The sequence below is a fragment of the Eubacterium sp. AF22-8LB genome (assembly GCF_003458715.1).
Classification (GTDB): Bacteria; Bacillota_I; Bacilli_A; order Erysipelotrichales; family Erysipelotrichaceae; genus Holdemanella.
In genome coordinates this window covers 1-57671 of sequence record NZ_QRVI01000014.1, presented here as the reverse complement: position 1 = coordinate 57671, position 57671 = coordinate 1, and the positions used below count along the sequence as shown (strand labels likewise).

General features: G+C 35.8%; 46 protein-coding genes and 3 rRNA genes (1 of these 49 running past the window's edge). 31 read left to right on the top strand and 18 right to left on the bottom strand.

Going from position 1 to position 57671, the window contains the following annotated elements; all coding sequences use genetic code 11:
- The 6 genes from DWY01_RS06900 to DWY01_RS06875 form a co-directional block, all read right to left on the bottom strand.
- Positions 1-330, bottom strand: the start of a protein-coding gene (locus DWY01_RS06900) for an N-acetylmuramoyl-L-alanine amidase (RefSeq protein ID WP_117995424.1). 387 nt of this gene lie to the left of the window's left edge; only the first 330 of its 717 coding nucleotides appear in the window; the start codon lies at positions 328-330; its stop codon lies beyond the left edge, outside the window.
- Positions 331-357: 27 nt separating this feature from the next.
- Entirely contained in the window at positions 358-975 is a 618-nt protein-coding gene (locus DWY01_RS06895; RefSeq protein WP_117995423.1) for a YggS family pyridoxal phosphate-dependent enzyme, read from the bottom strand.
- A 67-nt stretch (positions 976-1042) separates the two neighbouring features.
- The gene (locus tag DWY01_RS06890) at positions 1043-1495 is read right to left on the bottom strand and encodes a DUF2798 domain-containing protein (protein ID WP_117995422.1); all 453 of its coding nucleotides are present in this window, start codon (positions 1493-1495) and stop codon (positions 1043-1045) included.
- Positions 1496-1630: 135 nt separating this feature from the next.
- Positions 1631-3460, bottom strand: coding sequence for a histidine kinase dimerization/phospho-acceptor domain-containing protein (locus DWY01_RS06885; protein ID WP_117995421.1), 1830 nt, complete (start codon positions 3458-3460; stop codon positions 1631-1633).
- Positions 3453-4154, bottom strand: coding sequence for a response regulator transcription factor (locus DWY01_RS06880; RefSeq protein ID WP_117995420.1), 702 nt, complete (start codon positions 4152-4154; stop codon positions 3453-3455). Before DWY01_RS06880 ends, DWY01_RS06885 begins: the two co-directional genes overlap by 8 nt.
- An 18-nt stretch (positions 4155-4172) precedes the next feature.
- Positions 4173-4823 (bottom strand): PIG-L family deacetylase, encoded by a 651-nt coding sequence (locus tag DWY01_RS06875; protein ID WP_199519910.1) that lies wholly within the window; start codon positions 4821-4823, stop codon positions 4173-4175.
- A gap of 216 nt (positions 4824-5039) precedes the next feature.
- On the opposite strand from DWY01_RS06875, the gene DWY01_RS06870 reads away from it, so the two are divergent.
- From DWY01_RS06870 to DWY01_RS06860, 3 genes are read left to right on the top strand one after another with little or no spacing between them, the layout of a single operon-like run.
- Positions 5040-7253, top strand: coding sequence for a YfhO family protein (locus DWY01_RS06870; protein ID WP_158553666.1), 2214 nt, complete (start codon positions 5040-5042; stop codon positions 7251-7253).
- A complete protein-coding gene (locus DWY01_RS06865; protein ID WP_117995417.1) occupies positions 7229-7630 on the top strand; it encodes a GtrA family protein in 402 nt (133 codons plus the stop codon). Before DWY01_RS06870 ends, DWY01_RS06865 begins: the two co-directional genes overlap by 25 nt.
- Entirely contained in the window at positions 7617-8537 is a 921-nt protein-coding gene (locus DWY01_RS06860) for a glycosyltransferase family 2 protein (protein ID WP_117995416.1), read from the top strand. The genes DWY01_RS06865 and DWY01_RS06860 overlap by 14 nt, the downstream gene beginning before the upstream one ends.
- Here DWY01_RS06860 and DWY01_RS06855 read toward each other — a convergent pair.
- Together DWY01_RS06855 and DWY01_RS06850 are read right to left on the bottom strand one after the other, a co-directional pair.
- Entirely contained in the window at positions 8534-9775 is a 1242-nt protein-coding gene (locus DWY01_RS06855; RefSeq protein ID WP_117995415.1) for an alpha-L-fucosidase, read from the bottom strand. The genes DWY01_RS06860 and DWY01_RS06855 overlap by 4 nt on opposite strands.
- Positions 9776-9785: 10 nt before the next feature.
- On the bottom strand, positions 9786-10277 hold the full coding sequence (locus DWY01_RS06850; protein WP_117995414.1) for an SOS response-associated peptidase: 492 nt from the start codon (positions 10275-10277) through the stop codon (positions 9786-9788).
- Positions 10278-10385: 108 nt separating this feature from the next.
- Here DWY01_RS06850 and DWY01_RS06845 point away from each other — a divergent pair, with 108 nt between their 5' ends.
- From DWY01_RS06845 to DWY01_RS06815, 7 genes are all read left to right on the top strand, one after another.
- Entirely contained in the window at positions 10386-12323 is a 1938-nt protein-coding gene (locus DWY01_RS06845; RefSeq protein ID WP_117995413.1) for an FAD-dependent oxidoreductase, read from the top strand.
- Positions 12313-12567 carry a ferredoxin family protein gene (locus DWY01_RS06840; protein ID WP_117995412.1) on the top strand — a complete coding sequence of 85 codons (255 nt, stop codon included), beginning with the start codon at positions 12313-12315 and terminating at the stop codon, positions 12565-12567. The genes DWY01_RS06845 and DWY01_RS06840 overlap by 11 nt, the downstream gene beginning before the upstream one ends.
- Positions 12568-12572: 5 nt before the next feature.
- The gene (locus DWY01_RS06835) at positions 12573-14267 is read left to right on the top strand and encodes an ABC transporter substrate-binding protein (RefSeq protein WP_117995427.1); all 1695 of its coding nucleotides are present in this window, start codon (positions 12573-12575) and stop codon (positions 14265-14267) included.
- Positions 14268-14280: 13 nt separating this feature from the next.
- A complete protein-coding gene (locus tag DWY01_RS06830) occupies positions 14281-15279 on the top strand; it encodes a M42 family metallopeptidase (RefSeq protein WP_117995411.1) in 999 nt (332 codons plus the stop codon).
- The gene (locus DWY01_RS06825; RefSeq protein ID WP_117995410.1) at positions 15279-16262 is read left to right on the top strand and encodes an NAD(P)-dependent oxidoreductase; all 984 of its coding nucleotides are present in this window, start codon (positions 15279-15281) and stop codon (positions 16260-16262) included. Before DWY01_RS06830 ends, DWY01_RS06825 begins: the two co-directional genes overlap by 1 nt.
- A gap of 384 nt (positions 16263-16646) precedes the next feature.
- Entirely contained in the window at positions 16647-17345 is a 699-nt protein-coding gene (locus DWY01_RS06820) for an ABC transporter ATP-binding protein (protein ID WP_117995409.1), read from the top strand.
- On the top strand, positions 17345-19621 hold the full coding sequence (locus DWY01_RS06815; protein ID WP_117995408.1) for an ABC transporter permease: 2277 nt from the start codon (positions 17345-17347) through the stop codon (positions 19619-19621). Before DWY01_RS06820 ends, DWY01_RS06815 begins: the two co-directional genes overlap by 1 nt.
- Positions 19622-19847: 226 nt before the next feature.
- On the opposite strand, the gene DWY01_RS06810 is transcribed toward DWY01_RS06815, so the two are convergent.
- From DWY01_RS06810 to DWY01_RS06775, 8 genes are all read right to left on the bottom strand, one after another.
- Positions 19848-20258, bottom strand: a complete 411-nt coding sequence (locus DWY01_RS06810; RefSeq protein ID WP_117995407.1) for a F0F1 ATP synthase subunit epsilon — start codon at positions 20256-20258, stop codon at positions 19848-19850.
- Between the two features lie 2 nt (positions 20259-20260).
- Positions 20261-21646 (bottom strand): F0F1 ATP synthase subunit beta, encoded by a 1386-nt coding sequence (gene atpD / locus DWY01_RS06805; protein WP_117995406.1) that lies wholly within the window; start codon positions 21644-21646, stop codon positions 20261-20263.
- Positions 21637-22557 carry an ATP synthase F1 subunit gamma gene (gene atpG, locus DWY01_RS06800; RefSeq protein ID WP_117995405.1) on the bottom strand — a complete coding sequence of 307 codons (921 nt, stop codon included), beginning with the start codon at positions 22555-22557 and terminating at the stop codon, positions 21637-21639. The genes atpD and atpG overlap by 10 nt, the downstream gene beginning before the upstream one ends.
- Positions 22557-24299, bottom strand: coding sequence for a F0F1 ATP synthase subunit alpha (gene atpA, locus DWY01_RS06795; protein WP_117995404.1), 1743 nt, complete (start codon positions 24297-24299; stop codon positions 22557-22559). The genes atpG and atpA overlap by 1 nt, the downstream gene beginning before the upstream one ends.
- A complete protein-coding gene (gene atpF / locus DWY01_RS06790) occupies positions 24300-24764 on the bottom strand; it encodes a F0F1 ATP synthase subunit B (protein WP_117995403.1) in 465 nt (154 codons plus the stop codon).
- 12 nt (positions 24765-24776) lie between these two features.
- On the bottom strand, positions 24777-24998 hold the full coding sequence (gene atpE, locus DWY01_RS06785) for an ATP synthase F0 subunit C (protein ID WP_040466409.1): 222 nt from the start codon (positions 24996-24998) through the stop codon (positions 24777-24779).
- A gap of 18 nt (positions 24999-25016) precedes the next feature.
- Positions 25017-25700, bottom strand: coding sequence for a F0F1 ATP synthase subunit A (locus DWY01_RS06780; protein ID WP_117995402.1), 684 nt, complete (start codon positions 25698-25700; stop codon positions 25017-25019).
- A gap of 258 nt (positions 25701-25958) precedes the next feature.
- Positions 25959-26312, bottom strand: a complete 354-nt coding sequence (locus DWY01_RS06775; RefSeq protein ID WP_040466407.1) for a helix-turn-helix transcriptional regulator — start codon at positions 26310-26312, stop codon at positions 25959-25961.
- A 140-nt stretch (positions 26313-26452) separates the two neighbouring features.
- Here DWY01_RS06775 and DWY01_RS06770 point away from each other — a divergent pair, with 140 nt between their 5' ends.
- The 8 genes from DWY01_RS06770 to DWY01_RS06735 all read left to right on the top strand — a co-directional run bounded on the left by DWY01_RS06770 (position 26453) and on the right by DWY01_RS06735 (position 34847).
- Positions 26453-26671, top strand: a complete 219-nt coding sequence (locus DWY01_RS06770; protein ID WP_040466406.1) for a cation transporter — start codon at positions 26453-26455, stop codon at positions 26669-26671.
- An 89-nt stretch (positions 26672-26760) separates the two neighbouring features.
- Positions 26761-28629, top strand: coding sequence for a heavy metal translocating P-type ATPase (locus DWY01_RS06765; protein WP_117995401.1), 1869 nt, complete (start codon positions 26761-26763; stop codon positions 28627-28629).
- A gap of 87 nt (positions 28630-28716) precedes the next feature.
- The gene (locus tag DWY01_RS06760; protein WP_117995400.1) at positions 28717-29586 is read left to right on the top strand and encodes a phosphoribosylaminoimidazolesuccinocarboxamide synthase; all 870 of its coding nucleotides are present in this window, start codon (positions 28717-28719) and stop codon (positions 29584-29586) included.
- A gap of 192 nt (positions 29587-29778) precedes the next feature.
- The gene (gene tmk, locus DWY01_RS06755; RefSeq protein ID WP_040466405.1) at positions 29779-30411 is read left to right on the top strand and encodes a dTMP kinase; all 633 of its coding nucleotides are present in this window, start codon (positions 29779-29781) and stop codon (positions 30409-30411) included.
- Positions 30404-31321 carry a DNA polymerase III subunit gene (locus DWY01_RS06750; RefSeq protein WP_117995399.1) on the top strand — a complete coding sequence of 306 codons (918 nt, stop codon included), beginning with the start codon at positions 30404-30406 and terminating at the stop codon, positions 31319-31321. Before tmk ends, DWY01_RS06750 begins: the two co-directional genes overlap by 8 nt.
- Entirely contained in the window at positions 31318-32151 is an 834-nt protein-coding gene (gene ricT, locus DWY01_RS06745) for a regulatory iron-sulfur-containing complex subunit RicT (RefSeq protein ID WP_117995398.1), read from the top strand. The genes DWY01_RS06750 and ricT overlap by 4 nt, the downstream gene beginning before the upstream one ends.
- Positions 32144-32989 (top strand): 16S rRNA (cytidine(1402)-2'-O)-methyltransferase, encoded by an 846-nt coding sequence (gene rsmI / locus DWY01_RS06740; RefSeq protein WP_117995396.1) that lies wholly within the window; start codon positions 32144-32146, stop codon positions 32987-32989. Before ricT ends, rsmI begins: the two co-directional genes overlap by 8 nt.
- 175 nt (positions 32990-33164) lie before the next feature.
- Positions 33165-34847 (top strand): ABC transporter substrate-binding protein, encoded by a 1683-nt coding sequence (locus tag DWY01_RS06735; protein ID WP_117995426.1) that lies wholly within the window; start codon positions 33165-33167, stop codon positions 34845-34847.
- Between the two features lie 32 nt (positions 34848-34879).
- On the opposite strand, the gene DWY01_RS06730 is transcribed toward DWY01_RS06735, so the two are convergent.
- Positions 34880-35626 (bottom strand): DeoR/GlpR family DNA-binding transcription regulator, encoded by a 747-nt coding sequence (locus DWY01_RS06730; RefSeq protein WP_117995393.1) that lies wholly within the window; start codon positions 35624-35626, stop codon positions 34880-34882.
- Positions 35627-35690: 64 nt separating this feature from the next.
- The gene (locus DWY01_RS06725; protein ID WP_117995390.1) at positions 35691-36605 is read right to left on the bottom strand and encodes a glycyl-radical enzyme activating protein; all 915 of its coding nucleotides are present in this window, start codon (positions 36603-36605) and stop codon (positions 35691-35693) included.
- 181 nt (positions 36606-36786) lie between these two features.
- Here DWY01_RS06725 and DWY01_RS06720 point away from each other — a divergent pair, with 181 nt between their 5' ends.
- The 13 genes from DWY01_RS06720 (at position 36787) to rrf (ending at position 57661) form a co-directional block, all read left to right on the top strand.
- Positions 36787-39204, top strand: coding sequence for a glycyl radical protein (locus DWY01_RS06720; RefSeq protein WP_117995388.1), 2418 nt, complete (start codon positions 36787-36789; stop codon positions 39202-39204).
- Positions 39205-39610: 406 nt separating this feature from the next.
- Entirely contained in the window at positions 39611-41263 is a 1653-nt protein-coding gene (locus tag DWY01_RS06715; RefSeq protein ID WP_117995385.1) for an ABC transporter substrate-binding protein, read from the top strand.
- Positions 41264-41369: 106 nt separating this feature from the next.
- On the top strand, positions 41370-42722 hold the full coding sequence (locus DWY01_RS06710) for an MATE family efflux transporter (protein WP_199519909.1): 1353 nt from the start codon (positions 41370-41372) through the stop codon (positions 42720-42722).
- 182 nt (positions 42723-42904) lie between these two features.
- A complete protein-coding gene (purE, locus tag DWY01_RS06705) occupies positions 42905-43393 on the top strand; it encodes a 5-(carboxyamino)imidazole ribonucleotide mutase (protein ID WP_003865622.1) in 489 nt (162 codons plus the stop codon).
- A gap of 10 nt (positions 43394-43403) precedes the next feature.
- A complete protein-coding gene (locus DWY01_RS06700) occupies positions 43404-47105 on the top strand; it encodes a phosphoribosylformylglycinamidine synthase (RefSeq protein WP_117995383.1) in 3702 nt (1233 codons plus the stop codon).
- A 1-nt stretch (position 47106) separates the two neighbouring features.
- Positions 47107-48486 carry an amidophosphoribosyltransferase gene (purF, locus tag DWY01_RS06695; protein ID WP_117995379.1) on the top strand — a complete coding sequence of 460 codons (1380 nt, stop codon included), beginning with the start codon at positions 47107-47109 and terminating at the stop codon, positions 48484-48486.
- Positions 48487-48489: 3 nt separating this feature from the next.
- Complete coding sequence (gene purM / locus DWY01_RS06690; RefSeq protein ID WP_117995376.1) at positions 48490-49521, top strand: phosphoribosylformylglycinamidine cyclo-ligase; 1032 nt, start codon at positions 48490-48492, stop codon at positions 49519-49521.
- Positions 49515-50096 (top strand): phosphoribosylglycinamide formyltransferase, encoded by a 582-nt coding sequence (gene purN / locus DWY01_RS06685; protein WP_117995373.1) that lies wholly within the window; start codon positions 49515-49517, stop codon positions 50094-50096. Before purM ends, purN begins: the two co-directional genes overlap by 7 nt.
- The gene (gene purH, locus DWY01_RS06680; protein ID WP_243001982.1) at positions 50093-51628 is read left to right on the top strand and encodes a bifunctional phosphoribosylaminoimidazolecarboxamide formyltransferase/IMP cyclohydrolase; all 1536 of its coding nucleotides are present in this window, start codon (positions 50093-50095) and stop codon (positions 51626-51628) included. The genes purN and purH overlap by 4 nt, the downstream gene beginning before the upstream one ends.
- A gap of 50 nt (positions 51629-51678) precedes the next feature.
- Positions 51679-52581 (top strand): serine hydrolase, encoded by a 903-nt coding sequence (locus DWY01_RS06675; RefSeq protein WP_199519908.1) that lies wholly within the window; start codon positions 51679-51681, stop codon positions 52579-52581.
- 246 nt (positions 52582-52827) lie between these two features.
- Positions 52828-54368, top strand: a 16S ribosomal RNA gene (locus tag DWY01_RS06670).
- Positions 54369-54588: 220 nt separating this feature from the next.
- Positions 54589-57487, top strand: a 23S ribosomal RNA gene (locus DWY01_RS06665).
- A 60-nt stretch (positions 57488-57547) separates the two neighbouring features.
- Positions 57548-57661 (top strand): 5S ribosomal RNA (rrf, locus tag DWY01_RS06660).
- The 16S, 23S and 5S rRNA genes sit together here, the layout of an rRNA operon.
- The last annotated feature ends 10 nt before the right edge of the window (positions 57662-57671 follow it).

The window sequence follows — 57671 nt, the reverse complement described above, 5'->3', positions numbered from 1 at the left end:
TTCATCTTCTGACCAAGTGATTTTGTCACTTGTACGAGTATAAACGACCTTGATGTCAGGATTGATTTTTTGTAGCTGTTTACCTGTTTCTAGAGCTAATTCTAAAGTCAAATCTTTTTCACAAGTACCATCAGCACCAATTGTTCCTCCATCATACCCGCCATGTCCTGCATCAATCATGACAGTCGCGATATAATTGTGGTGCTCATTGTCTTTTGTTTTTGAATTGTTTGACAACAAAACAGTAAACAAACCAACTATTAAACAAACACATGCCACAATAAGAAGTATCTTATTGGTTTGTAATTTTCTTTTATTTGAATTTTTCATGGGACTAGTATAACACCATTAAAAGAATTATTCAAAAATAGCACGACCAATTCGAACTGTATTCGAACCATGCTTAACGGCTAACTTATAATCTTGAGACATACCCATAGATAAAGTGTCCATATCTGGATATTGCTCTTTTAATTCTAAGTAAAGATTATGCATTTGTTCAAACTCAGATTCAACTAAAGCTTGATCATCCGTCTTAGATGCCACACACATTATTCCTTTGATTTGAATATGTTTAAATTCCTGTAGTTGGAAAATAAAGTTTTTCGCATCTTTAAAAGGATAGCCTGTTTTATTTGGATCTTCTGATATTTTAAGTTCTACTAATACCTTTTGAACGATCCCATGCTTACTAGCCTGCTTTTCAATTTCTTCAGCCAACTTCAATGAATCTAAACTTTCAATCACATCGACCTTTCCAATAATATATTTCACTTTGTTTGTCTGTAGATGTCCGATAATATGCCAAGTATATTTTGGATCATACTTATCTATAAATTCCTGTACACGATTTTCTCCAAAAGTAGTTAAACCCATTTGCGCAACTTCATCAATTTCTTCCTTTGTACGCGTTTTAGATACAGCTACTATATTAAAATCTTGTTTTTTTAGTTCTTCAATCAATTCTTTATTCATATTAAAACAGTCCTTTCAATATCAATCTAATTATAATCGAACAAAAAAAAGAAGCAATATGTTGCTCCTAGTGAAATAGTTTTCCAAAAATCCAACGAACACATGGTCCACAGTAACAAATTTGCCAAAAGAAAGCCATTGGAAAATTAAATAAAATAGTCATGAACCAGACAGAAATAATCTGCACACCTGGCGTTTTAAAAAGAATGGTCGCAATCAAACTCATAATTGGACACATAATACAAATAATGTAGAAAGAAATCGCAAGTGTGATAAAGAATGGACGATCCTTAGGTGTTACAACTTTAAAGGCTAGATGATGCGCCATTTTATCAACAATGAAATACTCTAAAATAAAAGCAACTGGCCACATAATAACCAATTCGTGAAAGGCTAACAAAAAGACTTGATTCGACATTCCACCCATATTTAAAGCGATGTTGTAACAAATCATGGCATAAACCATCAAAAAAGACATTAATAAAGTGAATACAATATTTTCGAATTTTGTTTTTGGCATATATTTTCTCCTCCTGAATAAAACTTTTTGTGTTGTTCAATCAAAGACGTTTCCAATATCTACCAAAAAGCGAACGCTAATAATAATATCATAAATTTACTGATTTCGTAATAAAAAAATCAGTAAGAATCACTCTTACTGATGAATAGGAAAAGTTAATATAATAGTAAATAAATCATTTGTTTCGTCTTGATAGAAAGTCCCATGGTGGATTTCTATCATTTTTTTAACACTCTTCAAACCAATTCCATTACTTTCTACTTTATCTAAATGATGATTGATTGAATTTGTGAAACTCATTTTTAATCGGTCTTCTTCAATTGATGTTTGAATCACGATATCTTTCCAAGGATCACAATATTTTTGAATATTCGAGAATACATTATTTAATATTCTTTGAATCATCGCAAAATTCGCATCCATAGATAGAGAAGTTTGTAGAGGTTCATATAAAATATGAAGATCCATTTCTCTTAAATACTGAATATGATCTACCAATGTATCGATGAGCTTTTGAACAGGAATATTCGATAAATCAGAATTATATTCTGTTGAAAAGACAAGAGAATACTCAAACATTTTATTGGAAAGATATGTGATTTCTTCAACCTTATCTAAACATTTTTGAAGATATTGATCACGAAATTTAATATCATCCTTTTTTAAATTCATGATTTCAAGGTATCCCTTTAATGTTGTTAGTGGAGTTCTCAAATCATGGGATAAAGAAGAAATTAATTCTTTATTCGCAACACGAGCCTGTTGTTCATTGTCCATTGTTTGTAGAAAGGCAATACGCATTTGATTTAAGTCCTGGGCCAAACGTCCAATCTCATCTCTATCACTAACAACAATTTCATGATTCCAATCACCGATTGCTAAAGTAAAGACATCTTCCTGTAAATTTTGAATGGACTGAATTCGTTTACGGATAAAGCTTTGTAGGATAATCAAATAGAAAGAGAAGGAAACCAAAAGTGAAAGAATAATATAAGGAATTTGGAATGGAATCATTGGAAAAGAAGTGATATATAAATAAACGGATTGGTTTTTAAAATGTATTGGATAATCATAGTACAATGGGGCTTCCAAGACATCCAAATCATCAAAACTATATAACAACAATAAATTATTGCTTCTTGATGGAGATTTGTCCGTAAAATAGATTCCATCCTGATCATATAATTCCACATACGCATGATTGAGTGCATTTTCTTTTAATATATGATTGATGACTTTTTTGTTTTCTTTCGTTAAATCAAAATTTTGGAGTTGTTTTTCTAATTTCTTTACATAAGAAGAATAATCTTCCGATTGATAAAAAGTATCCATTAAAAACTCAAAGACAGCACTGCGCTTTAAATATAGAAATGAAAAAGAAGTTAATACCAACAATGTTGCACAAAGAAAAGAGAACATCATACGACTGGATAAGGAATAGAAGACGTTTTTCTTTGAACAAAGTGGTTTAAGATTTTTTAAAAGTAAATAAAAAAGGATTGTTATAATAAGACTTAAAATACAGTCGAAAATACGATAAGAATGATAATAATTTGTAAAAGATGGATACCATTCAATACAACTCGTTTTACTCGAACTCTTTATAAAAATACTATACTTTTGTGCATTTTTTAAAGGAGCACGGCCACAAAACGCAAGTATAGAATCGATGACTTTATCATCTGGTTTATTTGATTTTGTTTTATATAAAATGACTTGATAACTTCCCTTATTTAATAATTGATTTAAATCTTTACGAATTTGAGTGTGGTCCATGAAATCCACTTGTTCTTGTTCATCCAAATACGCCTTCGCCTCTTTGATTTTTTCTTTAGATAAAGTATCCGAATACTTATAATGAGCATTTAAATAATCATATACGACAAATCTTTGAGAATATATTGCGAAAAAACTCAATAAAAAAACAAGAAGAGAAAGATACAGTCTCGTTAGTTTTTTATTCAAAACGATACCCCTTTCCCCAAATTGTTTTTATGTATACTGGATTGGCGGGATCCTTCTCGATTTTCTTTCTAAGATTACGAATATGAACCATAATTGTATTATTTGCCGAATAATAATAAGGTTCATTCCAAGCCTTTTCATACAATTGTTCAGCTGAAAAAATCTGTTTAGGATTCTTCATCAACGTACTCAAAATATTAAATTCAATATCCGTTAACTCAACTTCCTTTCCATTGACTTCTGCGTTTTGTTGGGCATAACGCAAAGTAAGACCATCAACACTTAAATCCTTTTCTGTATCAAGTGATGCTTCTTCTTTTTTTCCTTTATAAACTTGATAACGACGAAGTAAAGCTTTAACTCTTGCCGTTAATTCACTATAAGAAAAAGGTTTTGCCAAATAGTCATCAGCGCCGCTTGAAAAACCAAGCGTCTTATCCGAATCTAATCCTTTGGCTGTTAAAAATAAGATAGGGACATTGCTTGTTTCACGAAGCTTTAGACAAGTCTGGTAACCATTCATATTCGGCATCATAATATCAAGAATGATTAAATCGATGGAGGAATCAAACAATTGAAGGACCTCATTTCCATCTTTGGCTTCAATCACTTCATAGCCTTCGCCAGTTAATAAAATTCTTAATATTTCACGGATTTCTGCATTATCATCCGCCACTAAAATACGCGTCTGCATGTTCACATCCCCTTTCTTTTATTCTATTTTACCCCAATTACTATAGGGTTTCCAATTTTCATAAGGCAACATATGATGTAAATGATCCATCACTTTCGATTGCGAAGAATACAACTGAATGACATCCAATTTTTCTTTATAATCTTTCTTGGATAATTTCTTTTCATTCTTTAATTTAGCCTTATTTTTCTTTGATGTATATTTACCAAAATATACAAGCTGATCGGTCTTATCCTCCTTTTTCAAAATCATAGTAACATACTTAGATACCTTTTTATGATGGATATGCCCATATTCACCATCTGGATTATGCGTTACAATTTGATTCCAATCCTTAGAATCGATTTCCTTTTTGATTTCTCTTTGAATATCCTTTTTACAAGACTTCCAGTTATCACGCTTACCCTTTGTCTTATCTGGAAAAGATAAAATAATTCCTTTGGAATGTGTTTTCTCCATGACTTTCATAAATTCTTTTTTTCTTTTTTTATTGTTTCCATTCGTAATACATAAAACGGTGTAATTCCCATGGGTTAAATGAGATCCACCCCAAATCGTTTCATCATCTGGATGGGCAACAATCATTAAAGATTCAGGCTCTTTGGCATGAATTACAGATGTATTTAGACAAAGTATTAAACTTAAGATGCATAATAATAACTTTTTCACACTTATCACCAAAAAAATTCTAACAAACATTTCTTAACACTCTACTTATGTATTTCTTAAATCTTCTTAATATATTTAGGAAAGTTTAATATTTCCTTTTGTCGATACTTAAGATTTATTTTGTATAGTAAAACCATGAAAAAGAGAGATAAGTTTTACATTACAATACTATTTATATTACCTATTCTATTTGTACTCTGTGTATCCACATATTCCATGTATGGATCAAAGTTAGACTGGTTAGCACAACACGTATCTTTGGCAGACTATTTTAGACAGACCAAACAATTACTTCCAGATAGTTTTGCGAATCTTCAAGGACAAACCAATACCTTTAGTTTTTCGTATTATGGATTATTAAGGCCAGACGTTTTAGTTTCTTATTTATTTCCAAATATTCCAATACATTTCTTTATTATAGGTTATGCAACACTTCTATGGTCATCTACAGGAGGACTTTGTTATTGTTGGCTAAGAAATAAAGGATACAAAGATTCGATTAGTTTCTTTTCAAGCATATGTTGCATATGTGCCAATTGTTTCTTTCAGTCCCACCAACAAATCATGTTTATAGAAATTCTTCCCTTTTTATTTCTTTCATTCATTCTAATCGATAAAAATAAAAGACAATGGATCAGTCTATGTATCTGTATGTCACTTTTCCATAATTATTTCTATACGCCAGGCATGATATTGATTCTGCTTTTATATGATTATGATCAAAATAAGACAGTAAAAGAAATGATTGTTCCAATAATTATTGGTATTGGTATGGCTACGATTTTATGGCTACCAACTGGATATTTAATTTTAAATAATCATAAATCCGTTGTACAAACCAACCTATTCGATTTATTAATTCCAAACTTTACTCTAAAAGGACTTGTCTATGATAGCTATGGATGTGGGTTGACTGTGATTAGCTGGATTGCCTTATTTCAAGGAATTCAATTTGAAAAGACAAGGAAACTATCGATTCTGTTGATTTTAATGTTTGTTTTCCCGATATTCTCCTATATATTGAATGGAACTTTATATGCCCGCACAAAAATATTGGTGCTATGTCTACCACTCGTGCTTATGATCCTTGCCTATTGGTTACAGGAAAGAAAGTTGAATAAATGGTTATTGATTTTAGCTAGTTTATTTTTATGCACCAAAACAACACTTCTTGGATTATTAATTTCACTTGTATTTATTGGATATTACTTTATTGATAAAAAAGAATGTTTAATGATGTATGTACTGATTCCTATAATTGTTTTTACTGGATTAAACTACAATCAATGTTTAGATTTAAAACTTTATAATTCAGTGTATTCCAAGGATAAACAAAAATTAATGCAAAGAAATGATTTGAATCAACGAACAGCCGATTTAGATAGGATAGGTTATAGTGTCAACCATATCTATGATCTAAAAGAAATGAAGGCATCTAGCTATACATCAACAAGCAATTCTTTATATAATACTTTCATTTATGACATTATAAAAAGTCCTATTTCCCAATCCAATCGAACAATCATAACGGATAGTGAGAATTATTTATATTTGAGTATGATGGGGATTCAAAATGTACTCAGTAAAGAATCGAATTTATATGGATATAAAGAAGTAGATAGTAAAGGAAAATATAAATTATTAAAGAATAAAAATGTATTTCCAATGGTCTATGTCACGAGTGATACGATAAGTGAATCTAGGTTTGATAAACTCTTTTATCCATATAATTTGGATACCATCTATAATCGTACGATTGTGAATGGTGAAACAAGTAATGATTATGCCTCGAAGATGAAACTTATAAAGAATTTAGATCAATCGATTTTGATTCAGAACAAAAAGAAAACGAAAAAAATAATACCCATTGATTTTGATGCTAAAAATAAGCTGATTTGTATTGATTTTGATATAAAGAATTATACAGATAAAAAGGTTTCGATATCCATAAACGGAATGAAGAATACATTGTCAAAAAAACATTCTGTGTATCCAAATGGAAATAAACATTTTACGTATATTCTTTCTAAAAAAGAATTAAAACAATTTGATGTTACTTTATCTAAAGGAAAATACAAGATATCCAATATTCGTATTTATACATGTGATATGAATGTGTTTGATCGAGTTGTAACTAAAGTAAAACCATTAAAGACAGCTTATATATTTAAGGGGAAAGTAACAACATCTAAAGATGGGTATTTAGTAACTTCATATCCTTATGAAAAGGGATATGAAATATATATTGATGGAAAAAAGCAGAATGTTGAAATTGTGAATAAGGCTTTTGTGGGATGCAAAATCAAAAAGGGAAGCCATACAATTACGATTCAATTTCATGCGCCATTTAAGAATGCAGGACTTGGTATAAGCGCTCTTTTCATTATGATAGGAGGATTCTGGATATGGAAAAAGTCAAAGAATTTATAAGTTATGGAATTGTGGGAGTTATTACAACTCTTGTGAATTATATTGTTTATTTTATTTGTTTAAAGATAGGAATCGATTGGCTTATTAGTAATAGTTTAGCTTGGCTAGTTGCCGTGATTTTTGCGTATTTTTCAAACCGTAAAGTTGTATTTCATTCAAGTAATGATATGAAAAAAGAATGTATCGAGTTTTTTGGACTACGATTTATGACGTTGATTGTAGAAAATGCATTGCTCGCTGTCTGTATTGATGGCTTACATATTTCAAATTTACTATCCAAGATTTTAGTTAGTGTGATTACTGTTTTGGCCAATTATTTCTTGTGTAAATCACATATATTTTCTAAGAAGGAGGAAATGTTGTATGAACAAAATTAGTGTTGTCGTTCCTTGTTTTAATGAAGAAGAAGTTCTTTCCGTGTTTTATAAAAAGACAAGCGAAGTATTGAATGAAATAGAAGGCATTACCTATGAATTGTTGTTTGTGGATGATGGATCAAAGGATCACACAAAAGATATATTAAGAGCTTTGAGTTTAAAGGATGAGCATTGTGAATTTATTTCTTTTTCTAGAAACTTCGGTAAAGAAGCCGCTATGTTTGCAGGATTAAAGAAATCAAGTGGCGATTATGTTGTGATCATGGATGCTGATTTGCAACATCCTCCTGTATTATTAAAAGATATGTATAAGGCGGTTAGTGAAGAAGGCTATGATTGTTGTGCAGGAAAAAGAGTAGACCGTACGGGAGAAGGTAAGATTCGTAATTTCTTATCGCATGCTTTCTATAAAGTGATGCAGAAGATGTGCAAAATGGATATGAGTGATGGTTGTGGTGATTTTCGTATGATGTCAAGACAAATGGTGGATGCGATTCTAGAATTAAAAGAATACAATCGCTATATGAAAGGATTATTTTCTTTTGTAGGATTTGATACAAAATGGATTGAATTTCATAATGTACAACGAGCAGCAGGTAATTCTAAATGGAATTTCTCTAAACTATTCGCATATGCGATGGAAGGTATGTTTTCCTTTTCTACAGCGCCGATTGTATGGATTGGTAATATTGGAGCCGTTATTATGATTTCGTCTATTCTAATGGCTTTGTTTGGATTGTTAGCACATGTCACATCCATGTTTTATTTAGTATGTTTGATTCTGTTTTTGAGTGGGCTTCAAATGTTGTTTGTGGCTATTTTAGGTCAATATACGACAAAAGATTATATGGAAAGTAAACAAAGACCGATCTATATAGTAAAAGAGACTAGCCGAAATTTAAGCTAGTCTTTTAATGTGATTTCAATCACTGTGTCAATTGGATCTGGACAATGATGTGAATGGGTATCAATATCGATAAATGTATAGTCAGGAAAACTTTCTGCGTTCCAAGGCGTTTGAATTTTGATTTGAGAATGATCAGACAATCTTCTTATGCCTTGGATTTTTTCTTTTTTGATTTTAACAGGTATATCAAAAATACTCTCATCAAAAATGTGCATATAGATTTTGTTTCCCTTTTGTGTGTATCTTCCCCATTCTGGTTTTTCTAATTCACACTTTGTACACCCATAAATAGAATCTTGGTTCAGTTTCACCCATTCACTAATTTCATTCAATACCTGAATAGATTCTTTAGGAAACTGACCTCTAGCATCCGGCCCCACATTTAAAATCATATTTCCACCCTTGGATACACATTCTACTAAAGTACGGATGATTAGCTTAGCGGACTTATAGTTCGTGTCTTTGACACAATATCCCCAATGTTCATTCATCGTAATACAAGCTTCCCAAGGCACTGGAAGACCTTGTGGTGGAATCATTTGTTCGGGTGAGGTAAAATCACCAGATGTAAAACTAGGATGTGCATCCATAATGGTTCCAGGATGTACACCATCTCCTTCTAAACGATTGTCGATGATCATATCTGGTTGGTAAGTTCTTGCCATTGTTACAATTTTGTGGGCATCCCATGCATCTTTTGTCATGTTGTCATAAGAAAAGTCAAACCACATGATATCCAACTTTCCATAGTTTGTAAGTAATTCCTTGATTTGAGTATGCATATAATTTAAATAGTTTGAAAAACAAATTGGTTTATCATATTCTGCATTGTTTCTTTCTGGATGATGTCGATCTTTAAAGTGAGGATAGTCAGGATGATGCCAATCAAGCAGGGAATAATATAGACCGACTTTCAATCCTTCTTGTCGAAAGGCATCTAGAAATTCTCTGACATAATCTCTGGACGCCTTCCAATCTGTAGTCTTTGTATCAAACATACAATATCCATCGTGGTGTTTGGCAGTCATCACGGCATATTTCATACCGGCTGCTTTGGCCAATTTAGCCCATTGGTGTGGATTAAATAGATCTGGATCAAATTCATTCGCAAAAGGAATATAATCTTCTTCTTTCATTTCTTCGTTGCTTCTGACCCATTCACCTCGTGCTGGAATGGAATAGATTCCCCAATGAATGAAAAGTCCGAATCTGGATTTTTGAAACTCTGTAATATTCATAATACCTCCTTTAGAAAAGTGGTTCTTGTAGTTGCTTTTTCTGAAGTACAATGCCTGGTTTGGATAAGATTTCTTTGGTTCTAGAACTATCCTTTAACCAAGGATCTATATCTTCTTTTTCAAGTATGACTGGCATTCGAGAGTGCACAGGTTTTACATATGCATTCGCATCTGTAGTAACAATGACAAGATGCTCATCAATAAGAAGTCCTGCAAAATAGAGAATGTGCTCGCAAAAAAATTCCACTTTATTTTTACCGGAATCCCATTCGTAAAAGCTTCCCGCAGGCACGATACAGTGCATGGAATCTTTAAATAAAGGCTTTTCTAAGAGCGTTTCTTGTCTAGCATTTAAGATTAAATTGTTGGTTTTATACCCAAATGGCACCATTTTCTTTTGGTTTCGAGTAAGTACAAGACATTTGTCACTCGGATGAATGTCTTTTTCTTCTAAACCAAAGGCTTTGGCTACTTTAGGTGTATATCGAAAGCTTGTACACATACTAGAAGTATATCATAAGAAAGAGGTTGTAAGAAATTGTAAAATAATAATGAAAATAAATGTAAGCATGATATAATCGTATTATATTTGATAGGAAGAAGGGAATATATGTCAAAGTGGCCATATGAAAATGAAATTGGACAAACCCAAGAAGACGGTTGTGATGTACTTGTTTTAGGCGGCGGACTTGCTGGTTGTTATGCGGCAATCGCAGCAGCTCGTAAGGGAAAGTCTGTTATATTGGTTGAAAAAGGTTCAACAGAAAGAAGTGGATCTGCAGGAAGTGGATTTGATCATTGGGAATCAGCTTGTACAAATCCATGCTCTAAAGTAACGCCAGAAGAGATTGCGCATGCCTATATTGATGAACAGTCAAAATATAGTAATGGAATTGGACATTATATAGAATGTCGTGAAGGGTATGATCGTTTATTGGATATGGAGTCTTTTGGAGGAAAGATTCGTGATACTGAAAATGAATTTGAAGGTGCACCATTTCGTGATGAAAAGACCAAGTTAATGTTTGCGTATGACTATAAAAATAAGTTTACGCTCCGTGTTTGGGGAAGTACTTTTAAGCCATCTTTATATAAGGAATTAAAAAAATTAGGTGTAAAAATATATGATCGAGTTGAGGCAACAGGATTATTAACGGCCGTTGTGGATGGAAAGAAATGTGGGATTGGCGCGATGGGAATGCATACGCGTACAGGTAAATTCTATGTATTTAAATCAAAAACAACGATTCTTACTATGTCTAGACCGGCTCGTGTTTGGTTGTTTGATTCGGATTTAACGGGTCTTTGTGAATTTAGACCTTTTCAAAGTATTGGCTCAGGCCATGCGATGGGATATCGTGCGGGTGTTGAATTTACAATGATGGAAAAAAGTGTGAAGGCTGAATTTAGTGCTTCTGGAAGAAGTTTTCCACCTTATGGAACAGGAAATAACCATAATACATGGTATGCAGCTACGATGGTAGATGCGCGTGGTAAAGAAATTCCTTATGTGGATCGTGATGGAAATGAGTTAAAAACGGTTTTAGATCGATATATGCCAGCTCCTGGACAGAAATTTTTCTTAAAGGGTGGTGTTATTGATGAGGCAAAATATGAATATCGCGGTCCTGAAACTTTAGATTTTGAAGAATTGATGAAGCGAGGCTATAAGCTTCCTTTCTATGCAGACCTATCGAAAATGCCAGATTATGAACGACGTGTGATTTGGGGCATGATGGTTGGTGAAGAAGGAAAGACCAAAGTACCTATTTTGAAGTATTACACAGAAAAAGGTTTTGATCCGGAAAAACACATTCTACAAAGCTATGGTACGGGTTGGCAATCTGCCAACTTCTTGGATCAAGAAAGACAATTGTTTGGAGCACCTGGGGGAATTATTACGGATTGGAATTTAATGACGAATGTTGAAGGAATCTATGCGGCAGGAGATCAATTGTATGCATCAGACTGTTGCGGATATGCATGTGCAACAGGTTATTACGCAGGAAGAAAAGCAGCAGATGCGTGTGATAATAAAGAAATAATTGAATATGATATTTTGGATGTAGAAGCAGAAAAGAAACGTTTATATGCACCTTTATATGTTGAAAATGGTATGCATTGGAAAGAGTTGAATGCAGCCATTGCGAAGTGCATGCAAAATTATTGTGGTGGAATTAAGTGTGAAGAATTACTACAAGAAGGCTTATCTTTATTGAATACATATGAAAATGAGATGGTTCCACAATTGTCTTGTACAAATCCACATGATTTAATGCGTACACATGAAGTGTTGGATATTTTACAGGTCTCAAAAATGATTATGCAGGCTTGTCTATTTAGAAAGTCAAGTAGTGATGAGCTTCATTTTTATCGTAGTGATTATCCTGAAAAAGATCCTGAACAAGATCGTTGCTTTATCACGATTCGTCAAGAAAATGGTAAGGCGGTTCGTGGTGAAAAATCTTTGGATTATTATGGAGATATTCAAAAGGAATATGAAAAACGCAATCAGGATTATATAAGGGAGGTTTCACATGGAGTTTAATTTTGAAAAACAAAGCTGTAGTGTAAAACCAATTACTTTTGATGAAGATAAATGTATTGGTTGTAATCGTTGTGTCAATATTTGTCAGTGTGACATTTTGATGCCAGGAAAACCACCGATAGTAGCTTATCCTGGTGAGTGTTATTATTGTGGCAGTTGTGTCATGGTATGTCCAAATGATGCGATTCATTTAGAGCATCCATTAATGAACCGAGCTAAATTTGTGCCGATAAAGGGAGAGTGATGATCATGAAAATTAAAAAAGCAGGGGCGTTATCGTTGAGTTTATTATTGGGACTTAGTGGTTGTGCAAGTGGTACACAATCAGAGTCTAATGAAAAAACATTGACAGTTGGAACAAGTCAAGAAATGAGTGGTGTATTTTCACCGTTATATTATTTGTCTGGTTTTGATGGAGATGTTATTAATTTGATCTATCAAGGCATGTTGAAATATGATGCGAAGAGTGAATTAAATCCAGACTTGGCAAAGGAAATGCCTACAGTAAGTGAGGATGGAAAGACGGTCACTTTTAAATTGAAAAAGGGTGTTAAATTTAGTGATGGAACTAAATTTACATCAAGTGATGTAAAATATACATTTACAGTTTTATCCGATCCAAGTTATACAGGTTATTTATCAACGGTTCCAAGTAATATTGAGGGATATGAAGATTACTATAGTGGAGATGCAAAGGAATTAACAGGTATTGAAACACCAGATGATTATACGGTTGTATTTCATTTATCCAGTCCAATGATTGATGCGGTTAGTACACTTGGTACGCAGCCAATTTGTTCGGATGAACAATTTAATTATGAGAAGGGTCATACAAAGAAGATTGAAAAGAAATCAGGAAAGCCTATTGGTACGGGTGCGTATAAGTTGAAGTCTTTTGATAAATCAAAGGGAGCTACTTTTGTGAAGAATGATCAATTTGATTTTAAAGATGGTGAATATGATGTAGATCGTATTATCATTAAGAAAACAGATTCATCTACAGAACTATCTGAATTGAAGAAAGGAAACTTGGATCTTCTTCCGGCTAATATTGAACAGTCTAAGATTGGTCAGGCTAGCTTGGATAAAAATTTAAAAGTGTCTAGCTATAAAACAGCTGGAGAAGGCTTCTTAGGTTTTAACTGTGCAAGTGGAACAACAAAAGATCAGGCAGTTCGCCAGGCTTTGGCATATGCGATTGATCGTGAATCATTTGTAGATAGCTTCTTTAAATATGAAGAGGCTAGTGATGAAGTGAAAAAAGATTTGATTGGTTATGTTCCAGAAGTATATTGGAATCCAGTTAGTAATTTAGTGGGAAGTTATGTGACTGGAGATGAAACGTTAGAAGGATTGACTGTATATCGTTATGATTTAGAAAAGGCCAAACAAATCCTAGAGGATGCTGGATGGAAAGTTGGCAGTGATGGAATTCGTGAAAAGGATGGTCAAAAGCTTGAAGTTAAATTCTTGGTTAGTGTAGATGTTCCGGCTTTGGAAACTTTGATTCCAATGTTTAAAAAATCTTGGTCAGAAATTGGTATAGATTTAAAACAATCTAGCGTTGATTATAATACGGTTTTATCAACAATTAGTGATGATGCACAAGTGGATGATTGGAGTATTTACTTTGTGTCTTCTAGCTATCAAGGTGTTATTGATACGGATTCAAATACAACTTTGGCAACAAAGAATCCATATAACTTCTCTCGTATTCAAGATGAAGAATTGGATAACGATTTAAAGGCTGGTTTAAATACAAGTAGTGAAGAAGAATCCAAAGAATATTATTCAAAGGCAATGATTCGTGAAAATGAATTGGTTCCTTATTTCCCATTGTATGGTACTAAAGCATTTAACTTATATTCTAAGCGCGTTTCTGGATTAACAACAGGTCCTGTTTGTATTTGGTCGCAGGCAATGAAAGATGTAAAATTAAAATAGAGGTGCAAAAAAGATGGAATTATTTAAAGAGTTAACGCAGCTTCATGGTGTCAGTGGTTACGAAAGAGAAGTTCGTGCATTTATTAAAGAAAAAGTGCAAGGTTATGCCGATGAGATTATTGAAGATGCGATTGGAAATTTGATTGTTTATAAAAAAGGTACAGGTGTAAATAAAAAGAAAGTAATGCTTTGTGCACATATGGATGAGATTGGTTTGCAGGTTATCAAAATTGAACAAGATGGACGTATTATGGTGAAATCGATGGGATGTTCATGGATGTATACAACATATCAATCTAGAGTTCGTTTCCGTAATGGAACGATAGGAATTGTTGCGAGTCGTGTACGTCCGGAAGACTTGAATGGTCAATTCACAAATCTTTATGTCGATATTGGTGTTTCTAGTAAAGAAGAAGTCTTAAAATATGTGGATGTTGGTGATGTTGCCATTTATGAAGGTCCTTATGAAGAATTAGCAGGTGATTTTGTAACGGCTAAAGCGATTGATGATCGTGTTGGGTGTTATATGCAGCTAAAGACATTGATGGAGAAAGAATCATTCTATAATGATGCTTTCTTTGTGTTCACTGTACAAGAGGAAGTAGGTTGTCGTGGTTCTCAAGTAACAGCACATCGTATTCAACCAGATATTGGAGTAGCCGTGGATGTGACTCCGGGTATGGATCATCCAGGAGATTTAGAAGGAAACAATACACCAGGAAATGGTACGGCTATTAAGATTAGTGATACATCCGTTATTTGTGATGAATGTTTAGTTGAAAAAATGATTGGATGTGCAAAACGTGATGGCATTCCTTTTCAAAAAGATGTGATTTATGTAGGTGGAACAGATGCGAGTTCTATGAACTTAAGTAATGATGGTGTGAAGGCTTGTGCTGTAAGTGTTGTTACTCGTTATACACATGGACCGAATGCGATTGTGAATAAGAAAGATATTCGTGCTTCCATTGACTTGTTGAAGGCATTTTTAGATGAGGAGTTTGAATTCTGATGAAAGTCATTGCGTTTGGGGTTCGTGAAGATGAAGAATGTTTCATGGAGCCTGTTGCCAAGAAACTGAATGTTGAAGTTGAAATTCATACTGAACATTTAAATATGGAAACGGTGCATTGGACAAAAGGCTTTGATGCCGTTTCCATTGTAGGTGTATGTCAGGCAGATCGAGATATTTTAAAGATTCTTTCAGGCTATGGAATTAAGGCTTTATCAACGCGTACAATTGGATATGATCAAATTGATTTAAAGGCCGCGAATGAATATGGTATTAAAGTTGCGAACGTTTCATATTCACCCGATTGTGTAGCGGACTTTACTATTCTTTTGATGTTGGCGTTGACTCGTCGTTTTGCGCATATGTTAGAAAGAAGTCGATGTATGGATTATTCTCTACATGGAATTCAAGGCAAAGAAATGCATAATTTGACAGTGGGTATTATTGGTTTAGGTAGAATTGGATCTTGTGTAGCTCGTGATTTAAAGGGCTTTGGGTGTAAAATTCAAGCCTATACAGATTGTCCTAGAGAAGATCAAAAGGATTTGGTAGAATTTGTAGATTTTGATACTTTGATCAAAACGAGTGATATTATTACACTTCATATGCCTTTAACAGATCAAAATCGTTATATGATCAATGCGAATGTAATCAAAAAGATGAAACCAGGCGTATTGATTATTAATACATCTCGTGGAGAAATTATTGATACAAATGCGTTGATTGAAGGAATTGAAAATGGCATCATTGGTGGTGCGGGTATAGATTCTTTTGAAAATGAGCAGGAAGTTATTCATATTGACCATAACTATAATGTCATCAAGAATCGAGACTTATTGATATTAAAAGCCTATCCTAATGTCATTGTGACACCGCATGCAGCCTTTTATACAGATCAAGTGTCTTATGATATGGTGCATTGTTCATTGGAAAGTCTAAAGCATTTAGTCAATAATCAAGAATGTAGATATCAATTAAACTAAGGACAAGAGAAATCTTGTTCTTTTTTCTTCGACAGTTAATCTGGATTTATACTTTATATAAAGTGAATTATAGAAATTCAATGCTGTATGTGTATATTTAATGTCTATTTCACATTGGCACTGTGATTTAGCTTCTTATTGTATGAATCAATAAACAAAATAAAAACTACCTACGCCTAACTCTCACAAAGTTTGTAGGTGGTTTTTACTACAAAATTCTCCAGAACTTACATATTTGTATGTTCTTTTTTGTATCCTTGTCTTAGCATGAAAGAAAAGATTAAACAACTTTTTAATTGCTATTGGCGTAATTTATTCTTGAGGAACACTTTAAGTTAGAGTATACTAATCGTAAAGTTAGATATAACTAACAGGAGAACGATTATGAAGAAATGTATAGAATTTAATGGGGTATCAAAAAAGTATGAAGTAGGAGAAAAAGCATTTTATGCATTAGATGATGTTTCTTTTTCGATTGATCAACATGAAATGGTTGTGATTTTAGGACCAAGTGGAGCGGGTAAGTCGACACTTTTAAATATTATGGGTGGAATGGATCATGTGACAGATGGAAAAGTATATATGGATGGGCTCGATATTAGTGGGTATAGTGAAAAAGAATTAACGGATTATCGTGCAGAAAATATTGGGTTTATCTTTCAATTTTATAATATTTTGCCGACACTGACGGTGAAGGAAAATGTGGATTTGATTCGGGATGTGGTTAAAAACGCAAAGGATTCGACTGAAATATTGAATAAGGTAGGTTTAAATGGTCAAGAAAATAAGTTTCCAAATCAATTAAGTGGAGGTGAACAGCAGCGTGTATCGATTGCGCGTGCGATTGCGAAAAATCCAAAGTTATTACTTTGCGATGAACCTACTGGGGCTTTAGATTCAAATACGGGAGTAGAGATATTAAAGTTATTGCGTGAATGCACAAAAGAAAATACAGTTGTGATTGTAACGCATAATGCATTGATTGCAGATGTAGCAGATCGTGTGATTCGTTTAAAGAATGGAAAAATTATTGAGAATGTTGTGAATAAACAACCAAAGAACATAGATGAGGTGAACTGGTAATGTTGAGAAGAAAACTATATCGTGATCTTTGGCGTTATAAGGGACAATTCTTTACAATTTTTCTGATGGTGTTTATTGGAATGTTGGCATTTAGTGGCATCCATGGCTATATGGATGGTATGGATGAAAGTGCTAAAGCGTATTATAAAGAATATAATTTGCAGGATCTATGGATTACAAATACGAATGTTGCAGATTCGGATTTAGAGAAATTAAAGTCTATGGATCATATAAGTGATGTAAATCGATCATTGGTTTTGAATGCGAAATTAAAGGGATACAAAGATGTAACTTTAGAAACAAATGTTTTGGAAGAGAATACCATTTCTAAAATGTACGTTATCAAAGGGGAAAAATATGCATCGAATAAAAAAGGGGTGTGGTTCGATAGTTATTTGGCAGAATATTTAAATATTCATGTGGGAGATACTTTAAAACTGGATATTTCTGGTCAAACTTTGAAATTAAAAGTAAAAGGTTTAGTGAATACACCAGATCATGTATATTTTGTGAAGGATTCTACAGAAATATTTCCTACACATAAAAACTATGGTTTTGTGTATATACCAGCTGATACTTTTTCAAAAGAAATGAATTTCGATGTTACATATAATAAGGCTTATGTGGATGTGGATAAGAAAAATAATGTGTCATCAGTAAAAAAAGCGATTCAAAAGAATTTTGATTTTTTATCTGTAACAGATCGAGATGCTTCTTTTTCATATGCAGGATATCAATCAGAAGTAGAAGAAGGTCAAACTTATGCACCTGTATTTACGGGATTGTTTTTAATGATTGCGATATTGAGTGTAATGAGTACTATGAATCGTTTTGTTCGCCAACAAAGAGTGCAGATTGGTACTTTAAAAGCACTTGGATTTAAAAATAGAAAAATCTATATCCATTATATTGGATTTGGCTTTATGATCAGCCTTGTTGCGGCTGTATTAGGTGTTGTGGTTGGATATTTTACAATTGGGCAATTCTTTATTGATATGGAGGCAAGCTATTTTGAAATGCCAAATATCCATACTGTATTGTTGCCGGCTGTGATTCAAACAGCAGTTTTGGTTGTAGCTTTGATTTCTTTAGTCACATATCTTTCTTCCAGAAAGATTTTAAAGGAAACGGCAAGTGAGGCTTTGCGTCTAGAAGTGCCAAAGGTAAAAAAGAATAGTTTGGATTGGTCTGTAAAATTTAATAAATGTAAATTATCGACAAGATGGAATATTCGAGATATAGCCCGCAATAAAGGAAGAAGTATTGCAGCATGTGTTGGAATTATTGGATGTACAATGTTACTTGTATGTTCGTTTGGATTGTGGGATACGATTGAATCTTATATGGATTGGGAATATAAAATAATCAATACATATCAATATAAAATTAGTTTAAATAGTGATTATACAAAAGAACAATATGATCATTTAACTCACTTGTATGGAGATGCCACAAGTAAAAGTGTTGCGATTGAATTCAAAAACCATGGTAAAACAGAAACAAGATCCATGCTTGTGTCGGATGGAAAAGATAAATTGAATATCACAGATCATGATGAAAAAGTTATGTCTATTCATTCAAATGGAATCTATTTAACAGAAAAGCTAGCTGAAAAGTATGGAGTTCAAGTAGGAGATACAATCAAATGGCATTTGACAGGAGATTCTACTTGGTATACAAGTAAGGTTGTTGGTTTGAATCGTGATCCACAAACGCAGCAATTCACAATGTCAAAGAAATATTTTGAAAAATTAGGATATACATATCGTCCAGATTCTATTTATACAAATAAGAAGGCTAAAAAATTAGATGGTGTTTCTAAGATTAGCAGTATTGAATCGATTCAAGAAGGTGTAGAGAGTATGCTTGAAGCTATGAAATCGATGATGGTCTTATTGATTGTATTTGCAGTCTTATTAGGTTGTGTCATCTTATATAACTTGGGTGTGTTATCATTTACTGAAAAACAATATCAATTTGCGACATTAAAGGTATTAGGCTTTAAGGATAAACAAATTAAAGAAATCTTTATCAAACAAAACACATGGATCATGTTGGTGGGAATGATTATTGGCTTACCACTAGGTTATTATATGCTGTCATATATTTATACAAACGCATTAAATGATACGTATGATTTTCCAGCTGTAGTTGAATGGATATCTTATGTGTACGCAATTATAGGAACCGTTTTAGTTTCATATGTGATGAATAAGTTATTGGCAAGAAAAATTAAAACGATTGATATGGTTTCAAGCTTAAAAGCCAATGAATAATTCGACAGTTGTTTATAATATTTATTTTAAATAATGCATAAATTGAAAATAAAATGTTGTATGTAAAAAGAGGTTTCAAACTAGAAATCTCTTTTTTTGATTGAATTTTTAGTTTATATATTTCTGTAATTCATGGGTGAGGTCGGAAAAAATGTAAAAGATCTTTATATAAAGGAAAAAAGCCTATATCTTCATGAAAGGTATAAGCTTTTTCTAGTAGTTACTATTAATTAATGTGTTTATCTTTAAATTGTAAACGAGCTAAGGCTCTTGCCATACTAGCTTGTGACATATAATATTCACGAATCGATTGTTTCTGTCTCATTCTTTCTTTAGCACGTTCTAAAGATTCTTTGGCTCTTCTTGCGTCTAGTTCTTCTTGTGTTTCACACGTATCGACTAAGACTTCGGCTTGGTTGTTTGAAAAGATCATAGATCCTAATCCACTAACAACTTCAATTTCCGAATTATCTTCAAGACGGATTTTTAAAAGTCCAGGCGTTATCGCATAGATGGTTTTGGCATGATGCGCAAGAAATTGTTTACTGCCATTTGGCGTATGTATCGTTAATACTTGTGCTTTACCATTATAGAACACGTGATCACTCGCCATGATTTTTAAATCAAAAAGTTCCATAATTATACTTCTTTCGCTTTTTCTTTGACTTCTTCAATGGTTCCTACATTGAAAAATGCACTTTCAGGATATTCGTCCATTTCTCCATCTAAGATCGCCTTAAATCCTTTGATTGTATCTTGTAGAGGAACATATTTTCCTGGAATCGAAGTAAATTGTTCAGCTACGTGGAATGGTTGAGCCATAAAGTTACGTAGACGACGGGCTCTTGCTACAACGGTTTTATCTTCATCACTTAATTCATCCATTCCTAAAATGGCAATAATATCTTGTAGTTCTTTATATTTTTGAAGATATTGTAAAACACGTTGAGCTGTTTCGTAGTGTTCTTCTCCTACGATATCAGGTTGAAGAATTCTTGAACTCGATTCAAGTGGGTCTACAGCTGGATAAATACCTTGTTCAACAACTTTACGAGATAAGACGGTTGTCGCATCCAAATGTTCAAAGGTTGTTGCTGGAGCAGGGTCAGTTAAATCGTCTGCAGGAACGTATACAGCTTGTACACTGGTAACAGATCCGTTTTTTGTGGAAGAAATACGCTCTTGAAGCTGTCCCATTTCATTCGCTAAAGTAGGTTGGTAACCAACGGCGGATGGCATACGTCCAAGTAAAGAAGAAACTTCGGATCCGGCTTGTACAAAACGGAAGATGTTGTCGATAAATAATAAAACGTCTTTATGTTCTACATCACGGAAATATTCAGCCATTGTAAGACCTGTTTCGGCAACACGCATTCTAGCCCCTGGACTTTCATTCATTTGTCCAAAAACTAGGGCTGTATTTTTAATGACGCCAGATTCACTCATTTCTGTATATAAATCGTTTCCTTCACGACTTCTTTCTCCTACACCTGTAAAGATAGAATATCCACCGTGCTCGCTGGCAATATTTCGAATCAATTCTTGAATCAATACGGTTTTTCCAACACCAGCACCTCCAAACAATCCAATCTTTCCACCCTTGGCATAAGGGGCTAATAAGTCAATGACTTTAATTCCTGTTTCAAGAACTTCTGTAACAGGAGATTGATCTTCAAATTTTGGTGGTTTTCTATGAATAGGCCAATATGTATCCGTATCAATAGCTTCTTTTCCATCGATTGTATCTCCCAAAACATTAAACAAACGTCCTAAATTTTGTGTTCCAACGGGGATTTCGATACCCATCCCTGTAGATAAGACGGGCATATCTTTTTGTAAGCCTTCGCTAGGCGATAACATGATACAACGAACGGTATCGGTTCCAATGTGCTGCATAACTTCCATCACAACTTTTTTGCCATGATTATCAACCTGCAAAGCAGTTTGAATATATGGAAGTGGCGTTTCATCAAAATGTACGTCTACAACAGGACCCGTAACTTGTGTGATTTTTCCTATTTGCATGTGGATTGACTCCTTTTCTTTTTTTGTAACTGTTGCCTTCTAGCTTTGGCACCAGCCGCAACTTCTGTTATTTCTTGTGTGATTTTTGCTTGTCTTTGACGATTGTATTGTAAAGATAAACTGTTTAATAGTTCTTCACCATTTTTGTTGGCTGAATCCATTGCCTGCATACGCGCAAAGTTCTCTGATGCATAGGATTCAACAAGGGCACTATAAATAAAACCAGATAAATAATCAGGGATGACAATGTTTAATAATTCTGCTGGACTTGGCTCCAATTGAATGGAGTGAATGGTTTGTCCACCAACTTCAACTTCATGGTTTAAACGATATAGAGGAAGCAACTGTTCCACATCAACCGTAAATTGATTATGCTGATCCATACGCGTATAGATGATTAATACTTCATCTATTGCTTTTTCAGCATAAAGTTCAAGCATTTTACTCGAAATGGATCTTGCACGACTTAAAGTTGGGTTTTGCGCTGTATATAAAAAGCTTTCTTCAACAGGAATGTGTCGTCTTAAAAAGTATTGCCTTCCAACTTCTCCAATCATATAGAGCTTATAGTTTGGATGAGCCTTAATGGTTTGTTCAGTTAGCTTTAAGACATTAAGATTATAGGCACCAGCCAATCCCTTATCTCCAGTAACACAGATAATAGCTTTATTTTGATGTTTTTCGTCAATATATTCTCGACTATCTAAGTAAGGATGTTCAAAGTGATCTGGAAGATTTTGAAGAATTGTCAGAATTTGTTTCCTTAATGAATAAAAATAAGGATTGGTATTCGCTGCTTTTTGTTTGGCAGTATTCATTTTTGTTGAAGAAATCATATACATGGCTTTTGTGATCTTCATAGTCGATTGAATACCATTCATTCGATCTTTAATTTCTCGAATTTGCGACATTATTCTTGTCCCCTATATTGTTTTGCGAGTGTAATGATTCTTGTTTTTAAATTGTCATCCAGTTTTTTAGTTGTGTTGATTTCACGACTGATTTCACTATGATTTTCATTAAACCAGTCTAATAATTTTGTTTCTTCTTTTTTGACTTGTTTTGAATCTACGTCATCTAAAATTCCTGCATCTGCAACAACCAAAATAATAACCATATCTGCATGTGACATAGGATGATTTAGAGGTTGCTTCAAAAGTTCCATAAGCACTTGACCATGTTGAAGTTGTCGCTTTGTCGCATCGTCCAAGTCAGAGGCAAATTGCGTAAATTCCTTCATTTCACGGTATTGAGCTAAGTTGATTCGTAAAGAACCGGATGCTTTTTTCATGGCTTTTGTTTGAGCGGCACCACCAACACGGCTAACCGATAAACCGACGTTAACAGCTGGTCTTTGTCCTTCGAAGAATAAATCGCTTTCCAAGAAGATTTGACCATCTGTAATTGAAATGACGTTGGTTGGAATATATGCACTTACATCTCCGTCTTGTGTTTCGATGATTGGAAGGGCTGTAATAGATCCACCTGAATTTAATCTAGAAGAACGTTCTAGTAGTCTAGAATGTAAATAGAATACATCACCCGGATAAGCTTCACGTCCAGGAGATCTTCCTAGTAATAAGGAAATCGTACGATAGGCAACGGCATGTTTACTTAAATCATCATAGACAATAAGTACATCTTTGCCTTGGTGCATAAAGTATTCTGCTAAGGAAGTTGCAGAATAAGGCGCAATATATTGTAGGCTGGCAGAATCGGCTGCAGTAGAGTTCACAATAACTGTATATTCCATCGCATCATTTTTCTTTAATGTATTGACTAGGTTGGCAACTGTACTTGCCTTTTGTGCAATAGAGACATAAATACAGATACAATCTTTTCCTTTTTGATTTAGTATCGTATCCAATGCGATTGAGGTCTTACCCGTTTGGCGATCACCAATAATCAGTTCACGCTGCCCCCTTCCAATAGGGAACATAGAATCGATCGATAGAATGCCTGTTTCCATAGGGGTTGTGACTGGCTTACGATCAATAATACTTGGTGCAGGCTCTTCAATAGGGCGCATTTCAGTGGCTTCAATAGAACCAAGACCATCTATTGGATTTCCAAGTGGATCTACAACACGTCCAAGAAAATTTGCACTTACTGGCATACCTGCTTGTTTTTTTGTTCGAGATACCTTTGTACCCTGACCAATGGTACCTTCTGTATCAAATAGAATAACACCAATGTTGTCGGTTGTAATATCGAGTACCATTCCCTTTGTACCATTTTCAAAAACAACAACTTCTCCATACATCGCATGATCAAGTCCGGAAATGGTTGCGATACCATCTCCAATTGTTTCAACATAGCCTACTTCATTTTCTTGTGAAGTGGCTTCGAATTGTTCAATAGCCTCTTTTAAGATGGACATAAGCGTTCCATCTTTTTTCATTTGAATGGCTTGATCCCTGGCAGCTTGAATTTGTTCTTGAAGCTGCTGCTGACGAGAACGTGTAGACCAATCGTATTCATCATTATTTGCGCTTAGGATAAATCCACCACGTACACTTGGATCAATACTGATATTGAGTGTTACGTTTTCAACTTGGTATTTATTTTTAAGGAATGTCTTTATTTTCTCTTCTTGCGCTGAACTTGGTCGTGTTACACAGCGTAAGGTTGCATTTAAATTTTCGTTGTTCATTTATTTCATTTCCTTTAAAAAATCATCATATAGTTTTTCATCGCTCTTTGTATTTGTGATTTTATCAGCCGCTTTATTAATCAAATCCGCGATTTCAGATTTAGCTTTTGCCTTTTCCTCATTGGCAGCTTCAATCGTTTTGGTGCGTGCTTGTTCAATCATTTCATCGGATTTCTTGTTTGCATCCGCAATAATTTGTTCGTATTCAAGGCTGGCTTTTTCTTTTGCATCCGCTAGCATACCATCACAAATTGTCTGCATATTTTCAAGCTGTTGATTGGCTTTGTTTTTTGATTCAAGAGCTTCTTGTTTTTGTTGATTTGCCAAGGCAAAATCAGATTCTATTTCTTGTTTTCTCTTTTCAAGAATGTCATGTACTGGTTGAAATAGAAAATGTTTCATCAGTGCATATAAAATAAGTAGATTGATGATTGTCCAAAGAATATTGGAATCAATTCTTAACATAGATTATCCCACCTATTTCACCATTAAAATGATTAAAATACCTAATACAAATCCGTAGATGGCTGTTGCTTCGGCTAATGCGGCACCAATTAATAAAGTACTACGAATTTTCCCGTGAGCTTCTGGTTGTTGGGCAATTGCTTTTACGGCACTGCTTGTCGCAAAACCAATACCTAATCCTCCACCAATAACGGCAAGTGCTGCCATTCCAACTCCGATTGCTGTTAAACTCATTTTTATTTCCTCCTAATTTTATTCTGTTTCTGTCGCTTCTGCGATAAATAGTGATGTTAAAAAGACGAATACATAAGCTTGAATGAATCCATCAAAGAAATCAAAGTACAAGCTAAATACAGTAGGTATAAAGACAGGAACGACCATTTTGATCATTTCCATAATGACGAAGGCACCAATGACATTACCAAATAGACGCATACACAGTGATAAAGGACGTGTAAACACTTCAAGAATATTGATGGGTGTAACAACGGCGACGGGTTGAGTAAAGTTTTTGATCCAGCCTTTCATGCCTTTAGCTCGTATTCCACTGATTTCAATCAATACAATGCTCATAAGTGCTAGTGCGATAGTGACATTCATATCTTTGGTTGGGGGTTTCATACCAAAGATACCAATGATATTCGCAAGACCTATATATAATAGGATGGTTGAAATGTAGGTACTGTATTCTTTGGCATTTTCACCAAGCATGGAGATTGTGAATTTATCTAGCCATATGACAATACTTTCCGCTACAATTTGTTTCTTACCTGGATTATGAACTTTGAGTCCTCGTGTTAACCAAGCAGAAAGTAAAACAAGTATAGCCATGACAACCCATGTGATGACAACAGATTCACTAATCGCAAAGGGACCGATAGTAAACGCGGTGTCAACGTTTAACTGATCGAGTAATTCTTTTGTGAACTCTTCCATTGCTCCTCCTTTCGAAACAATAAAAAAACGATGGAGATAATCCGTGAATTTACGAATTAAGACAAAATTCGTTTTTCTATAAGCTCGTATTTTAGTTCTCATGATTTTGAAATTCAAGTCTTTTTATCAATGTAAACGTTATCTGTTTTGTGTGATAATGCTTTTATATGTTGTGTACATATGGTATATATGTCTGAATAACATAATTGACTTTGTTTTACGTTTAAATCAAAAAAAAAGGAAGATTCGATCTTCCTCTTAATGTTCCTTTGTATGATCAAAAGCCATGCCTAGAATGGTTTCAATATGTTCATCATCTAATGAATAGTAAACAGTCTTTCCTTCTTTTCTAGATTTAATCAATTTAGAAAGGCGTAAAGCCTTTAGTTGGTGCGATACGGCAGATTTCGTCATATCGAGTACGTTGGCTAAATCCGATACGCACATTTCACTTTGTTGAAGGGATAATAAAAGCTGAAGACGTGTACTATCTCCCATAACTTTAAAGAAATCAGATAGGTTCATAATTTCATCAAAGGCAGGCATATTTTCTTTTACTTCTTGTACTAATTCTGTATTTTTAGGCTTGCAGTCACAATGTGTACCAATCATAAGTTCTCCTTTTTTATTTATTATAGTTGAATGATTGAACAATTGTCAAAAATGTTATTGACATCATGTATGAATCCTATATAATGAAAGTGTAAAAAGTTGAATACATGTTCAACTATTCAAATGTGGAGGAAAATAATATGAAAAAGAGTTATAAGATTGATGTAGATTGCGCAAACTGTGCAAACAAAATGGAAGTAGCTGCTAATAATACAGAAGGTGTTAAGAGTGCTGTTGTTAACTTCATGATGTTAAAGATGAATGTTGAATTCGAAGATGGCGTTCAACCTAAAGAAGTCATGGCTCGTGTTTTAGAAAACTGTAAAAAAGTAGAAGACGATTGCGAAATTTTCTTTTAATGAAAAGTAAGATGCGAAAGCATCTCTATTTTTCGATCATTATAGTTGAATGATTGAACAATTAATGTTTTAAATGAGGTGAAATAACTATGAATAAGAAACAGAAGAAGATGTTAAAACGAATTATCGTTGCGAGTATTCTTTTTATTATAATTAAGGTCGCAAAGCTTCCTGAATATATTGAGATTCTTTTATTTTTAGTAGCCTATTTAGAGATTGGTTATGATATTCTTCTTAAGGCTTTTAAAGGAATTAGAAATCGCCAGGTATTTGATGAAAACTTTCTTATGGCTGTCGCAACTGTGGGAGCTATTAGTTTAAAATCTTTTGATGAAGCAACAGCCGTTATGTTGTTCTATCAGATTGGGGAATGGTTCCAGAGCTATGCGGTAGGTAAGAGTCGTAAAAACATCACGGAATTAATGGATATTCGTCCGGATTATGCCAATGTTGAAGATGAGGATGGAAATCTTGAACAGGTAGATCCAGATGAAGTAGAAATTGGTACAATCATAGTAGTCAAGCCTGGGGAAAAAGTGGCTATTGATGGAATTGTCGTTGAAGGAAGTTCTACTTTAAATACAGCGGCTTTAACAGGGGAAAGCTTGCCTAGAGAAGTCAGTGAAAATGATGAAGTAATTAGTGGTTGCATCAATATGACAGGGCTGTTGAAAATTAAAACAACAAAAGAATTTGGGGAATCCACTGTATCAAAAATTTTGGATTTGGTTGAAAATGCATCAAGCAAGAAATCTCGTTCGGAAGCCTTTATTTCACGTTTTGCGAGAATTTATACGCCAGCCGTATGTTATAGTGCTTTGGCCTTGTTCTTGCTTCCACCTGTATTTAATTTGATTATGGGAAATCCTGCTGACTTTGGTACATGGCTATATCGTGCTCTAACGTTCTTAGTTATTTCTTGTCCATGTGCATTGGTTATAAGTATTCCTTTAAGTTTCTTTGCCGGAATTGGTGGCGCCAGCAATCAAGGTGTTTTAGTGAAAGGCTCAAACTATTTAGAGGCTTTAGCTTCATGTAAATATGTTGTATTTGATAAAACGGGGACGATGACACAAGGTGTCTTTGAGGTGGCTGGAATTCATCATGCGAATATTCCTAAAGAGAAGTTACTGGAGTATGCAGCAATGGCCGAAAGCTATTCGACGCATCCTATTTCTAAGAGTTTATTAAAGGCGTATGGAAACACAATTGATAAATCTCGTATTGAAAATGTAGAAGAAATCAGTGGCCATGGTGTTAAAGCTGTAATAGATGGGGTGCAAGTACTTGCGGGTAATGATAAATTGATGAAGATGTATAATATTCCTTATCAAGAATGCCATTCTGTAGGAACCATTGTTCATATGGCTATTGATGGCAAATATGCAGGTCACATTGTGATTTCGGATATGTTGAAGCCACATGCCAAAGAGGCTATTGAAGCATTAAAGAAGGCTGGCATTAAACAAACAGTCATGTTGACTGGGGATGTAAAAAGTGTGGCAGATAAAGTAGCTTCTGAATTACATATTGATAAAGTGTATTCGGGATTATTACCTCAAGATAAGGTGAATAAAGTTGAAGAATTATTATCTTTAAAACAATCGAAAGAAAATCTTGCCTTTGTCGGAGATGGAATCAATGATGCGCCTGTATTATCAAGAGCCGATATTGGTATTGCGATGGGTGCTTTAGGCAGTGATGCAGCCATTGAAGCAGCCGATATTGTATTGATGGATGATGATCCATTAAAGATTTCTAAAGCCATTAAGATTGCGAAGAAATGTATCCATATTGTATATGAGAATATTTATTTTGCGATTGGTGTTAAATTAATCTGTTTATTATTAGGTGCTGTTGGTATTGCGAATATGTGGGTTGCGATTTTTGCGGACGTTGGAGTTATGATTATTGCCGTATTAAATGCGATTCGTGCATTAAATGTTAATAATTTGTAAGGAAATCTTTGGATTTCCTTATTTTCATATTGTGTTAAATTTGTTTTAGTTGTATCTTTGTCTTGTACGCAGAAAAGGAGATTCGAGATGCAGGAATTAAAACCAATTAAAGAAGGAAAAGTACGTGAGATTTACGACAATGGGGACAACCTTATTATGGTTGCGACAGATCGTATCAGTTGTTTTGATGTGATTCTAAACAATGAAGTTACAAAAAAAGGAACTGTTTTAACGCAGATGTCAAAATTTTGGTTTGACTACACAAGTGATATCTTACCTAACCACATGATCAGTGTAGATACAAAGGATATGCCAGAATATTTCCAACAAAAAAAATTTGAAGGAAAATCAATGTTATGTCGTAAATTGAACATGCTTCCAATCGAATGTATTGTTCGTGGTTACATCACAGGTAGCGGATGGGCTAGCTACAAAGAAACAGGAAAGGTTTGTGGTATTGAACTTCCAGAAGGATTACAAGAATCACAACAACTTCCAGAACCAATTTATACACCTAGTACAAAGGCAGAAATTGGTGATCACGATGAAAATATTTCTTTTGAACAAAGTATTGCACACTTAGAAAAATATTTCCCAGGACATGGTGAAGAATATGCAACTAAAATCAAAGATTGCACAATCGCATTATATAAAAAATGTGCTGAGTATGCTTTAAGCAAAGGAATTATTATTGCGGATACAAAATTTGAATTTGGTTTAGACGAAAATGGAAATATTGTTATTGGTGATGAAATGTTAACTCCTGACAGTTCTCGTTTCTGGCCTGCAGATGGATATGAAGCTGGTCATTCACAACCATCATTTGACAAACAATTTGCGCGTGACTGGCTAAAGGCAAATCCAGATAATGACTGGACACTTCCTCAAGAGATTGTGGATAAGACTATTGAAAAATATCTTCAAGCTTACACAATGTTAACAGGAAAAACATTATAATTAGAAGATACCCATAAGTTGAATGCTTATGGGTGTTTTTTTCTTGAAAACTGTATTTTTTGACGCCTAAATATATTTGAAAACCGTAAAATATGATGTTAATAATCACTTGAAAACCGAAGAGGGCTATGTTTAAATGAGGAATAGATATTAGAAAATAATAATTATTGAATATATATGGTGAGGGAAAATATGAAACAAGGTGTATTTATAACGTTTGAAGGAAATGATGGATCGGGAAAAACAACCGTATGTAAAGCGGTACAAGAAGAATTGATTAAAATGGGATACGATTGTATTTATACAAGAGAACCAGGTGGAAGTAAAATTGCAGAATCCATTCGTAATATATTATTAGATGTAAACAATACGGAGATGGATGATCGTACAGAAGCATTATTATATGCGGCAAGCCGAAGACAACATTTAAAAGAAGTTGTTCTTCCTGCATTAGAAAATAAGAAAATCGTATTGTGTGATCGCTTTATTGATTCTAGTTTGGCATACCAAGGAATTGCACGAGGCATAGGTTTAAAAGAAGTATGGGATATTAATCAGTTTGCGATTGATGGATGTATGCCTGAAAAGACTCTATTTTTATCCGTTAGTGTAGAAACGGGTAAAAAACGTATGAATCTTCGTGGTGACTTGAATCGTTTGGATCAAGAAGAAAGTTCATTCCATAAAGCTGTGCGTCAGGGCTATGAAACATTAGTATCTATGTATCCAGAGCGCATTGAAGTGATTGATGCCGAGCCTTGTAAAGAAGAGGTTTTAAAAAGTGCTATGGAATGTGTTTTAAAGGTTATTAAAGAACATGAATAAAGTGTATTTTAAAAAAGCACAACCTGTTGTGTATCAGACGTTGTCTAACGCTTTAAAGAATCAAAGAGTTGCGAATGCCTATTTATTTCATGGGCCAAAAGGCTCAAGCAAATTAGAAACAGCCATCTTATTTGCGCAAAGTATTGTATGTGAACATGTAGATGTGGATGGCTTTGCGTGTCAAGAATGTGAAAGCTGTAAGCGAATAGAGAATGAAGATTCTTTAGACTATATGATTGTATCGAATGATCGGATTAAAAAGAAAGATATTGTTGATTTACAAGCTTTCTTTGAATCGACTAGTGCGGGAAAGCAAAATGCCAGAATATATATATTAGACCATTATGATAAAGCTACATCGGATGCTTCAAATAGCTTGTTGAAGTTTTTAGAGGAGCCAAGTGAAGGGATTTATGGTATATTAATTGCGGATGAAAAGTCCAATGTATTGCCTACTATTCAATCGAGATGTCAGTCGATTCATTTCAAGCCTGAAAGCTGTAAACATTTATTGTTAGAAAATACAATGGAAGAAAACGCAAAAATGTTGGCGGATTCAGGATATACGTACGACAAGGCAATTGAATTGTTAGCTCTACCTGATTTTGAGGAGCTGAAGCAGATTGCATTTGAATATATTGAGAATGCATCTTCGTTTGCACAAATTGAAAAGATGCAGACAAGTGTGTTTGTGAATAAATCAGATCGTATGAATAAGGATTGGATACAGTTATGGATTCAATGGATTTTATTCTATGTAAAAAACAATAAGGTAAACTTACCTTTGGAAAATAAAGTAAAGCTATATTCGATTCTAGTTGAAAATATGGATATGTTGTATCGACCGGTTGATTTGGGATTATTTATGGATAAGCTTTATTATGATATTAGGAAGGCTGTGATTAAGTGAGTGCAGAAGAAAAAGTAACATATAAATATATTGTTTATATTCAATTTGAAGAGTCGAAGAAAGCATATACGTTTGGTTCAAATGTAAAATATTATACTAATGATATTGTTGTTGTTGAAACTGTACGAGGACAGGAGTTAGGTAAAGTTTGTGTTCCAACCGTTGACTTTGATGCTTCAAAAGTAAAAGGAGATATTAAACCAGTAGTTCGAAAGGCAACTTCTGAAGATATTAAGTGTAAGGCAGAAAATATTGAAAAAGCGAAAGAAGCCATGAAGATTTGTCAGGATTGTATAGCCAATTTAAAATTGGATATGCATCTTATCAGTTCAGAATACACTTTGGATCGTACAAAGGTTATTTTTACTTATGTATCGGATGATCGTGTAGATTTTAGACAATTATTAAAAGATCTAGCGCAACATCTACATTGTCGTATTGAATTAAGACAAGTAGGGCCAAGAAATAAAGCTAAGATCGTAGGTGGAATTGGTAATTGTGGTATGGAATGCTGCTGCTCAAGATTTATGTCAGATTTTGACACTGTATCTATCAATATGGCAAAAAATCAAATGTTGGCATTGAATATTCAAAAATTGAGTGGACAGTGTGGAAAATTGATGTGTTGCTTACGCTTTGAAAATGAAGAGTATACAAGAATGCGCAAGGATCTTCCTAAAATGAATTCGATTGTAAGCTATCAAGGTAAAAAATATCGTATTTCGAGTATGAATGTTCTTCAAAAACAAGCAAAGCTAGAAAATAAAGAAGAAGTCTTATTTGTAGACTTCAAAGATGTATGGCCAGATAAGGATTTTAACAATGATTAGACAGAAAAGTTTCGAATCAGATACATCTACTTTGTACTTGGTTCCTACACCAATTGGAAATCTACAGGAAATGACACCAAGAGCTTTGGATGTATTAAAAAATGTAAATGTTATTGCAGCAGAAGACACGCGTAATACAAAAAAATTGTTGATGGCATATGGAATTGATACTATGTTGATGTCTCATCACGAACATAATCAGCAGACAAGTATTCCTAAGATTATTGAACGATTAGAAAATGGAGAAGATGTTGCGGTTGTTTCAGATGCAGGGTATCCTCTAGTATCGGATCCAGGTCAAAAACTTGTGCAAGAAACAATTTCACACGGTTTCAATGTTGTTTCTGTTTCAGGTGCGAATGCTGCAATGAATGCATTAGTAGCAAGTGGATTAAGTTGTTATCATTATTTGTTTTATGGTTTTTTAGAAAATAAAAGTTCAAAAAGAAAGAAACAATTAGAAGAAATCAAAACAATTCCTTATACAACTATTTTCTATGAAGCACCACACCGTATTGAAGATACTTTGCAGGATATGTTAGATGTATTAGGTAATCGCCAAATGTGTTTAGCTAGAGAATTGACAAAGGTTCATGAAGAATATATCCGTGGGACCATCCAGGAAGTCTTAGAAGTGGCAGCAACATGCAAAGGGGAAATGGTCATTATCATGGATGGCTTTAAACAAGATGAAGTTGTATTTGACATGTATACTGCAATTTCAAAAGTAGATGAATACATTGAATCAGGTATGCGTACGAAGGAAGCTATTGGTTTAGTTGCCAAAGAAATGGCATGTAAAAAGAATGAATTATATGAAGCTTATCATAAAAGATAAGCTTTTTTCTATTTTAGAAATATATCATTTCCAAAATAGAAACACATATAAATGCGTTATATAAGGCATATTAAATAACTCTTATGCTTTTTGTATCTGAAATATCGAAAAACAATTGAAAAAGTTTCAGAAAAACATATAATTGTTTACATACAAAGAGGAAGAGGTAATGATTATGAATAAGAGAAGTGTATGTGCCCTAGGTATGGCATTTGTACTTGCAGGATGCTCTGCAGGGGGATCGGGTTCTAGTAAAGAACAAACATTAACAGTTGGATTGTTTACGGAAATGAATGGAGATTTTTCTCCAATGTATTATCAGACATCCAATGATTCAAACGTAGTTAACTTGGTATATCAAGGATTATTGGCATATGATAAGGATGCCAATTTAGTTCCAGAATTGGCAAAAGAATTACCAACTATCAGTGATGATGGAACAACGATGACATTTAAATTGAAGAAAGGTGTTAAATTCAGCGATGGATCTAAATTTACTTCAAAAGATGTAAAGGCAACATTTAGCGTTATGGCTGACCCAAGTTATACAGGACGTTTTTCAAGTAATGTTGATTTCTTAAATGGATATAGCGAATATCATGATGGAGATGCAAAAGATGTTTCAGGTATTGAAACACCAGACGATTATACAGTTGTATTCCACATGTCAAAACCAAAAATCGATGCAGAATCGACTTTGGGAACACAAAAGATTTGTAGTGCAAAAACATTGAAGTATAAGAAGGGAAAAACTTCGAATGTTGAAAAGAACAACAGCAATCCTATTGGAACAGGTCCTTATAAATTGAAATCATTCTCTAAAACAGAAGGTGCTTCATTGGATCGTAACGAAAACTTTAAAGCCAAAGATGGAGAATACCAAATTTCTAAGATTATGATTAAGAAGACTGAAACTTCGACTGAAATTAAAGAGTTGGAAAATGGAACGGTAGACTATATTCCAGATGTAGTAGATGCCAATAAGATTAATACGGTTGCCAAAGATAAAGACAAAGGTTTGACTTTGGGTTCTTATCCAAGCGATCGTGAAGACTTCTTGTTTATGAATACAGCTGCAGGCGCATGTCAAGATCAAGCAGTACGTCAAGCATTGGCTTATGGATTTGATCGTGAAGCCTATATCGCAAGCTATTATAAATTAGATGATAAAGATGCTAAATTGGCATATGTACCAGGCTTATTTGGTAATCCAGTATCTGGCGAAAATGGTGCATATATTCGTGGTGAAGAAAAAGTTGATGGGGCTACTTACTATGATTATGATGTAGAAAAGGCAAAACAAATCTTAGATGATGCTGGATGGAAAGTTGGCAGTGATGGTATTCGTGAAAAAGATGGCCAAAAATTATCTGTTAAATTCTTAGCTACAAAAGAAAAAGATGCGATGGATACATTGATTCCTATGTTACAAAAACAATGGGGAGAGCTAGGTGTAGAATTTAAAGCAAATACAATGGAATTTAATACGGTAATTTCTACTGTAGGTGATGATTCAGCTGTTGGCGATTGGGATATTTCATATCTAGGATTCTCTTATGGAAGTCCTGAAGATACAGGTGTTGACTATTTAATTCAATCTAAAGGTGTAAATAACTTTGCTCGTTTAAAAGATGATGAATTAGATTCTTACTTGGCTGCAGGTGCTTATACAGCAGATAAAGATGCTTCAGCTGCTGCTTACTTAAAGGCTTATGTTCGTCAAGCAGAACTATGTGCATACTTACCAACAGATGGTGTACAAACGTATTGTTTGCGTAATAAGAAAGTAAAAGGTTTGAAGACTTCTTCTACATTTATGTGGTCACAATCAATGGCTACAGCTTATATTGATGATTAATATTAAAAAGGATTTCGTTTTGAAATCCTTTTTTAAACCTTAATGATTTGAATGTTCTGGTTATTGAGCTCTTCGATATAGGAAGAATCAATAGAATGATCAGTTATAACCGTTTTTACTTTATTTTTTAAATTTAATGGTACAACTCCACGCTTAGAAAATTTATCACTTTCTGTTAGCACGATTATTTGTTCGGCTTGATGTGACATATCACGTACGGCTTGTGCTCGCATTTGATCGCGATTTGAAAAGCCGATTCTAGAATCATATCCATCTGTACCGATGAAAAAATAATCGACAAAAAAGTTGGATACACATTCTTGAACCATAGGACCTACCATAACTTGTGAATCTTGTTGATAAATTCCACCTAAAAGAATAATTTGAAAATTTGATTTTCCACGAATATATTCTGCGATAAAAGCACTGTTGGTAATAATTGTTAAGTCTTTATGAAGTTGTGTTAACGTATCAGCTAAAAGTGCACAACAACTACCACTTTCAATCATAATTGTATCGCCCTCACTTACAAGTTCGGCAGCTTTTAAGGCTATTTTTTTCTTTTCTTCATAATGATATGCGATTCTACCATTGATATCATCTGCACTACATAATACTGCATAACCATGCTCGCGTTTGATGATTCCTTTAGCTTCTAATGCATCTAAATCTTTACGGACCGTTACCTGTGAAACGCTTAGATATTCAGCAAGTTGAGAAACTTCAATTTTCTTTTCAGATGTCAGTAATTCTAGTATTTTATTTGTTCTATTTTTCATTTACGTTGATTCCTATCATTTTGTTTATATAATAAGTGTTTTCGATTTCAAATGAAAGTGAAATTTAGAAAAAAGCGTTAATGTTATTTTCTTTAAATATATTTAAATACTCTTTTAAATCTTCTGGATGATACGAAGGAATATCTTCATAATCGTATTTTATATTTAAAAGATGATATTTATTTTCTCCAAATTGATGGAATGGTAGAAGTTGACACTTGTTTACTCCAATGTCGTGAAGTTCTTTTGAAAATTCTTTTGCGTCATCCAAAGAATCATTGAAACCAGGTATAACAGGGATTCGCACAAGAACTGATTTGCCTTTGGCGATGGCATGTTTCATGTTCAGCAATGGTAACTTATTAGAAATACCTGTACCTTCTATATGTTTATCTGTGTTCCAGTGTTTCATATCAAAAAGAATGTAATCTACATATTCCATAACGTGATCAAATGTTTCCTCTGTCGCAAAACCGGTTGTTTCACAACATGTATGAATTCCTTCTTCTTTAGCGGCTAAGAGAAGTTCTCTTGAAAACTCAGGTTGAAGTAAGAGCTCACCTCCAGAAAGCGTTAGACCACCACCACTTTCTTCATAGAAGGCTTGATCTTGTAAAACAATTTTAAGCACTTCTTCCACAGATTTTTGTTCGCCTTGTGCACTTAATGCGTTTCTTGGACATTCATATACACATTTCTTACATCCACTACATTGACTGTGGTTGATTTTGATGGATTTATCAATTATTTTTATAGCATTTTTTGGACAGGCTTCAATGCAATGTTGACAATTTATACATTTTTTTTGATCCCAAAGAATTTGTGTTTGTATAAGCTGACTTTCAGGATTTGCACACCACTTACAACGAAGAGGACATCCCTTTAGAAAAACGGTAGTACGAATTCCTGGACCGTCATTTACGCTGAATTTTTGAATGTTAAAAATAATTCCTGTTGTATTTCGATTTGTTGTTGTCATTTTAATTTCCTCATATAGAGTATAAACATTTCAAAGAAGGAAATCAACAACTAAAATTACAAATGAAAGTATAAAACATTTTAAATGAAATTTATATTGACATGAAATGAGTGTAATGCTATTTTAAAATTGCAAATAAAAGAATTTAAAGTTACGAATGAAATGTTATGGGAGGACGGACATGGAAAATGTAGAACATTTTGGAACATTGACAGAACGAATGAAAGAATTTCGAGAAGAAGTTTTAGATGAAAAACCTTATATTGATGCACAACGTGCAATTTTAGCAACTCTTGCTTACAAAGAAAATTTAAATCAACCACGAGTGATGGTTCGAGCTAAAATGCTAGAAAAGGTTCTTGATAATATGAGTATATATATTGAAGACAAATCTCTTTTAGCAGGAAATCAGGCAACTAAGAATCGTAATGCTCCTATTTTTCCTGAGTATACTATGGAATTTGTTATGAATGAATTGGATCAGTTTGAGCAAAGGGATGGGGACGTATTCTATATCACTGAAAAGACCAAGGAACAACTTAGAGAAATTGCGCCATTCTGGCAGAATAACAATTTGCGTGCAAGAGGAGAAGCTCTTCTTCCTGAAGAAGTTCGTGTCTTTATGGAAACAGGTGTATTTGGAATGGAAGGTAAGTTAAATGCAGGAGATGCGCATTTGGCGGTGAACTATGAGCGTATTTTGAAGGATGGATTAAGAGGATACGAAAAGCGTGTAAAAGAATGTAAAGCTACTCTTGATTTAACGAATCCAGATAATATTGACAAGTATTGTTTCTATAATGCAGTTCTTATAGTACTGGAGGCGGTGCGTAATTTTGCGAATCGTTACAGCGTTCTTGCGGAGGATTTAGCAGAAAAAGAATTGAATCAAGAAAGAAAGATTGAATTATTAGAGATCAGTAGAATTTGTTCAAAAGTTCCATATGAACCAGCAGAAACATTTCAAGAAGCGGTACAATCCGTATGGTTTATTCAATTGATTTTACAAATTGAATCCAATGGACATTCTTTGAGTTACGGCAGATTCGATCAATATATGTATCCATATTATAATCGAGATATTAAAAATGGGACTATAAACGAATCAGAAGCCTTGGAACTGTTGACATGCTTGTGGATAAAGACACTTACAATCAATAAAGTTCGTTCTCAAGCGCATACGCTAAGTTCGGCAGGTTCTCCTATGTATCAAAATGTAACGATTGCAGGCCAAACAACAGATAAAAAGGATGCAGTCAATGATTTGAGTTTTTTAGTTTTGAAATCTGTTGCACAGACAAGGTTGACACAACCAAATTTAACTGTGCGCTATCACAAGAATATCAATAAACATTTTTTGGATGAATGTATAGAGGTTATGCGTTTAGGCTTTGGAATGCCAGCATTAAACAATGACGAAATTATAATTCCTTCATTTATGGATTGGGGCGTTAAAGAGGAGGATGCCTACAATTATAGTGCCATAGGCTGTGTTGAAACAGCAGTTCCAGGTAAATGGGGTTATCGTTGTACGGGAATGTCTTATATCAATTTTCCAAGAATGCTTTTGTGTACGATGAATAACGGTGTGGATCTTACAAGTAATAAACGTTTTACAAAAGGATACGGCTATTTTACGGAAATGGAAAGTTATGAAGAACTTTTAGAAGCATGGGATAAAACAATAAGGGAAATTACTCGATATAGTGTTATTGTAGAAAATGTAATTGATAAGGCATCTGAAAGAGATGTACCAGACATTCTTTGTTCGGCTTTGACAGATGATTGTATTGCCAGAGGCAAAACAATCAAAGAAGGTGGAGCGGTCTATGATTTTATTTCAGGACTTCAAGTAGGAATTGCGAACATGGCAGATTGTTTGGCAGCTATAAAGAAGTTAGTGTATGAAGAAAAGAAAATCACAAGACATGAGCTTTGGAATGCGATCTTAGATGATTTTTCATCACCTGAAAACAAAAAAATTCAGGAAATGTTGATTCGTGAAGCTCCAAAATATGGAAATGATGATGATTATGTCGATCAGTTAATTGTGGAAGCCTATGATTCTTATATTGAAGAAATCGAAAAATATCCGAATACACGCTATAATAGAGGACCAATTGGCGGAATTCGCTATGCAGGAACTTCTTCAATTAGTGCGAATGTTGGACAAGGTATGTCAACGATGGCTACGCCAGATGGACGAAATGCATTCGAACCTTTGGCCGAGGGTTGCAGTCCAGCGCATAATAGCGATAAAAATGGACCTACAGCTGTGTTTAAAAGTGTGTCTAAGCTTCGTACAAATAAAATTACGGGTGGAGTTCTACTAAATCAAAAAATGACACCTCAAATGTTGTCGACTGAAGAAAATCGACAAAAATTAGAATTGCTGATTAAAACTTTCTTTAATCGTTTACATGGATATCACGTGCAATATAACATTGTTTCTAAAGAAACTTTGATTGATGCACAGAAGCATCCTGAAAATCATAAGGATTTAATTGTTCGTGTAGCCGGATATAGTGCTTTCTTTAATGTGCTTTCTAAAAAGACGCAAGATGATATTATTGGTAGAACAGAACAATCTTTAATGTAAGAAAATGTAAATAAAATGTAAAAGTGGTTGAAAACGGATCTTGTTAGGTGTATCCTATAAGCAACCGATGCGAAAGAGATCAAACTAAGAACCGGATACAAAGAGATTCTAGTCGGGGTGGAAGCTAGATTATTACGACTTAGCAAATGGACTTTCAAGGGCAAGGTGAAAAGAGTTTCTTAGTAACTGCGACGTATTCTATGCGTTAAATGGATCGAATGTGATGGCATTCTAGAGATGGGTATAACTATACCAATTCAGGTGGTACCGCAGATTATTTTGATATTCTGTCCTGTGTCAAATTATTAAATTTGATGCAGGATTTTTTTAATTTATAAGGAGAGTGATGAAATATGTCAGCAGACTGGTGGTGGTATAAAGAGTAGATGCTTAGGAGGTAAAAGATATGTATAAGAAAATATTAGCATGTGGATTAGCTTTGTTGATGTGTGGCTGCAGCACAAAAGCAGCAGGTAATGATCAAGTGTTGACAGTGGGATTGAGTTCAGAAATGAATGGAACTTTTTCACCTATGTATTACCAAACGACAAATGATTCTTATGTCGTTGATTTGGTTTATCAAGGATTGTTGAAATACAACAAAAAAGGAGAGTTGGTTGCAGATTTGGCTAAGTCCTTACCTGAAATCAGTGAAGATGGTAAGACAATGACTTTTAAAGTAAAGAAGGGCATTCAGTTTAGTGATGGATCTAAATTCACTGCAAAAGACGTAGAGACAACATTTGCGGTTATGGCTGATCCAAGCTATACAGGTCGATTTGCGAATAATGTTGATTTTCTAGATGGATATAGTGAGTATCATGATTCAGATGCATCTAGCTTTAGAGGAATTGAAACTCCAGATAACTATACAGTTGTATTTCATTTAAATAAACCAAGAATTGATGCTGTTTCTACGCTTGGAACACAGAAAATCTGTAGTTCTGAATATTTAAACTATAAAAAAGGAAAAACAGAGAGTATCGAAAAGAAAAATAGTAAGCCAATTGGAACAGGTGCGTATGTGTTAAAGAAATTTGAAAAAACAAGTGGGGCCAGTTTAGTTTCAAATTCAAAGTATAAGGCTAAAAAAGGTCAATATCAGATTTCTAAAATTATGATCAAAAAGACGGATACTTCAACTGAAGTAAAGGAATTAGAAAATGGAACTGTGGATTATATTCCGGATGTGATTGAGGCGAATAAAATCAAATCTGTACAAAAGAATAAAAACCTTTCTGTCGATTCGTATCCAAGTGATCGTGAAAACTTCATTATCTTTAATTCTAATGTGGGAGCTTGTAGTGATGGCGAGGTAAGAAAAGCAATTGGATATGGATTTAACGCACAAGAATATATTGATAACTATTATCAGATTGATGGTATGGCGTATAAGCCAGGTACTTTTGGCAATCCCGTGTCATTAAATAATGGAACTATGATTCGTAATGAAGAAAAGGTTGATGGTGTCACTTATTATGATTATGATGTTGAAAAGGCGAATCAAATCTTAGAGGATGCTGGATACAAATTGGCAGATGATGGGTATCGTTATAAAGATGGTGAAAAATTAACGGTTCGTTTCTTGGCAAACAAGGATAAGGATTCTTTAGATTCTTTGATTCCAGTTTTACAGAAATGCTTGAATGCGATTGGCATTGATTTTAAAGCGAATACTGTTGAATTTAATACAGTTATTAGTACCGTGCAGGATGATGCACAGACAGATAGCTGGGATGCGACATATCTAGGCTTTTCTTATGGTTCTCCTGATGATACAGGTATTAACTTTATTTTAAGAACAGGTGCTACAAATAACTTTGGACGTTTAAGTGATGAAGAACTAGATACGTATTTAGATGCAGGAATGTATACATCGGATAATGAAGTATCGAAAGAAAACTATCATAATGCTTTGGTGCGTCAAAGTGAATTATGTGGTTATTTACCTGTGGATTCGACGAAGACATATTGTTTAAGAAGCAAGGATGTTAAAGGAATGCACACAACATCTATTTATAATTGGGCTCAATCGATTGCGACTGCTTATATTAAATAGTTTGATTGTAAATAACATATGATGTATCCTAATGGATATTAGGGCAAAGTAAAGTCCTGTACTAACTTATGTTGGTGCAGGCTTTTCTTGTATGGGGAGGATTTTTATGGCAAAACAAGGATCGATTCAATTGATGACAAAAGGAAGTATTGCCAAACAAATTATTGGCTATGCGGTACCTATATTCATTGGGTATCTTTTTCAACAACTCTACAACACAATGGATGCATTGATTGTAGGGAACTTTTTAGGGCAAAATGCATTAGCTGCCGTTACAGGTGTTGGCTCATTGATTTTTTTGTTTGTAGGATTTTTTAATGGGTTTGCGACAGGCGCTAGCGTAATTATAGCGAATGCGATTGGGGCCCAAGATGAAGAGCGAACAAAGAAAGCGATATATACAACGGCTACATTTGGAATAATCTTAGGGCTTATTATGACAGTCAGTGGTTATCTATTGACAGATCAAATGTTGAGATGGATGGGCTTGCCTATAGAGGTGTTTGGTCTATCTTCAATATATTTAAAAATATACTTTTTAGGCAGTTTTTCTTTGGTTCTATATAACATGCTTGTGGGAATCATCCGAGCTGGTGGTGATGCCAAACATCCACTCTATTATTTGATTGTCAGTTCTATATTAAATGTGATTTTAGATGTTGTATTCATTACGGTGTTTAAGATGGGAGTTGCCGGAGCTGCCTGGGCAACAATTATTTCTGAATTTGCGAGTATGTTTTTATGTGCTTTGCAGTTAGCTAGAGAAGAAAGTATTTTGCATATTTCTTGGGCACATTTAACTTTGCATTTTGAAAACCTGAAACAAATTTGTATCTACGGTTTGCCTACAGGACTGCAAGGCTGTGTCATTGATTTTGCGAATGTCATGATTCAATCATATATTAATTCGTTTGGCGCTGCAGCTATTGCAGGAATTGGTGCATATTCAAAGGTTGAAGGGTTTATCTTCCTTCCTGAAATTTCTTTTTCAATGGCACTTACAACGTTTGTGTCGCAAAATGAAGGAGCCGGACAAAAGGAACGTTCGCGAAAAGGAATCTTGTTTGGGCTTGCTGCTTCTTTACTTTTAATTGAAGGCATGGGGATTTTGATCTACTTGTTTGCGCCAACCTTTATTTCATTCTTTAATCAAAATCCAGAAGTAATTGCGATTGGGGTAGATCGTGCTAAAATCTGTGCCTTCTTCTATGTTCTTTTGGGCTTCTCACATGTTGTTTCTAGTATTTTAAGAGGGCTTGGACGACCAGTAATGCCAATGGTGGTCATGCTTGTATGTTGGTGTGCTGTTCGTGTTGTTGTACTAATGACAATTGGCCAAAGTATACACAGTTTGTATTTAACCCATTGGTTATACCCTATTACTTGGGGATTGAGTTCAATTGTTTATATGTTTGATTTACGTAAATACAAATTGTTTATACCTAGAGAGCAACTTTAATGAAATATTGGGTTGTCATTTGAGTTGGTTTTAGGTATTATAATCTTGCAGAAGTGTTTTTCTGATTTTGGAGGTCTTACTTATGGTCTTAAGAAGATTTACCACAATTGATAGAGAAGAATTGCTTTTTTAAGTGCGCCTACTATAGGTGCGCTTTTTTTGTTTTGAAAGGAAGGTCATTTATGGAAACAAAGCGTGTTTTAATTGTGATGGGTTCTCGTTCAGACTTACCTAGTATGGAAGGCTGCATGAAACAATTAGACGATTTTCAAGTCGGCTACGAGGTTCGTGTATTAAGTGCTCACCGTACTCCAGAAGCTGTTTTGGAGTTGTCTAAGACTGCATGCGAACGTGGAATTCAAGTTATTATTGCGGCAGCTGGAGGAGCAGCACATTTAGCTGGAGTTTTAGCTAGCTCTACACCATTGCCGGTTATTGGAATCCCTATTCAGACATCTGCTTTAGGTGGATTGGATTCATTATTGTCGACAGTACAAATGCCTCAAGGAGTTCCTGTTGCGACTGTTGCGATTGGAAAATCAGGAGCAAGAAATGCTGCTATCTTAGCTTGTCAGATGATTGGACTTAATGATAAGTCTTTGCAGGATAAAATTGTTGAATTTAAAAAAGAACAAGCACAAAAAGTATTAGAACAGTCAATTGTTGAATAAGGAGAAGGAAATGGATACTCGTATTTTTGTTCATAAAAAAGAACAGTTTCAAGTTGAAAGTGAATCATTAGCGGCTGAATTAAGACAATCTTTATCTTTAGGAGAAGAGTTTGGTCTAACAAAATACAATTTATATGATATTTTTAATGCCGATGAAAATGATATTGAATTATTAAAGAAAAATGTTTGTAGTGAAGTTGTTACTGATGATGTATATGATTCTGTAGATTTAACAGATAAATCTTATTTGGCATACGAATTTTTGCCAGGTCAATACGATCAAAGAGCTGACAGTGCAATGCAATGTTTAATGCTTTTGAATAATAAACAAACTGTACGTATTCATTCAGGTACTTTATTGGTGTTCGCAAACCCAGTAAATGAAGAAACACTAGATAAAATCACACACTATATTGTTAACCCTGTTGAAGCGCGTGTAAAAGACCTTTCTGTATTAGTAGATGATCAGGATGTTGATGTACAAGACGTTCCTGTTTTAGATGGTTTTACAAAGATGAGTAAAGAAGAATTAAATTCTTTACGTACAACTTTAGGGTTGGCCATGTCTCAAGCGGACATTGAGCATGTTCAACGTTACTTCGAAAAAGAAGAAAAAAGAGATTGCACAATGACTGAAATCCGTGTGTTAGATACATATTGGTCAGATCACTGTCGTCATACTACTTTTGAAACTGTATTGGATGATGTTTGTTTCCATTTGGATACATTATCAGATGAATTGCAGGCTTCTTATGAAAAATATTTGAAATTACGCCAGGAAGTTCATGGAAACCGCAAAGAAAAAACATTGATGGATATGGCTACCATTGCTGGTAAATATCTTCGTAAACAAGGCAAGCTTGATGATATGGAAATTACCGATGAAATCAATGCATGTAGTGTAGAAATTACAGTAGATGTTGATGGAAAAGATGAACAATGGTTATTGATGTTTAAAAATGAAACACATAACCACCCTACAGAAATTGAACCGTTTGGTGGAGCTAGTACTTGTATTGGTGGAGCTATTCGTGATCCATTATCAGGACGTAGCTATGTATACCAGGCTATGCGTATTACAGGTGCCGGAGATATTACTAAACCAATTAGTGAAACACTAGAGCACAAATTACCTCAGTCAAAGATTTCTAAAACAGCAGCTCAAGGTTATTCAAGTTATGGTAACCAGATTGGTTTGGCAACTACATTTGTAGATGAAATCTATGATGATGGCTATGTTGCCAAACGTATGGAAGTTGGTGCTGTAGTCGGTGCTGCTCCAAAATCACATGTAAAACGTGAACAACCTCAACCTGGCGATATCATTGTTATGATTGGTGGAGCTACAGGTCGTGATGGAATTGGTGGAGCTACAGGTTCAAGTAAAGAGCATAATGAAACAAGTTTGGAAAAATGTTCAAGTGAAGTTCAAAAGGGTAATGCCTTAATTGAACGTAAATTACAACGTTTATTCAGAAATCCAGCTTGTACAAAATTAATCAAGAAGGCAAATGATTTTGGAGCTGGTGGAGTTAGTGTTGCCGTAGGTGAACTTGCGGACGGATTGGATATCAATTTAGATGCAGTTCCAGTTAAATATCAAGGCTTAGATGGTACAGAGCTTGCAATCAGTGAATCACAAGAGCGGATGGCTGTATGTATTGAAGCCAAAGATTTTGAAAAATTCAAAGAAGAAGCATATAAGGAAAACTTAGAGGCTATCAAAGTTGCAGATGTCACAGATACAAATCGTTTAATCATGAAATGGCGTGGGGAAACAATTGTTGACATGTCTCGTGCGTTCTTGGATACAAACGGTGTACGTCAGCATCAGGTTGTTGATGTTTGTGAAAATGAATATGATGAACATCCATTTGATGCAGTTAAATCAGATTTAAATACGGTTTTACAAGATGCGAATGTTGCAAGTCAGATTGGTTTAGCAGAAATGTTTGATGCTTCTATTGGTAAGAGTACAGTATTGATGCCTTTTGGAGGTAAATATCAATTAACTCCTGAAGAAGGTTCTGTACAGAAATTACCGGTTCATGGAATGACAAATACATGTTCTGTTATGACATATGGATATGATCCAAAGGTGTCTAAATATTCTCCATATTTAGGTGCAAGTTATTCAGTTGTTGAAGCATTAGCTCGTATTACGGCATTGGGTGCTGACTATAAGAAGTGTCGTTTATCAAATCAGGAATATTTTGAGCACTTAGGTGCAGATGCACAAAAATGGGGACAACCATTTGAAGCATTATTAGGTTTAATTGATGCTCAGCTAGCATTTGAAACACCAAGTATTGGTGGTAAAGACTCTATGAGTGGAACGTATAAAGATATTCATGTACCTCCAACAGTAATCACATTTGCGGTAACTACAGCAAAAACAGATAATATCGTATCTGCTTCATTCAAGAATCCTGGAGACTATGTATACTTAGTAAAACATACACCGGTTAAGAATCATGTTCCAAACTATGAACAATTGAAGGAAAACTTTGAAACAGTTCATAAATTGATGCAGGAAAAGAAGATTGTTGCGGCAAGCACAATTAAATTTGGTGGATTAGGAGCAACTGTTGCAAAGATGGCATTTGGATCTAAAGTCGGTGTTGCAATTAATACAGAAGAAGATGTATATGGATTTAATTTAGGTTCAATGATTGTAGAAGCTACAGAAAGCATTCAGGATGAACATTTAGAATTGATTGGTATCTTAAATGATGATTCTAAGATTGTATTAAATGAAGAAACAGTTGAAATCGAAGATGCATTTAAGGCTTGGACAAAACGTTATAGTGAAATTTATCCAATGATTGTGGATGAAGGAAAAGATACTCTAGAAACTCCTTTAAACGATGTGGAAGTACCAATGTCTAAGGTTGTAGTGGAAAAACCAAAGGTAATTATTCCTATTTTCCCTGGTCAAAACTGTGAGTTTGATACAACAGCTAAATTTGAACGTGCTGGAGCTGAAGTAAAACAGGTTGTATTCAATAATTTAACTGTTGAAAATATTCAAAAGAGTATTGATACTTTGGCAGAAGAAATTAGTACAGCTCAAATCTTGATGATTGTAGGTGGGTTTAGTAGTGGAGACGAACCAGATGGTTCAGGTAAATTTATTGCGAATGTATTACGAAATCCAAAGATTGCCCAAGCAATTGATGCAATGCGTGCAAATGATGGTTTGATTTTAGGTATCTGTAATGGATTCCAAGCATTGATTAAATCTGGATTGTTGCCTTATGGTGATATTGAAAAATTGGATACAGAAAATCCAACATTATTTATAAATAATATCAACCGCCACGTTTCGCATATTGCACGTACGCGCATTACAAGTAATGCTTCTCCTTGGCTTGCTGGTATGAAGGCAGGAAGTGTATATTCTGTAGCTGTAAGTCATGGTGAAGGTAAATTTGTTGCGAGTGAAGAAGTGTTAAATAAATTGATTGAAAATGGTCAGGTAGCAACACAATATGTAAATGAAAATGGTGTACCAACAATGGATGGAAAAGACAACTTAAATGGTTCAAGTATGGCCATTGAAGGTATCTTCTCTGAAGATGGAAAAATCTTTGGTAAGATGGGTCATAGTGAACGTTATGAAAAAGGCTTGTTCCAGAATATTGCTGGAAACAAAGACCAGGATATTTTCGCAAATGGTGTTCGCTATTTTACACACAAGCAGGTGAAGTAGAATGACAATGCAAAAAATAGTTCAAGATTCTTCTGGGATCGTAGGCTTGTTCAATGTCGAACAAGCCGCCCAGAATATCTATTTAGCCATGCATGCTATTCAACATCGTGGACAAGATGGTGTAGGTTTGGCTGTAAGTGATGGAGATAGCGTTGTTTGTAAAAAGGGACTTGGCTTATTATCAGAGAATTTAAAGCAGGATACATTAGATTCTTTAGATGGTAATATTGCGATTGGCCAGCTTCGCATGGCTACAAAAAATGATTCTCAATTGGAAAATGTTCAGCCAATTATGGTTCGTAGTCATCAGAGATATTTTGCGGTTGTATCTAGCGGTATGATCACAAATGCAGTTTCATTAAGAACTAAGCTGGAGAATGATGGATTGATTTTCCAAGGAACAAGTGATTCGGAGTTGTTGGCACATTTGATTCAGTTAAACCCCGGTTCTTTTGAAGAGAAGATTACAAAAGCATGTCATATGATGAGTGGGGCTTATACATTCATGGTTATCACAAAGGATAGCTTGTATGTCGTGAGAGATCCACATGGAATTCGTTCTTTATATATTGCACAAGTAGATGAGGGTTATTGTATTAGCAGCGAAACTTGTTCATTCCCTATTCTTGGTGGTGAATTTGTTCGTGAGGTTAATCCAGGTGAATTGATTTGTTTCGATAATGAAGGAATGAAGTCTTGTCAGATTTTTGAAAAAGCAGAAACAAAGGCGTGTGCTTTAGAATATGTATATTATTCTAGACCGGATAGTATTCATAATGGGCTAACGGTTCATGAAGTCAGAAAAAAATGCGGATATTATTTGGCAAAAGAAGAAAATGTAAAGGCAGATATCGTTGTAGGTGTTCCTGACTCTGCTTTAAGTGCGGCAGCTAGTTTTGCTAGAACGTTGAATATACCGTATGAAACAGGATTGATTAAGAATCGTTATATCGGATCTACATTTATTCGTCCAACAGAACAACAAAGGATGCAAGGTATGCGTGTTCGTTTGAATGCGATTAGCTCAGTTGTAAAAGGAAAAAGTGTATATCTAGTTGATGATAGTGTTGTAAAAGGATTTACATCACGTAGAATATGTCAGTTATTAAAAGAAGCAGGGGCAAAAGAGGTTCATTTACGTATAGCTTCGCCAATGTTGAAATATCCTTGTTTATATGGGGCTGATTCAACGGCACAAAAAGATTTGGCGGCTTTTAACTATACAGTAGATGAAATGGAACAATTATTCCAAGTGGATTCATTGCGCTTCTTAAGTGTTGAAGATTTTAAAAAGTGTGTACCAGAAACAAGTTGTTTAGCTTGTTGTACAGGCGAATATCCAGAAGATTTACAAGATTATAAAGATGAGGTAAAGGAGTAGAATATGGCAGAACATTATGCAGCAGCAGGCGTTAGTTTAGAGGCAGGATATAAATCTGTAGAATTGATCAAGGAGCATGTTAAGAAAACAATGCGTCCAGAAGTATTAGGTGGACTTGGTGGTTTCTCTGGAGCTTTCTCGTTATCTAAAATTAAAGATATGGAAGAACCAGTATTACTTTCAGGTACAGATGGTTGTGGAACAAAAGTTAAGCTAGCGATGGTTATGAATAAACATGACACGATTGGTATTGATGCCGTTGCGATGTGTGTTAATGATATTGCGTGTGCAGGAGGAGAACCATTATTCTTCTTGGATTACATCGCATGTGGAAAAAACGTTCCAGAAAAAATTGCAGATATCGTAAAAGGTGTGTCTGAAGGTTGTTTACAATCTGAAGCCGCTTTAATCGGTGGAGAAACAGCAGAACATCCAGGTTTAATGCCAGAAGACGATTATGATTTAGCAGGCTTTGCGGTTGGTGTTTGCGATAAAAAAGATATGATTACTGGTAAGGACCTTAATGTAGGAGATGTATTGATTGGCCTTCCTTCTACTGGAGTTCACAGTAATGGTTTTTCATTGGTTCGTAATGTGTTTGATATTACAGAAGAATCTTTGAACACATATTATGATGAATTAGGTAAAACTTTAGGAGAAGCGTTGTTGGCTCCTACAAAGATTTATGTTAAGGCATTAAAATATATCAAGGCCAATGGTATTACATTGAAGGCTTGTAGCCACATTACAGGTGGTGGATTCTATGAAAATGTGCCTCGTATGTTAAAGGAAGGCATGGGTGTTGAAATTAATACTAAGGCTTTCCCAAAACCTCCAATTTTTGATTTGATCCAAAAAAATGGTGATATTTCTACAAAGGAAATGTATAACGTATTTAACATGGGCCTTGGTTTTGTGATGGCGGTAGATCCTGCTGATGTTGCAAGAGTACAGGCAGCATTAAGTGAAATCAATGAGCCTAGCTATGTAGTTGGTAAAGTAACTGAGACAGGACAGGTAGATGTCCAATGGTAAATATTGCGGTATTTGCGAGTGGTTCGGGGACTAATTTCGAAACAATCTTATCGCATATAGAAGATGGTTCTTTGCATGTAAACTGTGCTTGTTTGATTGCAGATAAAGAAAATGCATATGCAAGAGTTCGTGCGCGTAATCATGGAATTGAAGAGTTTTATTTCAATCCAAAAGGGTATGATGGTAAAGCAGGTTATGAAGCGGCAATCTTAGAAGTATTGAAAGAAAAAAAGGTGGATTTGATTGTTTTGAGTGGATATATGCGTTTTATTGGGCACACTTTATTAAGTGCATATCCAAATCGAATTATTAATTTACATCCAGCTTATTTACCTGAATTTCCTGGAGCACACAGTATCCAGGATGCGTTTGAAGCGAAGGTATCTCAAACAGGCGTTACTGTTCATTTTGTAGACGAAGGCGTAGACACAGGTCCTATTATTCGTCAGGAAAGAGTAGCAATTGATTCGTCATGGGATCTTGAAACATTAGAATCGCATGTACATGCGATGGAATATGATTTGTTCTGGCAAGTGATTGAACAAGTCGCAAAAAGTATTGAGGAGGAAAAATAATGAAGCGTGCATTAGTAAGTGTATCTGATAAAACGGGTCTTGTTGAATTTGTACAAGGATTAGTAGATTGCGGGTATGAAATTATTTCTACTGGAGGAACAAAAAAGGCTTTAGAAGCTGCCGGAATTCATCCAATTGGAATTAGTGATGTGACTGGTTTTCCAGAAATTATGGATGGACGTGTAAAAACTTTGCATCCAAAAGTTCATGGAGCTTTATTGTGTGTTCGTTCAAACCCAGATCATGTACGTCAATTAAAGGAATTAGGAATTGAATATATCGATTTAGTTTGTGTGAATTTATATCCTTTCAAAGAAACAGTATTAAAACCAGGTGTAACACACGAAGAAATCATTGAGAACATTGATATTGGTGGTCCTAGCATGCTTCGTAGTGCTTCTAAAAACTATCAAAGTATTCCTGTTATTTGTGATCCAAAAGATTATGACAAGGTTCTTGAAGAAATTAGAGAAAATCAAGAAACAACGTTAGAAACGCGTGAACGATTAGCTGCAAAAGTATTCCGTCATACAGCACGTTATGATGCTATGATTGCAGATTATTTAACTAAGAAGACAAATGAAGAATTCCCAGAAAGTATGACAATTACTTTTGATAAGGTTCAAGATTTGCGTTATGGTGAAAACCCTCACCAAAAGGCAGCCTTCTACAAAGGCATGAATCCTCAATATTCTTTGGCTAACGCAAAACAGCTTCATGGAAAAGAATTGTCTTACAATAATATCCAGGATGGAAATGCAGCTATTGAAATTTTAAAAGATTTCGAAGGTCAATATGCAGCTGTTGGTGTTAAACACATGAATCCATGTGGAGTTGGTATTGGTGAAAATATTGAAGCGGCTTGGGATAAAGCATATGAAGCGGATTCTATTTCAATTTTCGGTGGTATTGTAGCGTTGAATGCGAAGGTTGAAAAGGGATTGGCAGAAAAATTGTCTAAGATTTTCTTGGAAATTATCATTGCTCCAGAATTTACGGATGAGGCATTAGAAATTTTAACTCGCAAGAAAAATATTCGATTAATGCAATTAGATACTAGCTTATCTGTTTCAAGTGCGCTAAAATATACAAATGTTAATGATGGTCTATTGGTTCAAGAGATGGATCAGCATAAAATTAACAAGGAAGATTTAAAGTGTGTGACAAACCGTAAACCAACGGAAGAAGAAATCGAACAATTGTTGTTTGGATGGAAAGTGGTTAAGCATGTAAAATCAAATGCGATTGTCTTAGCAAAGGATAATATGACAATTGGTGTAGGTGCTGGCCAAATGAACCGTGTTGGTGCTGCAAAAATTGCGATTGAACAAGCTGGTGAAAAGGCAAAAGGATCTGTTTTAGCTAGTGATGCTTTCTTCCCTATGCCAGATACGGTCCAAGAAGCTATTAAAGCTGGTGTAACAGCAATTATCCAACCTGGAGGATCGATTAAAGATCAACTTTCTATTGATGAATGTAATGAGCATGGAATTGCAATGGTATTCACTGGGGTTCGTCATTTTAAACACTAGAATATAAAAGAGTCTTAATAGACTCTTTTTACATGATTGAAAGGGTCTATATGAACAATAAAAATAAAGTTGTTATTATTCTTTTATTATCAAGTATTTTAATTGTACTTAGTACAGTGGTTGCACAAGTAAAAGGTGCACAAAAATCTACAGGTAACAAATTGTCTGAAATTCAAGAAGATCAAAGTACAGAGCTTGAAAATAAAGATAATAGTCAATATATCGATACTGCTTTGGCAAAAGAAATTGAAGCGTATTTAAAAGAAAATGATATTGATCATGAAAAAGTATCTTATTGTATTACGGATTTAAAGCATAATATTAAATATAGTATGAATGAAAAAGAAGAATTTGTTGCAGCAAGTACATATAAACTTCCGTTGGCAATGCTATATTATGATATGGTGAATGAGGGAAAGTATGATTTAGATACAACTTTTACATATAAATCATATATGCATGAAGATGACGGTGTCATTAGCTCGGATTATGGAATTGGAAGTCAGATACCATTAAAGGATATATTAGATATAATGATTATATATTCAGATAATGATGCGGGTCATATATTGTATGAAAACTTAGGTGGATGGAAAGAGTATAAGGAAGCAATGCAGAAGTATACGGATTCGATTAGTGAAAATTATTACTCTGCAGAGAATATAACAACGGCAAATACGATGAATGATGTAGTTTCCTATTTATATAAGAATAAAGCAAATTATAAAGATTTAATCACAAATATGAAAAAAGCAGAGCCTGGTGAATATTTGGATAAAATTATACAACAGAATATGCCTCAAAAATATGGTATGTATAATTGTGCCTATAATAGTGTAGGCTTTGTGGATTGTGAAACACCATATAGCATCGTTGTATTAACGAGCCTTGGTGAAAAGGGTGTTGATGTAATGGCGAATATCAATAGTATTGCGTATGAACATTTCGAATAAGGTCAAAAGACCTTATTTTTTTAAATCGGGCGATGAAAGCGTATACAGTAATAAAAATGAAAAAAAGATAAAAAAGTTAAAAAAAACATTTGACGAAAGGGGAAGTATTTGGTAATATAGATGAGCACTGCTGAGGTGCACATGATCTTTGAAAACTGAACAGGAAATAAAATACAAACTAAAACGTCAATTTCGAAACAAACAATTAATTGAAAGAAAGATGTCAGAGACATCAAAGAGCTAAATCAAATGGAGAGTTTGATCCTGGCTCAGGATGAACGCTGGCGGCATGCCTAATACATGCAAGTCGAACGAGAGGAAGGAAAGCTTGCTTTTCTGAATCTAGTGGCGAACGGGTGAGTAACACGTAGGTAACCTGCCCATGTGCCCGGGATAACTTCTGGAAACGGATGCTAAAACCGGATAGGTAGCAGACAAGCATTTGACTGCTATTAAAGTGGCTATGGCCATGAACATGGATGGACCTGCGGTGCATTAGCTAGTTGGTGAGGTAACGGCCCACCAAGGCGACGATGCATAGCCGGCCTGAGAGGGCGGACGGCCACATTGGGACTGAGACACGGCCCAAACTCCTACGGGAGGCAGCAGTAGGGAATTTTCGTCAATGGGGGGAACCCTGAACGAGCAATGCCGCGTGAGTGAGGAAGGTCTTCGGATCGTAAAGCTCTGTTGTAAGAGAAAAACGGCACTCATAGGGAATGATGAGTGAGTGATGGTATCTTACCAGAAAGTCACGGCTAACTACGTGCCAGCAGCCGCGGTAATACGTAGGTGGCGAGCGTTATCCGGAATGATTGGGCGTAAAGGGTGCGTAGGTGGCAGATCAAGTCTGGAGTAAAAGGTATGGGCTCAACCCGTACTGGCTCTGGAAACTGATCAGCTAGAGAACAGAAGAGGACGGCGGAACTCCATGTGTAGCGGTAAAATGCGTAGATATATGGAAGAACACCGGTGGCGAAGGCGGCCGTCTGGTCTGGATTCTGACACTGAAGCACGAAAGCGTGGGGAGCAAATAGGATTAGATACCCTAGTAGTCCACGCCGTAAACGATGAGAACTAGGTGTTGGGGGAATAACTCAGTGCCGCAGTTAACGCAATAAGTTCTCCGCCTGGGGAGTATGCACGCAAGTGTGAAACTCAAAGGAATTGACGGGGGCCCGCACAAGCGGTGGAGTATGTGGTTTAATTCGAAGCAACGCGAAGAACCTTACCAGGCCTTGACATCCCTTGCAGAGGTATAGAGATATATCCGAGGTTAACAAGGAGACAGGTGGTGCATGGTTGTCGTCAGCTCGTGTCGTGAGATGTTGGGTTAAGTCCCGCAACGAGCGCAACCCTTGTGATATGTTACTAACATTGAGTTGAGGACTCATATCAGACTGCCGGTGATAAACCGGAGGAAGGTGGGGATGACGTCAAATCATCATGCCCCTTATGGCCTGGGCTACACACGTACTACAATGGCGTCTACAAAGAGCGGCAAGCCTGTGAAGGCAAGCGAATCTCATAAAGGACGTCTCAGTTCGGATTGAAGTCTGCAACCCGACTTCATGAAGCTGGAATCGCTAGTAATCGCGAATCAGCATGTCGCGGTGAATACGTTCTCGGGCCTTGTACACACCGCCCGTCAAACCATGGGAGTTGGTAATGCCCGAAGCCGGTGGCATAACCCTTCGGGGAGTGAGCCGTCGAAGGCAGGACCGATGACTGGGGTTAAGTCGTAACAAGGTATCCCTACGGGAACGTGGGGATGGATCACCTCCTTTCTAAGGAGAAAGAAGAAACGTGGAAATTGGAGATAGGGAGTATACCTGTTTAGTTTTGAGAGGTCAAGGACTTCTCAGAGTGAATCGATCTTTGAAAACTGAGCAACTAAGAAGAAAAGACATAACAGAAAAGGTCTAAAACGTAAGTTGTAAGATAAACTGAGAAAACAGTAAAAAACAGTTCTTGAAAGAGAACATCTCGAAACACACGAGAACCACTGATTAAGTAAGGAAGGGCGTACGGCGAATGCCTGGCCACTCGAAACTGAAGAAGGACGCGCCAAACTGCGAAAAGCTCCGTGAAGCTGTAAGGAAGCGAAGAAGCGGAGGTGTCCGAATGGGGGAACCCGGCAGCAGACATGAGCTGTCATCTGCAGGTGAATACATGGCCTGCAAGAGAGGTACCCGGCGAACTGAAACATCTAAGTAGCCGGAGGAAAAGAAAACAACAGTGATTCCCTGAGTAGCGGCGAGCGAAAGGGGAGAAGCCCAAACCGGTCTGAGGACCGGGGTTGAAGGACCATGATATGGCAAGAGCGAGGATAGGAGAACGGGATCGAAAGCCCGGCCGAAGAAGGTGCAAGCCCTGTAACCGAAATCCGAGCGAAGCCTAATGGGATCCTGAGTACGGCGAGACACGAGGAATCTTGTCGGAAGCAGGCGGGACCATCCGCCAAGGCTAAATATAAACGAGTGAGCGATAGTGAACCAGTACCGTGAGGGAAAGGTGAAAAGAACCGCGGGAGCGGAGTGAAAGAGAACCTGAAACCGTATGCCTACAAGAAGTCAGAGCCCGTTAAGGGGTGATGGCGTGCCTTTTGTAGAATGAACCGGCGAGTTGCGACAGACTGCGAGGTTAAGGAGGAAAGACCGGAGCCGAAGCGAAAGCGAGTCTTAAGAGGGCGAAAGTAGGATGTTGCAGACCCGAAACCGGGTGATCTAGCCATGAGCAGGTTGAAGTTGAGGTGAAACTCAATGGAGGACCGAACCGACTACCGTTGAAAAGTTAGCGGATGACTTGTGGCTAGGGGAGAAATTCCAATCGAACCCGGAGATAGCTGGTTCTCCCCGAAATAGCTTTAGGGCTAGCGTCGGAAAGAACCTTAGTGAAGGTAGAGCACTGAATGTGTGATGGCCCCATCCCGGGGTACTGAATACAATCAAACTGCGAATGTCATTAAGGATGTCCGGCAGTCAGACTGTGAGTGATAAGGTCCATGGTCAAGAGGGAAACAGCCCAGACCGCCAGTTAAGGTCCCAAAATACAGGCTAAGTGGAAAAGGATGTGGGGATGCCCAGACAACTAGGAGGTTGGCTCAGAAGCAGCCATCCTTTAAAGAGTGCGTAACAGCTCACTAGTCGAGTGACCCTGCGCCGAAAATGTACCGGGGCTAAGCCTGATACCGAAACTGCGGATTGTAGGAAACTATAGTGGTAGGGGAGCGTTGTATACGAGTAGAAGCCGTACCGTGAGGAGCGGTGGATTGTATAGAAGTGAGAATGCCGGTGTGAGTAGCGAGATGTAGGTGAGAATCCTACACACCGAAAGCCCAAGGATTCCAGGGGAAGGTTCGTCCGCCCTGGGTAAGTCGGGACCTAACGCGAGGCCGAAAGGCGTAGTGGATGGAAAGCAGGCGAAAGATTCCTGCACCCGTATATGGAGCGAAGGAGTGACGGAGACGGATAGTGTGACCCTCTTAATGGATTGAGGGCGAAGCGAAGCGGCTGGTTACCAGGCAAATCCGGTAACTGAAAGGCTAGAGCGTGACAGGTAAGCGAAATCTTCGGAAAGTAGCGAAGCACATGATGACGGCTTCCAGGAAAAGCTTCTGGCAATGCATATGCGGCCCGTACCAAAACCGACACAGGTGGGCAGGGAGAGAATCCCGAGGTGAGCGAGAGAACTGTTGCCAAGGAACTCGGCAAAATGACTCCGTAAGTTAGCGAGAAGGAGTGCTTAAGCAATTAAGCCGCAGTGAAGAGGCCCAAGCGACTGTTTAACTAAAACACAGCTCTCTGCGAAGTCGCAAGACGAAGTATAGGGGGTGACACCTGCCCGGTGCTGGAAGGTTAAGAGGATCTGTTAAGAGCGATCTGAAGCAGTGATCCGAAGCCCCAGTGAACGGCGGCCGTAACTATAACGGTCCTAAGGTAGCGAAATTCCTTGTCAGGTAAGTTCTGACCCGCACGAAAGGTGTAACGATTTGGGCGCTGTCTCGGCAGCAGACTCGGTGAAATCTTAGTACCTGTGAAAATGCAGGTTACCCGCAACTAGACGGAAAGACCCCATGGAGCTTTACTGCAGCCTGATATTGAATTCTGGTCATACATGTACAGGATAGGTGGGAGACAAAGAGACGTGCACGCCAGTGTACGAGGAGTCGACGTTGGGATACCACTCTTGTGTGACCGGGGTTCTAACCTGGTATCGAAAACAGGTACGGGGAGAGTGTCAGGTGGGCAGTTTGACTGGGGCGGTCGCCTCCCAAAGAGTAACGGAGGCGCCCAAAGGTACGCTCAGATTGGATGGAAACCAATCGCCGAGTGCAATTGCAGAAGCGTGCTTGACTGTGAGACTTACAAGTCGAACAGGGACGAAAGTCGGGAATAGTGATCCGGCGGTGCCGAATGGAAGGGCCGTCGCTCAACGGATAAAAGCTACCCTGGGGATAACAGGCTGATCTCGCCCAAGAGTTCACATCGACGGCGAGGTTTGGCACCTCGATGTCGGCTCATCGCATCCTGGAGCTGGATTCGGTTCCAAGGGTTGGGCTGTCCGCCCATTAAAGCGGTACGCGAGCTGGGTTCAGAACGTCGTGAGACAGTTCGGTCCCTATCTGTTGTGGGCGAAGGAGATCTGCGGAGAGCTGTCCTCAGTACGAGAGGACCGGGATGGACCTACCGCTGGTGCACCGGTTGTTCCGCCAGGGGCATAGCCGGGTAGCTAAGTAGGGAAAGGATAAGCGCTGAAAGCATCTAAGCACGAAGCCTACTCCAAGATGAGATCTCCCATTCGCAAGAAGTAAGACCCCTTAAAGACGATAAGGTAGATAGGCCAGGGATGGAAGTGCAGTGATGTACGGAGTTGACTGGTACTAATCGGTCGAGGACTTAATCAGGAATATGTAGTTTCTTCAGAAAAGTTGTTCGGTTTTGAGGGATCGAAAGAGAACTCAAGATCCGGTGGCGATAGCAAAGTGGACACACCTGAACTCATCCCGAACTCAGAAGTTAAGCACTTTCACGGCGACAATAGTTGGGCTTGCCCCTGCGAAGATAGCTAGCTGCCGGGTCCTTTTTTTT

What these genes read in the sequence shown, in the direction of transcription:
- atpG (WP_117995405.1), bottom strand. Translation starts at nt 22,557, where the DNA reads ATGTCGCAAATTCGAGAAATTAAAGATCGAATGAATGGTATTCAATCG.
- DWY01_RS06825 (WP_117995410.1), top strand. Translation starts at nt 15,279, where the DNA reads ATGAAAGTCATTGCGTTTGGGGTTCGTGAAGATGAAGAATGTTTCATG.
- DWY01_RS06730 (WP_117995393.1), bottom strand. Translation starts at nt 35,626, where the DNA reads ATGAAAAATAGAACAAATAAAATACTAGAATTACTGACATCTGAAAAG.
- DWY01_RS06725 (WP_117995390.1), bottom strand. Translation starts at nt 36,605, where the DNA reads ATGACAACAACAAATCGAAATACAACAGGAATTATTTTTAACATTCAA.
- tmk (WP_040466405.1), top strand. Translation starts at nt 29,779, where the DNA reads ATGAAACAAGGTGTATTTATAACGTTTGAAGGAAATGATGGATCGGGA.
- DWY01_RS06845 (WP_117995413.1), top strand. Translation starts at nt 10,386, where the DNA reads ATGTCAAAGTGGCCATATGAAAATGAAATTGGACAAACCCAAGAAGAC.
- atpD (WP_117995406.1), bottom strand. Translation starts at nt 21,646, where the DNA reads ATGCAAATAGGAAAAATCACACAAGTTACGGGTCCTGTTGTAGACGTA.
- DWY01_RS06820 (WP_117995409.1), top strand. Translation starts at nt 16,647, where the DNA reads ATGAAGAAATGTATAGAATTTAATGGGGTATCAAAAAAGTATGAAGTA.
- purF (WP_117995379.1), top strand. Translation starts at nt 47,107, where the DNA reads ATGACAATGCAAAAAATAGTTCAAGATTCTTCTGGGATCGTAGGCTTG.
- DWY01_RS06765 (WP_117995401.1), top strand. Translation starts at nt 26,761, where the DNA reads ATGAATAAGAAACAGAAGAAGATGTTAAAACGAATTATCGTTGCGAGT.
- purE (WP_003865622.1), top strand. Translation starts at nt 42,905, where the DNA reads ATGGAAACAAAGCGTGTTTTAATTGTGATGGGTTCTCGTTCAGACTTA.
- DWY01_RS06855 (WP_117995415.1), bottom strand. Translation starts at nt 9,775, where the DNA reads ATGAATATTACAGAGTTTCAAAAATCCAGATTCGGACTTTTCATTCAT.
- atpE (WP_040466409.1), bottom strand. Translation starts at nt 24,998, where the DNA reads ATGAGTTTAACAGCAATCGGAGTTGGAATGGCAGCACTTGCCGTTATT.
- DWY01_RS06860 (WP_117995416.1), top strand. Translation starts at nt 7,617, where the DNA reads ATGAACAAAATTAGTGTTGTCGTTCCTTGTTTTAATGAAGAAGAAGTT.
- DWY01_RS06760 (WP_117995400.1), top strand. Translation starts at nt 28,717, where the DNA reads ATGCAGGAATTAAAACCAATTAAAGAAGGAAAAGTACGTGAGATTTAC.
- DWY01_RS06890 (WP_117995422.1), bottom strand. Translation starts at nt 1,495, where the DNA reads ATGCCAAAAACAAAATTCGAAAATATTGTATTCACTTTATTAATGTCT.
- DWY01_RS06750 (WP_117995399.1), top strand. Translation starts at nt 30,404, where the DNA reads ATGAATAAAGTGTATTTTAAAAAAGCACAACCTGTTGTGTATCAGACG.
- rsmI (WP_117995396.1), top strand. Translation starts at nt 32,144, where the DNA reads ATGATTAGACAGAAAAGTTTCGAATCAGATACATCTACTTTGTACTTG.
- DWY01_RS06770 (WP_040466406.1), top strand. Translation starts at nt 26,453, where the DNA reads ATGAAAAAGAGTTATAAGATTGATGTAGATTGCGCAAACTGTGCAAAC.
- DWY01_RS06895 (WP_117995423.1), bottom strand. Translation starts at nt 975, where the DNA reads ATGAATAAAGAATTGATTGAAGAACTAAAAAAACAAGATTTTAATATA.
- DWY01_RS06835 (WP_117995427.1), top strand. Translation starts at nt 12,573, where the DNA reads ATGAAAATTAAAAAAGCAGGGGCGTTATCGTTGAGTTTATTATTGGGA.
- DWY01_RS06865 (WP_117995417.1), top strand. Translation starts at nt 7,229, where the DNA reads ATGGAAAAAGTCAAAGAATTTATAAGTTATGGAATTGTGGGAGTTATT.
- DWY01_RS06880 (WP_117995420.1), bottom strand. Translation starts at nt 4,154, where the DNA reads ATGCAGACGCGTATTTTAGTGGCGGATGATAATGCAGAAATCCGTGAA.
- DWY01_RS06780 (WP_117995402.1), bottom strand. Translation starts at nt 25,700, where the DNA reads ATGGAAGAGTTCACAAAAGAATTACTCGATCAGTTAAACGTTGACACC.
- purN (WP_117995373.1), top strand. Translation starts at nt 49,515, where the DNA reads ATGGTAAATATTGCGGTATTTGCGAGTGGTTCGGGGACTAATTTCGAA.
- DWY01_RS06710 (WP_199519909.1), top strand. Translation starts at nt 41,370, where the DNA reads ATGGCAAAACAAGGATCGATTCAATTGATGACAAAAGGAAGTATTGCC.
- DWY01_RS06775 (WP_040466407.1), bottom strand. Translation starts at nt 26,312, where the DNA reads ATGATTGGTACACATTGTGACTGCAAGCCTAAAAATACAGAATTAGTA.
- DWY01_RS06850 (WP_117995414.1), bottom strand. Translation starts at nt 10,277, where the DNA reads ATGTGTACAAGCTTTCGATATACACCTAAAGTAGCCAAAGCCTTTGGT.
- DWY01_RS06700 (WP_117995383.1), top strand. Translation starts at nt 43,404, where the DNA reads ATGGATACTCGTATTTTTGTTCATAAAAAAGAACAGTTTCAAGTTGAA.
- DWY01_RS06830 (WP_117995411.1), top strand. Translation starts at nt 14,281, where the DNA reads ATGGAATTATTTAAAGAGTTAACGCAGCTTCATGGTGTCAGTGGTTAC.
- DWY01_RS06675 (WP_199519908.1), top strand. Translation starts at nt 51,679, where the DNA reads ATGAACAATAAAAATAAAGTTGTTATTATTCTTTTATTATCAAGTATT.
- purM (WP_117995376.1), top strand. Translation starts at nt 48,490, where the DNA reads ATGGCAGAACATTATGCAGCAGCAGGCGTTAGTTTAGAGGCAGGATAT.
- DWY01_RS06810 (WP_117995407.1), bottom strand. Translation starts at nt 20,258, where the DNA reads ATGGAACTTTTTGATTTAAAAATCATGGCGAGTGATCACGTGTTCTAT.
- DWY01_RS06840 (WP_117995412.1), top strand. Translation starts at nt 12,313, where the DNA reads ATGGAGTTTAATTTTGAAAAACAAAGCTGTAGTGTAAAACCAATTACT.
- DWY01_RS06715 (WP_117995385.1), top strand. Translation starts at nt 39,611, where the DNA reads ATGTATAAGAAAATATTAGCATGTGGATTAGCTTTGTTGATGTGTGGC.
- DWY01_RS06870 (WP_158553666.1), top strand. Translation starts at nt 5,040, where the DNA reads ATGTATGGATCAAAGTTAGACTGGTTAGCACAACACGTATCTTTGGCA.
- atpF (WP_117995403.1), bottom strand. Translation starts at nt 24,764, where the DNA reads ATGTTAAGAATTGATTCCAATATTCTTTGGACAATCATCAATCTACTT.
- DWY01_RS06815 (WP_117995408.1), top strand. Translation starts at nt 17,345, where the DNA reads ATGTTGAGAAGAAAACTATATCGTGATCTTTGGCGTTATAAGGGACAA.
- atpA (WP_117995404.1), bottom strand. Translation starts at nt 24,299, where the DNA reads ATGAACAACGAAAATTTAAATGCAACCTTACGCTGTGTAACACGACCA.
- DWY01_RS06735 (WP_117995426.1), top strand. Translation starts at nt 33,165, where the DNA reads ATGAATAAGAGAAGTGTATGTGCCCTAGGTATGGCATTTGTACTTGCA.
- DWY01_RS06720 (WP_117995388.1), top strand. Translation starts at nt 36,787, where the DNA reads ATGGAAAATGTAGAACATTTTGGAACATTGACAGAACGAATGAAAGAA.